This is a genomic window from Paenibacillus sp. J31R30, assembly GCF_059692115.1.
In genome coordinates, this window is record NZ_JCAUAV010000003.1 from 229,036 (window position 1) to 286,706 (window position 57,671).

45 protein-coding genes (2 of these 45 only partly in view) are annotated in these 57,671 nt (G+C 44.5%); 36 read left to right on the forward strand and 9 right to left on the reverse strand.

Annotated features, from left to right (window positions below; all coding sequences use genetic code 11):
• The 8 genes from AC58QO_RS12760 to gyrA form a co-directional block, all read left to right on the forward strand.
• On the forward strand, nt 1-2,598 hold the 3' portion of the coding sequence (locus tag AC58QO_RS12760) for a dynamin family protein (protein ID WP_497265924.1). 1,113 nt of this gene lie to the left of the window's left edge; only the last 2,598 of its 3,711 coding nucleotides appear in the window; its start codon lies beyond the left edge, outside the window; the stop codon is at nt 2,596-2,598.
• Between the two features lie 263 nt (nt 2,599-2,861).
• Complete coding sequence (locus tag AC58QO_RS12765; protein ID WP_497265926.1) at nt 2,862-4,703, forward strand: ABC transporter ATP-binding protein; 1,842 nt, start codon at nt 2,862-2,864, stop codon at nt 4,701-4,703.
• Nucleotides 4,700-6,547 carry an ABC transporter ATP-binding protein gene (locus AC58QO_RS12770; RefSeq protein ID WP_497265928.1) on the forward strand — a complete coding sequence of 616 codons (1,848 nt, stop codon included), beginning with the start codon at nt 4,700-4,702 and terminating at the stop codon, nt 6,545-6,547. The genes AC58QO_RS12765 and AC58QO_RS12770 overlap by 4 nt, the downstream gene beginning before the upstream one ends.
• Before the next feature lie 214 nt (nt 6,548-6,761).
• Nucleotides 6,762-7,577, forward strand: a complete 816-nt coding sequence (locus AC58QO_RS12775) for a GDSL-type esterase/lipase family protein (protein WP_497265930.1) — start codon at nt 6,762-6,764, stop codon at nt 7,575-7,577.
• Nucleotides 7,578-7,589: 12 nt separating this feature from the next.
• Nucleotides 7,590-8,552, forward strand: coding sequence for an ABC transporter ATP-binding protein (locus AC58QO_RS12780; RefSeq protein ID WP_497265932.1), 963 nt, complete (start codon nt 7,590-7,592; stop codon nt 8,550-8,552).
• Between the two features lie 15 nt (nt 8,553-8,567).
• Complete coding sequence (locus AC58QO_RS12785; RefSeq protein WP_497265934.1) at nt 8,568-9,560, forward strand: DUF2705 family protein; 993 nt, start codon at nt 8,568-8,570, stop codon at nt 9,558-9,560.
• 27 nt (nt 9,561-9,587) lie between these two features.
• Nucleotides 9,588-11,561, forward strand: coding sequence for a DNA topoisomerase IV subunit B (parE, locus tag AC58QO_RS12790; RefSeq protein ID WP_497265936.1), 1,974 nt, complete (start codon nt 9,588-9,590; stop codon nt 11,559-11,561).
• Nucleotides 11,562-11,585: 24 nt separating this feature from the next.
• On the forward strand, nt 11,586-14,027 hold the full coding sequence (gene gyrA / locus AC58QO_RS12795; RefSeq protein WP_497267468.1) for a DNA gyrase subunit A: 2,442 nt from the start codon (nt 11,586-11,588) through the stop codon (nt 14,025-14,027).
• Here the strand turns inward: gyrA and AC58QO_RS12800 are convergent.
• On the reverse strand, nt 14,018-14,185 hold the full coding sequence (locus tag AC58QO_RS12800; RefSeq protein WP_497265938.1) for a hypothetical protein: 168 nt from the start codon (nt 14,183-14,185) through the stop codon (nt 14,018-14,020). The two genes, gyrA and AC58QO_RS12800, sit on opposite strands and share 10 nt — an antisense overlap.
• A gap of 334 nt (nt 14,186-14,519) precedes the next feature.
• On the opposite strand from AC58QO_RS12800, the gene AC58QO_RS12805 reads away from it, so the two are divergent.
• Complete coding sequence (locus AC58QO_RS12805; protein WP_497267470.1) at nt 14,520-14,924, forward strand: MarR family winged helix-turn-helix transcriptional regulator; 405 nt, start codon at nt 14,520-14,522, stop codon at nt 14,922-14,924.
• Between the two features lie 9 nt (nt 14,925-14,933).
• Here the strand turns inward: AC58QO_RS12805 and AC58QO_RS12810 are convergent, their stop codons facing one another.
• From AC58QO_RS12810 to AC58QO_RS12820, 3 genes are read right to left on the reverse strand one after another with little or no spacing between them, the layout of a single operon-like run.
• A complete protein-coding gene (locus AC58QO_RS12810) occupies nt 14,934-15,647 on the reverse strand; it encodes an RluA family pseudouridine synthase (RefSeq protein ID WP_497265940.1) in 714 nt (237 codons plus the stop codon).
• A gap of 3 nt (nt 15,648-15,650) precedes the next feature.
• Nucleotides 15,651-16,517: a class I SAM-dependent methyltransferase gene (locus tag AC58QO_RS12815; protein ID WP_477593474.1), complete on the reverse strand. Its 867-nt coding sequence runs from the start codon at nt 16,515-16,517 to the stop codon at nt 15,651-15,653.
• 50 nt (nt 16,518-16,567) lie between these two features.
• Nucleotides 16,568-17,689, reverse strand: coding sequence for a peptidylprolyl isomerase (locus AC58QO_RS12820; protein ID WP_497265942.1), 1,122 nt, complete (start codon nt 17,687-17,689; stop codon nt 16,568-16,570).
• A 181-nt stretch (nt 17,690-17,870) separates the two neighbouring features.
• Here AC58QO_RS12820 and glgB point away from each other — a divergent pair, with 181 nt between their 5' ends.
• From glgB to cls, 5 genes are all read left to right on the forward strand, one after another.
• The gene (gene glgB / locus AC58QO_RS12825) at nt 17,871-19,877 is read left to right on the forward strand and encodes a 1,4-alpha-glucan branching protein GlgB (RefSeq protein WP_497265944.1); all 2,007 of its coding nucleotides are present in this window, start codon (nt 17,871-17,873) and stop codon (nt 19,875-19,877) included.
• Nucleotides 19,820-20,968 (forward strand): glucose-1-phosphate adenylyltransferase, encoded by a 1,149-nt coding sequence (locus tag AC58QO_RS12830; protein WP_497265946.1) that lies wholly within the window; start codon nt 19,820-19,822, stop codon nt 20,966-20,968. The genes glgB and AC58QO_RS12830 overlap by 58 nt, the downstream gene beginning before the upstream one ends.
• A 6-nt stretch (nt 20,969-20,974) precedes the next feature.
• Entirely contained in the window at nt 20,975-22,087 is a 1,113-nt protein-coding gene (gene glgD, locus AC58QO_RS12835) for a glucose-1-phosphate adenylyltransferase subunit GlgD (protein ID WP_497265948.1), read from the forward strand.
• Nucleotides 22,088-22,130: 43 nt separating this feature from the next.
• On the forward strand, nt 22,131-23,561 hold the full coding sequence (gene glgA, locus AC58QO_RS12840) for a glycogen synthase GlgA (protein ID WP_497265950.1): 1,431 nt from the start codon (nt 22,131-22,133) through the stop codon (nt 23,559-23,561).
• Between the two features lie 115 nt (nt 23,562-23,676).
• Complete coding sequence (gene cls, locus AC58QO_RS12845) at nt 23,677-25,131, forward strand: cardiolipin synthase (protein ID WP_497265952.1); 1,455 nt, start codon at nt 23,677-23,679, stop codon at nt 25,129-25,131.
• A 74-nt stretch (nt 25,132-25,205) separates the two neighbouring features.
• Here the strand turns inward: cls and AC58QO_RS12850 are convergent, their stop codons facing one another.
• On the reverse strand, nt 25,206-26,606 hold the full coding sequence (locus AC58QO_RS12850) for a DUF4832 domain-containing protein (RefSeq protein ID WP_497265954.1): 1,401 nt from the start codon (nt 26,604-26,606) through the stop codon (nt 25,206-25,208).
• 251 nt (nt 26,607-26,857) lie between these two features.
• Here AC58QO_RS12850 and AC58QO_RS12855 point away from each other — a divergent pair, with 251 nt between their 5' ends.
• The 7 genes from AC58QO_RS12855 to AC58QO_RS12885 are packed head-to-tail and all read left to right on the forward strand — an operon-like array spanning nt 26,858 to nt 37,713.
• On the forward strand, nt 26,858-29,050 hold the full coding sequence (locus AC58QO_RS12855) for an NAD-dependent epimerase/dehydratase family protein (RefSeq protein WP_497265956.1): 2,193 nt from the start codon (nt 26,858-26,860) through the stop codon (nt 29,048-29,050).
• Complete coding sequence (locus AC58QO_RS12860) at nt 29,043-29,972, forward strand: hypothetical protein (RefSeq protein ID WP_497265958.1); 930 nt, start codon at nt 29,043-29,045, stop codon at nt 29,970-29,972. The genes AC58QO_RS12855 and AC58QO_RS12860 overlap by 8 nt, the downstream gene beginning before the upstream one ends.
• Nucleotides 29,947-31,767 (forward strand): DUF2194 domain-containing protein, encoded by a 1,821-nt coding sequence (locus AC58QO_RS12865; protein WP_497265960.1) that lies wholly within the window; start codon nt 29,947-29,949, stop codon nt 31,765-31,767. The genes AC58QO_RS12860 and AC58QO_RS12865 overlap by 26 nt, the downstream gene beginning before the upstream one ends.
• Before the next feature lie 5 nt (nt 31,768-31,772).
• Nucleotides 31,773-33,206, forward strand: coding sequence for a GT4 family glycosyltransferase PelF (gene pelF / locus AC58QO_RS12870; RefSeq protein ID WP_497265962.1), 1,434 nt, complete (start codon nt 31,773-31,775; stop codon nt 33,204-33,206).
• A complete protein-coding gene (pelG, locus tag AC58QO_RS12875) occupies nt 33,194-36,295 on the forward strand; it encodes an exopolysaccharide Pel transporter PelG (RefSeq protein WP_497265964.1) in 3,102 nt (1,033 codons plus the stop codon). The genes pelF and pelG overlap by 13 nt, the downstream gene beginning before the upstream one ends.
• A 2-nt stretch (nt 36,296-36,297) precedes the next feature.
• Nucleotides 36,298-37,005 carry a polyphosphate polymerase domain-containing protein gene (locus AC58QO_RS12880; RefSeq protein ID WP_497265966.1) on the forward strand — a complete coding sequence of 236 codons (708 nt, stop codon included), beginning with the start codon at nt 36,298-36,300 and terminating at the stop codon, nt 37,003-37,005.
• Between the two features lie 27 nt (nt 37,006-37,032).
• The gene (locus tag AC58QO_RS12885) at nt 37,033-37,713 is read left to right on the forward strand and encodes a DUF4956 domain-containing protein (RefSeq protein ID WP_497265968.1); all 681 of its coding nucleotides are present in this window, start codon (nt 37,033-37,035) and stop codon (nt 37,711-37,713) included.
• A gap of 27 nt (nt 37,714-37,740) precedes the next feature.
• Here the strand turns inward: AC58QO_RS12885 and AC58QO_RS12890 are convergent, their stop codons facing one another.
• The 3 genes from AC58QO_RS12890 to AC58QO_RS12900 form a co-directional block, all read right to left on the reverse strand.
• Nucleotides 37,741-38,727 (reverse strand): copper amine oxidase N-terminal domain-containing protein, encoded by a 987-nt coding sequence (locus tag AC58QO_RS12890; protein ID WP_497265970.1) that lies wholly within the window; start codon nt 38,725-38,727, stop codon nt 37,741-37,743.
• A gap of 207 nt (nt 38,728-38,934) precedes the next feature.
• Nucleotides 38,935-39,363, reverse strand: a complete 429-nt coding sequence (locus AC58QO_RS12895; RefSeq protein ID WP_497265972.1) for a VOC family protein — start codon at nt 39,361-39,363, stop codon at nt 38,935-38,937.
• Nucleotides 39,364-39,439: 76 nt separating this feature from the next.
• On the reverse strand, nt 39,440-39,877 hold the full coding sequence (locus AC58QO_RS12900; RefSeq protein WP_497265974.1) for a MarR family winged helix-turn-helix transcriptional regulator: 438 nt from the start codon (nt 39,875-39,877) through the stop codon (nt 39,440-39,442).
• Nucleotides 39,878-39,986: 109 nt separating this feature from the next.
• Between AC58QO_RS12900 and AC58QO_RS12905 the strand changes: the two genes are divergently transcribed.
• The 14 genes from AC58QO_RS12905 (at nt 39,987) to speD (ending at nt 55,477) form a co-directional block, all read left to right on the forward strand.
• Complete coding sequence (locus AC58QO_RS12905; RefSeq protein ID WP_497265976.1) at nt 39,987-40,940, forward strand: NADP-dependent oxidoreductase; 954 nt, start codon at nt 39,987-39,989, stop codon at nt 40,938-40,940.
• Nucleotides 40,941-41,129: 189 nt separating this feature from the next.
• Entirely contained in the window at nt 41,130-42,101 is a 972-nt protein-coding gene (locus AC58QO_RS12910; protein ID WP_497265977.1) for an ABC transporter substrate-binding protein, read from the forward strand.
• 70 nt (nt 42,102-42,171) lie between these two features.
• Nucleotides 42,172-42,366, forward strand: coding sequence for a hypothetical protein (locus AC58QO_RS12915; protein ID WP_497265979.1), 195 nt, complete (start codon nt 42,172-42,174; stop codon nt 42,364-42,366).
• Nucleotides 42,367-42,459: 93 nt separating this feature from the next.
• Nucleotides 42,460-43,812 carry a helix-turn-helix domain-containing protein gene (locus AC58QO_RS12920; protein ID WP_497265981.1) on the forward strand — a complete coding sequence of 451 codons (1,353 nt, stop codon included), beginning with the start codon at nt 42,460-42,462 and terminating at the stop codon, nt 43,810-43,812.
• Nucleotides 43,813-43,899: 87 nt separating this feature from the next.
• Nucleotides 43,900-44,898 (forward strand): substrate-binding domain-containing protein, encoded by a 999-nt coding sequence (locus AC58QO_RS12925; RefSeq protein WP_497265983.1) that lies wholly within the window; start codon nt 43,900-43,902, stop codon nt 44,896-44,898.
• Nucleotides 44,879-46,318, forward strand: coding sequence for a sensor histidine kinase (locus AC58QO_RS12930; protein ID WP_497265985.1), 1,440 nt, complete (start codon nt 44,879-44,881; stop codon nt 46,316-46,318). The genes AC58QO_RS12925 and AC58QO_RS12930 overlap by 20 nt, the downstream gene beginning before the upstream one ends.
• Complete coding sequence (locus AC58QO_RS12935) at nt 46,315-47,889, forward strand: response regulator (protein WP_497265987.1); 1,575 nt, start codon at nt 46,315-46,317, stop codon at nt 47,887-47,889. Before AC58QO_RS12930 ends, AC58QO_RS12935 begins: the two co-directional genes overlap by 4 nt.
• Before the next feature lie 84 nt (nt 47,890-47,973).
• Nucleotides 47,974-49,044, forward strand: a complete 1,071-nt coding sequence (gene xylF / locus AC58QO_RS12940; RefSeq protein ID WP_497265989.1) for a D-xylose ABC transporter substrate-binding protein — start codon at nt 47,974-47,976, stop codon at nt 49,042-49,044.
• Between the two features lie 112 nt (nt 49,045-49,156).
• Nucleotides 49,157-50,254: a sugar ABC transporter substrate-binding protein gene (locus tag AC58QO_RS12945; protein ID WP_497265991.1), complete on the forward strand. Its 1,098-nt coding sequence runs from the start codon at nt 49,157-49,159 to the stop codon at nt 50,252-50,254.
• Between the two features lie 93 nt (nt 50,255-50,347).
• On the forward strand, nt 50,348-51,868 hold the full coding sequence (locus AC58QO_RS12950; RefSeq protein ID WP_497267472.1) for an ATP-binding cassette domain-containing protein: 1,521 nt from the start codon (nt 50,348-50,350) through the stop codon (nt 51,866-51,868).
• Nucleotides 51,869-51,879: 11 nt separating this feature from the next.
• Entirely contained in the window at nt 51,880-53,055 is a 1,176-nt protein-coding gene (locus AC58QO_RS12955; protein WP_497265993.1) for a sugar ABC transporter permease, read from the forward strand.
• Between the two features lie 5 nt (nt 53,056-53,060).
• Nucleotides 53,061-53,699 (forward strand): hypothetical protein, encoded by a 639-nt coding sequence (locus AC58QO_RS12960; RefSeq protein ID WP_497265995.1) that lies wholly within the window; start codon nt 53,061-53,063, stop codon nt 53,697-53,699.
• Between the two features lie 181 nt (nt 53,700-53,880).
• Complete coding sequence (locus tag AC58QO_RS12965; protein WP_497265997.1) at nt 53,881-54,564, forward strand: DUF7002 family protein; 684 nt, start codon at nt 53,881-53,883, stop codon at nt 54,562-54,564.
• A 100-nt stretch (nt 54,565-54,664) separates the two neighbouring features.
• On the forward strand, nt 54,665-55,477 hold the full coding sequence (speD, locus tag AC58QO_RS12970; RefSeq protein WP_497265999.1) for an adenosylmethionine decarboxylase: 813 nt from the start codon (nt 54,665-54,667) through the stop codon (nt 55,475-55,477).
• Nucleotides 55,478-55,599: 122 nt separating this feature from the next.
• Here the strand turns inward: speD and AC58QO_RS12975 are convergent, their stop codons facing one another.
• Nucleotides 55,600-56,556 carry a serine hydrolase domain-containing protein gene (locus AC58QO_RS12975; protein WP_497266001.1) on the reverse strand — a complete coding sequence of 319 codons (957 nt, stop codon included), beginning with the start codon at nt 56,554-56,556 and terminating at the stop codon, nt 55,600-55,602.
• Between the two features lie 244 nt (nt 56,557-56,800).
• On the opposite strand from AC58QO_RS12975, the gene AC58QO_RS12980 reads away from it, so the two are divergent.
• Nucleotides 56,801-57,671, forward strand: the 5' portion of a protein-coding gene (locus tag AC58QO_RS12980; RefSeq protein WP_497266003.1) for a hypothetical protein. It continues 257 nt past the right edge of the window; only the first 871 of its 1,128 coding nucleotides appear in the window; its start codon is at nt 56,801-56,803; the stop codon falls past the right edge of the window.

The window sequence follows — 57,671 nt, forward strand, 5'->3', positions numbered from 1 at the left end:
GGATTTAAGGTTGGATTTTTTAATCGCGCGGCACAAACCGCTGCAGAGCAAGAGAAACGGCTGATAGCGTTTCAGACGGATTTGGCTGAGCAAGTGGAAGCGCAGCTGGACTGGCACTTGCGAGATGCACTAAAAAAAGCGGCAAATGAGCAAGGTCAGCACGATACTGCGCTGATCGCTCAAATTGAAGCGCTGAAGGTGGAAGTAACTGGCGCCTTGATTGCGTCCCAGGTGAATACAGGTGCGTCTTTTGGCGGCGAGTACACGCTAAACTACATGAAGCAGCTAGCTGGCGAGCTGAGGCTGCAGTACCGCAAACTGGCGTTTGCGGTGATTGACCTCATCGCGGATGCTGTCCGCGATAGCTCACGCCCAGCCGCCGCTGCGCTAGCGGCTGAGCTTGAAGCCCTGAGCGGCCGGCTGAGCGCCTGCCGCGAGCTCGCCCGCCTCGAGGAAGCCGAGGCTGCGGCAGAGACCCAGCTGCTGCGCATGGCCAGCTGGGAAAGACCGTCTGCGCCGGCGCTGCCGGATGCGCAGCAGTACACGGCCATGGAGGAGCCGGCAGCAGCCCCGCTGAGCGGGGCTAACCTGCACGTGACCTCCATGGGCACGATCTTGCAGGCCGCCGCGACAGCTTCGGCGGCTGCGGGTATAACAGCAGCTGCTCCCGCGGAGCCAGCTGCTGTCTCACAGCCGTCATCAGTGTTCACCACAGGTGAACACGGCAAGCGCATGGAGCGCAAGGCCGCTGACTTGCAGGCGGCCTCCAGCCTCATCGACGGGCTGCCGTCGATGAGATCACTCGCGCGCTCCATGCGCGAGAAAGCGGAACGTCTGCGGCAGCGGACGTTCACGATTGCGCTGTTCGGCGCGTTCAGCGCCGGCAAGTCTTCGTTCGCCAATGCGTTGATTGGCGAACGGGTGCTGCCGGTGTCGCCGAACCCGACGACCGCGGCAATCAACAAGATCATGCCGCCGACGGAAGGCTGGCCGCATGGCACAGCTAAGGTCAAGATGAAGAAGGCAGACGCCATTCTTGAGGATGTGCTTTATTCACTTCAAATCCTTGGCGTTGAAGCTACCGATATGACATCCGCACTTAAACGGATCGGTCAGCTTTCACCTGCAGATGTGACGGCCAAAGGAAAACCGCACTTCTCCTTCCTGAAAGCCGTAGAAAAAGGCTGGGAAGCAGCCTCTACTAATTTGGGAACTGAACTCCGAATCACAAAGGAAGAATTCTCTGGCTATGTGGCAGAAGAGCACAAGTCCTGCTTTGTTGAATTTATTGAATTATATTATTCGAATCCATTGACGGATCAAGGCATCATTTTTGTTGATACACCAGGGGCAGATTCCATTAATGCCCGCCATACGGGTGTCGCTTTTAACTATATCAAGAATGCAGATGCCATCCTTTTCGTCACTTATTATAACCATGCTTTTTCCCAGGCAGATCGTGAGTTTCTGCTGCAGCTTGGACGGGTCAAGGATAGCTTTGAAATGGATAAAATGTTTTTCATCGTGAATGCGGCTGATTTGGCGGCAAGCTCTGAGGAGCTAGCAGGTGTCGTTCAGCACGTGGAAACGAATTTAGTGCAGCATGGCATTCGTCATCCGCGCATATATCCAATTTCCAGTTATTTGGCGGCTGAAGGTAAAATTAACGGCAATGAAAGCCTAATCGCGCAATCAGGTATACAGCCATTTGAGCAGCAATTTGTTCAGTTTACCTTGAACGAGCTCAGTGATGTGGCGATACATTCGGCTAACTTAGAACTGCATCGAGCAATCGGAACCATGCAGAAGTGGTTGGAGCGGGCACAATCAGGTGAGGAAGAGCGCAGGCTGCAGTTGATCATGCTGGATGAGTCCGAACAGCAAGGTTTAGATCTGCTTGATGATACCCGGTATGATGCTGAGTTGAAGGAATTGAAGAAAGAAATTCAAGAGTTGATGTATTACGTCAAACAACGTACAATGTATCGATTTGGCGAGCTGTATAATTTCGCATTCAATCCTTCTACGTTCCGAGACGAAGCCAAAGATCCGAAAGCAGCACTTCAATTCGCATGGAACGAGTTGTTGCGTATGATTGGGCATGATCTATCACAAGAAGTATTAGCTACCACGCTTCGTGTAGAGAATCGTATGAATCTCATTAGCACCAAACGGATGAATCGCTGGGGCGAGGAGCTGAGCTTGCTGTTAGAAGGCTTTGAGAAGGCTTCCTATGAGCCCAATGCCTTTGTGACACCTGAGGTAACGACGAAGCTTGAAGCATCGGAAGTGAGCTTGAAGCTGCTCCAGAGTTATTTCAAGAGTGCGAAGCAATTTTTCGAAGGTGATGGGAAAAGCAAGTTGAGAACTGAATTGGAGAATCGGATCAATGCGCCAGTAGTTGCGTTTATTGAGGGGCAAACGGCCCAACTTGAACAAGCTTATGGCATCCAATTGGAAAATTGGCTGGCTGCTCAGAAATCGATCATGGAGCAGCAGGTCAAAGAACATGCAGAAGGGCTTCGCGATGCACTCCAAATGAAGATTGATTTGGATGAACTCATATCCAAACAGCATCAGTTGAAGGCATTTGTTTAGCCAATTAACAAAAGGGGAACTAGGTTCTGAGGAACTTAGTTGCCCCTTTTTTTGGATTGCTCATGTAAGGGCTTTCATTGGCGGTTATCCCGATGATTTAAAAGAATAGGGGGGATTACTACACGATTTTGTGAATTTATGCCTATTTAAGCGTTTAAATCCGAGTATCCTCGAATTGCTCACATATAGTGATGGTGTTAAGATTCATAAAGTGTTCACACATTATAAGCGTTTCAAATCTATCCTTTTAAGGAGGGCCCAAAGTGGATGTATTCAGGCAACTGAAGCCATATTTTTGGCCAGAGAAAAAACTGTTTTTTGGAGCCATTGCATGTCTTGCAATCGCTACCGCGCTCGGCTTGGTGTACCCCAATTTACTTCGGTATTTAATTGACGAAGTGATCACCAAGAAGCAATTTGACCTTGTGCCGCGACTGGCACTCATCGTTGTTGTTGTTGTTTCTATGAAAGGGATGTTCCAGTTTTTGCATGGTTTGTGCGGGGGTCGCTTAGGAAACCGTGTTGCGTTCCACTTACGGAATGCGCTTTACAACAAGCTGCAATATCTGTCGTTCCAGTACTACGATCAAGCGAGAACAGGAGACTTAATGTCCAGGCTGACAGCCGATTTGGAAGGTATTCGCCAATTTATTGGCTTTGGCTTTGCGCAAATCCTGAACGTATTGTTAATGCTCGTTTTTGGAATGGGCATGATGTTCTCCATCAACTGGAAGCTAGCTTTACTTACGATGATTACGATGCCATTTCTGGCCTTTACGGCAGTCCGTTTTGAAGGCAAGATTCACCCAGCCTTCCGGATGGTGCGTCAGTCCCTAAGTACGATGACGACGGCTGTTCAAGAAAATATTACGGGTGTACGGACTGTTAAATCATTTGCTCGCGAACCGCATGAAATTTCCAAGTTTGCAACGCGCAATGAAGATTATAAGTCCATGAATATTGGGTCGTCAGGGATTTGGGCGAAGTATTTTCCAATCATGGAGATTCTTGCGAATTTGAGTGTCGTCATTCTACTCGGGGCTGGCGGCTACATGGTTATTAACGGTACGATTTCACTAGGCGAATTGGTAGCCTGCTTTAGTCTCATTTGGTACATAATCGGGCCGATGTGGGGCTTAGGCTTTCATATTAATAACTTTACGCAAACCAAAGCTTCCGGGGAAAAAATCCTTGATGTCCTTCATCATTACATGCACGTCAAAGATAGCGAAAATGCAGCAGCGCTGACAAAAGTCGACGGTCATGTCAAATTTGATCATGTGACTTTCGCTTATCCCGAGAAACAACCTTCCTTATATGATTTTACCTTGGATGCGCCTCCAGGCTCCGTGATTGGACTCTTAGGAAGCACGGGCTCGGGGAAAACAACCGTGATCTCGCTCCTAATGAGAGCCTACAACGTCAAAGAAGGCAAAGTTATGCTGGATGGAAAAGATATTCGTTCCTTGCAGTTGGAAAGCTACCGCAGCCAGATTTCAACCGTTTTCCAAGAAACGTTCCTATTTTCATCTACCATTCGTAACAATATCGCTTATGGCCGCAAGGATGTAACGATGGACGAGATTGTCCGTGCAGCCAAATTAGCCAAAGCGCATGACTTCATTTCGGAGCTGCCTGAAGGCTATGACACACTTGTTGGTGAACGTGGACTTGGACTGTCCGGCGGTCAGAAGCAGCGGATTGCGATCGCTAGAGCCTTGATCAAAGATCCGAAAATTCTCGTGTTAGACGATGCTACAAGTGCGGTGGATATGGAAACAGAGCATGAGATTCAAGCTGGTTTTGGAGAAGTTATGGCAGGTCGAACGACGTTCATCATTGCACATCGGATCTCCTCATTGAAGCACGCGGATGAAATTATTGTACTTGATAAAGGACGAATTATTCAAAGAGGTACGCACCAAGAGCTATTACAGCAAGATGGTTTGTACCGTCAAACTTATGACATTCAATATTCGGACGGACCGCAAAACCAAACTGCGAAGAACCAAGCAGCGGCTGCCCTTGAAGAGGGGAATGCGGCAGATTCCGTAGAGGCACCAATTACCTCTGCCTCTACGCCAGAAAGAAGGTTGGCAAATTGAGTAATCCATCAAAGCAAGTTGAGGGAGCTTCACCAAATCCAGACTCTCAAACAGGGCATCGATTTGTCTATCAAGATGACGAATTGATCGAAAAGCCTTTTGACTGGGGCCAATTAAAACGCTTGTTTAGTTATATGAAGCCTTATCGCAAACAATTGCTGCCGATTATCATTATCATGATGCTTTTAGGCGCAATTACGAAATTGACAGTTCCACTACTCATCAGTAAAGCGATTGACAATGCTATCATTCCAAAGGATTCGAAATTACTTGTGCTTATTGTTGGTATCATGCTCGGTGTATATCTGATTCAATGGATAGCCAATACATTTCGTATCAAATATACGAATATGATCGGGCAGCGTGTCATTTATGATCTGCGTCATGATCTCTTTAGTCATATTCAAAAGCTCTCATTTCGCTTCTTTGATACAAGACCTGCCGGATCTGTACTCGTTCGTGTGACGAACTATGTCAATTCGTTGCAAGATCTATTTACGAACGGTGTCGTGAACTTATTGATCGATGTTGTTCAACTGGTCGGTATCATCATTATTTTGCTGTCATTCAATTTTAAATTAGGTGCTTCAATCATTGTAACGGTTCCGATTATGTTTATGATATCGACGAAGCTTCGGACCAAAATTCGCCGCTCGTGGCAGGACGTTACCATGAAGCAATCCCGCTTAAATGCCCATTTGAATGAGTGTATTCAAGGGATTCGGGTCACACAGGCTTACACACAGGAGAAAGAGAACATTCAGTTTTTCTCGAAAATGAATATGACCAATCGGTTGGCCTGGAACCGAGCATCGATGCTCAATCAATCGTTTGGTCCTCTCATTGAAATTACAGGTGCGATTGGTTATTGTATCTTGTTCTGGTTGGGTGCGCATTTGATTCAAAAAGAAGAAATCACCGTTGGTCTACTAGTTGCATTCGCTACTTACATTGGGTATTTCTGGGAACCTATTACGCGATTAGGGCAGATGTACTCACAGCTTTTGATTGCGATGGCTTCGGCAGAACGGATTTTTGAATTTATCGATGAGAAGCCGACTGTGGCTGAAATCGAGGGTGCGAAGGATTTACCTCACGTCGAGGGGAATGTGAAGTTCAAGGACCTCGTTTTCGAGTATGAGCCAGGACGGCCTGCATTGAATGGTATCAATTTGGATGTAACGGCAGGCCAATCGATCGCATTAGTTGGTCATACCGGCTCAGGGAAAAGTACGATCATGAATTTACTTTGTCGCTTCTATGACCCCAATCAGGGACACATTGAGATCGATGGCACTAACATTCGTGAGGTGACGATCCAAAGTCTGCGCTCCCAAATCGGCGTCGTGCTGCAAGATACATTTATTTTCTCGGGCACGATTCGCGATAACATTCGCTTTGGTCGATTAGATGCTACAGATGATGAGATCGAACAGGTTGCGAAAGCTGTGCATGCGCATGATTTTATCACACTGCTGCCGAATGGCTACAATACTGAGGTGCAAGAGCGCGGTAATGTGCTGTCGATGGGTCAACGCCAATTGATTTCATTTGCAAGAGCGCTGCTAGCGAATCCGCGTGTGCTCATCCTGGATGAAGCGACAGCAAGTATCGACACAGATACCGAGCTGAAAATCCAAGAGGCACTCAAGACACTCCTAGCGGGTCGTACGTCCTTTATCGTGGCGCATCGCCTGTCTACGATTCGTAATGCGGACAAAATCGTCGTGCTCGATCACGGACGCATGATGGAAATCGGTAATCATGATGAGCTCATGAAGGAGAAAAAAATCTATTACGGCTTGATCCAAGCCCAGTATAAATTTTTGCAGGATGCTGTGTAGGCATCATGAGAGTAGCTGCTTAGCCACATGAATGTGGTTAAGCAGCTTTTTCTGTAGTCATCGACTCCTAATTCCCTATTTCCCAATTTTGTCCTCCTAAAGCACTATCCACATGAATCCCTTTCCTAAACATTTCCACAATGTTTGCAAAATTTGACGAGAAGCTATACTCTTAAATTGGAAATATGCCAATTATTCGCAGGAGGGGACAGCATTGAAATCATCTCGTTTCATCTGGGGTGCCATTGGTTTAACCGCATCCATTTCTACCATTGTTTTCGCTGTTGGCTTTGCTTACGCGGCGAATCAGATATGGTTTCCCAAGGCATCTGGAGATTTGCAGCTCGCCACGCCAGTTCCAACGAAACCATCCATTATTGAGAGCAGCAGCAAGCTGCAAATTGTAGCCCTAGGGGATTCGCTCACAGCAGGAACAGGTGATAATACGGGCAAAGGTTATGTTGGACGCGTCCGCGAAAAGCTGGAAAAAGAGAGCGGTAAGCCCGTTTTTGTACTAAATAATCTCGCCATTCCTGGTTACAAAAGCGATCAGCTTCTTGCTGATTTAGCATTGAAAAAGACACAAGATGCGCTTGCTCAAGCCGATATCATTTTGCTAACCATTGGTGGAAATGATATTTTTGCAGGAGGGGAAGGGCTATTCAAAGGTACTAACCAAACGGAATTTAATCCGGAGGCCGCAGAAAAGCGGGTAGACCCTGCACTAGCCAAAATGGAGAAGATCACTTCCGCAATTAACAAAGCCAACCCGAAAGCAACGCTATTATATATCGGTTTATATCACCCATTCCTTGATCTAGATCCAACAAGAGAGGGCTCCTTAACCGTGCAACGATGGAATAACGGCGTGTTTAAGCTCACGAATCAATATCCACAGATGCTCATCGTTCCTACTTACGACCTATTTGAGCAAAATTTGATCAAATATTTATCTTCCGCGGATCATTTTCATCCCAATGGGGACGGCTATGAACGGATTGCGGAGCGGATTGTCCAAATTTTAAAATAGGGGGCATGAGAGATGGCTGTAGCAGCTTCGCCTAATATCGTTCTATCCGTTAGTAATTTGAAAAAAAGCATTAAAAACAAAGAAATCATCAAAGGCATTTCCTTCGATGTGTATGCGGGAGAGATCTTTGGTTTCCTTGGTCCCAATGGTTCAGGTAAAACAACGACAATTCGTATGCTAGTTGATTTAATACGTCCTACGGAAGGGACCATACATATTTGTGGATTTGATGTTCATAAGGAACATGACGAAGCCATGAGAAAAGTGGGCTGTATCGTTGAAAATCCTGAGCTTTATTCCTATCTCACAGGCTGGGAGAATCTCGAGCATTTTGCCCGTATGCTGCCCGATGTGGATGAGAATCGGATTCAAGAGGTTGTAGAAATTGTCTCGATGGATCAGCGCATTCATGATAAAGTGCGCACCTATTCACTTGGCATGCGCCAGCGTTTAGGGATAGCGCAAGCTTTATTAGGGCGGCCAAGTCTTCTGATTTTGGACGAGCCAACGAACGGTCTTGATCCACAAGGTATCAAAGAAATGAGGGAGTTTATACAACGATTAGCTGCGGATGGCCTTAGTTTGTTCGTCTCTAGCCACTTGCTCAGCGAGCTTCAGCAAATGTGTCATCGCGTAGCCATTATTAGTCATGGCGAGGTCATTCAAGTAGGTGCTGTAGATGAACTTATAGCTCAAGGCGGAAGGGTTGTATGGACGGTTTCACCTAGTGCAGAAGCGGAACGCATACTCCAATCATCAGAGTTGGTACTTTCGGCGATTGCTGTGGAATCGGATAACTTAACAAGCTTGCCATCAGCGGTGAGACAGATTTCAACACAAATGGATCAAGCGGACATTCCTAAGCTAAGTCAACTTTTGATTGAAAAAGGAGTTAGCCTGTACGCGGTAGAAATCAAAAATCCAACACTCGAAGATTTGTTCTTGCGTTTAACTGAAGGGGAACGAATAGAGTAAGAGAAGGTGAATCCATTGACAGGTTTATATGCTTTGGTTAAAAATGAAATGATTAAAATGATTAAGAAAAAGCGATTTTATGTCATTCTACTTATTCTTCTTGCTTTAATTCCCATGTTCACTTATGCTCAAATGCGAGTTGCTCAACATACACAGAAGCAATTTGGAACATCGGATTGGAAGGCGGACCAGCGCCAAAAAGTGACCGATTGGGAAAAACGCCTCAGTTCAGCAAGAACACCGGATGAGTGGAAGCAGCAGCTGCGTGTTCAAATTCAAATTGCCAACTACTATCTGGATAAAGATGTGAATCCAAGCTCACCGAATGCGGTTACATTTACACGAGAATTTGTGAAAAATGCCGTCGGACTATTTATTCCGTTGATTATCATGGTCATTTCGGCAGATATCGTATCATCTGAGCATTCTACGGGGACTATTAAATTATTGTTGACAAGACCGGTCAGGCGTTGGAAAATCCTATTGAGTAAATTAATTACCGTTGTCTTCTTCACTTCGCTGACTGTTTTGTCCACGGGATTGATTTGTTACTTGATTTCAGGGATTGTTTTCGGCTATAACGGGTGGAACATGCCAATCTTCACAGGCATACAGTTGTCAGGGGCGGATGTCGATTTTAGTCGAGTGCGTGCCGTAGACCAATGGTTCTTCCTCTTGATGGAGTTCGGCTTAGTATGGTTTACAGCAATCGTCGTAGCGATCATGTCGCTCATGCTTTCTGTACTAATTCGATCAACCGCAGCAGGTATGGGGGTCATGCTTGCCGTATTAATATCAGGGACCATTCTTTCCAACATGGTTTCCTCGTGGGAAACGGCCAAATATTTGTTTATGGTCAATCTGGACCTGACGAAATATTTGACTGGAGGGATCCCGCCCATTCAAGGTATGGATTTAGCGTTCTCGCTTAGTGTGTTAAGCGTATGGACGATCGTGGCGCTAATCGTATCGTTTACCGTATTTTCGCGCAAAGATATTTTAAATTAGTGATCAAAGAGATAAAGGAGGGCTCCAATGGCTGAGCAGCTAGAATTTGCGAAAGGGAAAGCCCCGACACCCGTGACGGATTACGAAGCAGATGATATTCAAGTCCTCGAAGGGCTTGTTGCCGTTCGTAAAAGACCAGGGATGTACATCGGCAGTACCAGTTCTTCAGGTCTTCATCATCTGATCTGGGAAATCGTAGATAATGCAGTCGATGAGCATCTGGCGAAGCATTGTTCCAAAATTAATGTCACGATACATAAAGATCAATCGGTTACCGTACAGGATAATGGCCGCGGTATTCCTACCGGTATGCATAAGACAGGTGTTCCTACGCCGCAAGTCGTCTTTACCATCCTGCATGCAGGCGGTAAATTCGGTGGATCAGGCTATAAGAAATCTGGAGGTTTGCATGGTGTTGGTGCGTCCGTGACTAACGCCCTTTCAGAGTGGCTAGAGGTTGAGATTAACCGCGATGGCAAAGTGCACAAGATGCGCTTTGAATATTGGGTAGATGATAAAGGCATCGAGCATGTCGGTGAACCTGTAACTGGACTTGAGGTTATCGGTAATACCAATCGGACAGGAACGAAAGTAACGTTTAAACCGGATAAACGAGTCTTTCAAGGCGGAACAACGATTAATTACGATACACTCGCTGAGCGTTTGCAAGAAATTGCATTCCTCAATTCCGGACTTCAGGTTAACCTGAAGGACGAACGCACAGATAAAGTGGATTCGTTCCAGTACGAAGGCGGAGCCAGTCAATTTGTAGCCTTCTTGAATGAAGAGAAGACTGTGCTGCATCCTGTGATTCATTTTGCCTCTGAGAAGGATGAAATTGAAGTTGAAGTCGCGTTGCAATACAATGATGGCTACACAGAGACAATTGCTTCGTTTGTTAACTCGATTCCTACCCGCGGCGGTGGAACCCACGAGACAGGCTTCAAAACAGCTTATACTCGTGTAATGAATGAATATGCCCGTAAAGGGGGCATTCTCAAGGAAAAGGATAAAAACCTCGACGGTACGGATCTCAGAGAAGGTATGATGGTCGTTATCAATATCAAAATGGGCGATGTCGAGTTCGTAGGCCAAACCAAGGACCAATTAGGCAGTGCAATTGCGCGTAGTGCAGTGGACGCCGTTGTGTCCGACAAAATGACGGTTTTCCTTGAAGAAAATCCACAAATCGCACAAATGATGTTGAAAAAGGCCGTACAAGCATCAAGAGCGAGAGAAGCAGCGCGTAAAGCGCGTGAAGAAATTCGCAGCGGCAAGAAAGGCAAGAGCGAGAGCTCCAACCTGAATGGTAAGCTGACTCCAGCACAATCGAAGGATTTGCAACGGAATGAGCTGTTCATCGTGGAAGGTGATTCCGCCGGTGGATCTGCGAAGCAAGGACGCGATTCGAAGCATCAAGCGATTTTGCCGTTGAAGGGCAAGCCGATGAATCCGGAGAAAGCGAAGCTGCTAGATATTTTGAAAAATGAAGAGTATAAGGCCATTATTGCAGCTATTGGTGCAGGCGTTGGATCTGAGTTCGAAGCAGAAGAGACGAATTACGGCAAGATCATTCTAATGACGGATGCGGATACAGACGGCGCACACATTCAAGTGCTGCTTTTAACCTTCTTCTATCGTTATATGAAGCCGCTAATCGATGCTGGTAAAGTATATATTGCACAGCCTCCCCTGTATAAAGTGACGAGAAAAGGTAAAAATGGTGGTCATAAATACGCTTGGACGGACGATCAACTGCAGGTTGTCGTCAAGGAACTCGGCAAAAATACGGAGCTTCAGCGCTATAAAGGATTAGGCGAGATGAATCCGGATCAGCTGTGGGAAACGACGATGAATCCGGAAAGCCGAACACTGCTTCAGGTACAGATTGAAGATGCCGCCAAAGCAGAGCGTCGCGTGACAACATTGATGGGCGATAAAGTAGATCCACGTAAGAGATGGATTATAGAAAACGTTGATTTTACGGAATATGTTGAGTAGAAAACAAAGAGTGGTGACGTGAAAGTGAGCATTTTAGAAGAGTTTTTACCAGCCTTTCTGGAGGAGATCGTTGGCGATCGCTTCGGTCGGTATTCCAAATATATCATTCAGGATCGCGCAATCCCCGACGTTAGAGACGGCTTGAAGCCTGTTCAACGTCGTGTTTTGTACGCGATGTACGACTCAGGCAACACGCCAGATAAGCCGTATCGGAAATCAGCGAAAACCGTTGGGGATGTCATGGGTAACTATCATCCTCATGGTGATTCGTCGATTTATGATGGTATGGTTCGTATGGCGCAGCCTTGGAAAATGGGACATACACTCGTGGATGGTCACGGGAACTGGGGTTCCTTAGACGATGATCCACCGGCAGCTATGCGTTATACGGAGGCGCGTTTATCGGAGATCGCGATGGAATTGCTGCGCGATATTGAGAAGCGCACCGTGATGTTTAAAGATAACTTTGATAATTCAACCAAAGAACCGGTTGTGTTGCCTGCGCGTTATCCGAATTTGCTAGTAAACGGTGTTAGTGGGATCTCAGCAGGCTTTGCGACGGAAATTCCGCCTCATAATCTGCGTGAAATCATTGACGCTTGTACCGCTATGATCGATAAACCTGAAATTACGGTTGACGAATTAATGGCGATTGTCAAAGGCCCGGATTTCCCTACCTCAGGGATCATCATGGGGGAAGAAGGCATTCGTGAGGCTTACCGAACAGGTAAAGGACGTATTTATATCCGTTCCAAAACCGCGATCGAAGAAATGCGCGGCGGCAGACAGCAAATTGTTATTACAGAAATCCCCTACCAAGTCGTAAAATCTCGGTTAGTTACTGCGATGGAGAACATCCGTCTGGAGAAGAAAATCGAGGGTATCGCCGAAGTGCGGGATGAAAGTGGACGGAATGGGCTTCGTATCGTGATCGAGCTCAAAAAGGAAGCGGATGCACAAGGGATTTTAGCCTATTTGCTGAAGAAAACGGATTTGCAAGTCACCTATAACTTCAACATGGTTGCAATTGTGAATAAAGCGCCTCGTCAGCTCGGTATTCGCGAGATTCTGGAAGCTTATATTGGGCACCAGAAAGAGGTTGTAACGTTCCGTTCGCAATATGAGTTGGAGAAAGCGGAAGATCGGGCGCATGTCCTCGAAGGGCTTGTTAAAGCTCTGAATATATTGGATGAGGTTATTGCGACGATTAAAGCTTCGAAAAATCGGCAGGACGCACAAAATAATCTCGTAGAGAAGTTTCATTTTTCAGAACGACAAGCTGATGCCATCCTCGTCCTGCAATTATACCGTCTAACGAATTTGGAGATTACAACGCTGGAGAAGGAATTGAAAGATGTTGAGAAAACGATTGCGTACTTGCGCGGGATTCTCGGCAGCTTAAAGAAACTTCTAGGCGTCATTAAAGATGAGATGGGCGAAATCCGCAAGAAATATGGGATCGATCGCCGCTCGGAAATTCAAGGTGAAGTCGAGGAATTGAAAGTTAATCTTGAAGTCCTTGTAAACGCTGAAGATGTGCTGGTCACCTTGTCCAACGAAGGTTACTTGAAACGAACTAGCAAACTATCCTTCACGCGTTCGGGTGGTGAGCTTGAGAATACAGGCATGAAGGAAGGCGATTATCTTCGCTTCTTGCTGGATGTCAACACGATCGAAAGCTTGTTGATCTTTACGAAGAAGGGGCAGTATTACTTATTGCCTGTCCATCAAGTGCCAGAGTATAAGTGGAAAGAGAACGGCACCGCGATCGTGAATGTCATCCCGATTGCGAAGGAAGATCGCATCGTGAATGTGATACCAGTGAAAGGCTTCGATGATCCGACGAAATCACTTGTGTTCGTTACTCGCAAAGGTCAAGTCAAGCGTACAGAGCTTAAAGAGTACATGACGAACCGCTCCAATGCGATTGTGGCGTGTAAGCTTGGCGAACAAGATGAAGTATTGCACGTTCAGATGAGTGACAATACGAAGGAAATTCTTCTCGTCACGAAGCAGGGCATGAGCATCCGTTTCCGTGAGGAAGAAGTAAACCCGATGGGCCGTGCGGCCGCGGGTGTGCGCGGCATCCAGCTCAAAGAAGACGATGAAGTCGTGTCTGCTGAGTGGATTTATGGGGATGAAGGGGAAGTACTGGTCATCTCGGACCTCGGGTATGCTAAGCGATCTCTCGTTGTGGATTATCCAATTCAAGGTCGCGGCGGGAAGGGGATTATTACCTTCGAGTTCAAGGAAGGTAAGCGTGTCAGACCTAACGGTTCAGCCTTAATCCGGACATTCATTGTGAAAATGGATTACGTGGTTACGGCTGTTATGAGCACTGGCGAGAAGCATCGCTTCTCAACAGAAACTGCTCCGCTCGAAGATCGCAAATCACAAGGTAAATCACTCATTCCAGTGAATAAAACAGAATCGATTGTCGAGATTTTACGCTTTCCTCAATCGTAACTAATCGTTGGTGGATCCAATTTCTCAATCAATGTAAAAGCTAACTCTAATAAGACCCACAGGGGCATCGGTTCGTCTAATCGATCCAGCCACTGTGGGTCTTTCAGCATGCCTGCTTCCAACGCTTTTTTGCCTAACTCCATTTTCCAAGCTTCCACACAAATCACTCCTTGAAAGTTAGTTAACAGCAGCCTTGCATATCAAAGATCTACGAAAGAATAGGGACTCGCTGTTGTCTACAAGGGTGCATGACACCTTCGATCAGTATATGTGAGCAATGGGCAACTTGTTAAAAGAAGTCGATTCGCTTGTCATTCTGAACAAGAGTTGACAAACTCTGCGAGGGCTCGACACTAGGCTTCAGCATCCCGCAGCATGTCCATGTAACTTGCAATTTTTGTAAGAAAATATTAATGGCATTAAACTTTAAACTAGCGAAAAGGCGTGCTATACTTGCTGTAAATAGGTGAAAATGGAAGCGAGTTGATGAGGATGTATTCCGATGAATTCGGAAAGTTATGGCTAAAATTATCGAAGGAATTGAAAAATCAGATGGAGGTAGGTTTAGCCCCTACGATCACGGAAGGACAGTTGAATGTACTAGAATTGCTCCTGGTCCATGAACGCATGAAGCCTTCGGATTTAATCGAGTACTTATCCACGACACCTGCAGCCGTTACAACCTTATTAGACCGGATGGAAAAAGCGGAGTTAATTATTCGTGTGCGTGATGAAAAGGACCGTAGAATTGTCTGGATTCACGTCACGGACAAAGGAAAAGCGGAATGCGAGAGAGGCCGTGGAATCCGTGAAGAACTGTTGGATTCGTACCTGAATCGCGTTTCCGCTCATAATCAAAAATTGCTTATTTATTTATTGGGCAAGGTTGCGAACTAGTTCATCCCCTCATAACTCGGGGATGGTAAATTCGTTCCACGGCCGCTGCACCGGCGGCAGCGACCGGAAGTGCATGTTTTCTTTGAGCACAGGATGCTCAAAGGCAAGAGCCGTGGCCCACAGCGCGAGCTGTTGGCCTGGTTTGTTCACAGCGCTGCCGTAGCGCTGGTCCCCGTACAGCGTGCAGCCAATGGCAGCCAGCTGCACGCGGATCTGATGCGGCCGCCCGGTGTGCAGCTTGATCTGGATCAAGCTGAGCCCGTCTTGGCTGCCGAGCAGCTTATAGTCCAGCACCGCCTCCTTGGCGTCCTGCTGGCCTGCCTTGACCACGCTGACAGTATTCGTCCGCGTATCCTTCCACAGCCAGTGGCGCAGCGTAGCGGCCGGCTGGGAGGGTTTACCGTGCACGACAGCGACGTACGTCTTGTCGAGCTGCCTTGTTCGTACCGCGTCCGAAAGTCGGGACGCGGCTTTTGACGTTTTGGCGAAGACCATGACGCCGCCAACGGGACGATCCAAGCGATGAACAAGCCCGAGGTAGACATTGCCGGGCTTGTTGTAGCGCTCCTTGAGATCGGCCTTCAAGGCGTTCAGCAAGTCGAGATCACGAGACTCATCTTCCTGCGTGGGCATGTTGACGGGCTTCTCAACCACGAGAATGTGGTTGTCTTCGAACAAAATCGGAATTTGCGATGCGCCGTAACCTTCTTTGAATCCTGCCACCAATTACGCCTCCCAGCGTCCGAGAATACCGCAAGGGAGCATAAGACCGGAATGCGTGATCGGAAGGCCGATTTCACCGCTGGAGATCGTTCCGCCATGCTTTTCTTTCATCGCCATTGTCAAAATATTCTGGAGCACAGTGGCCGAGATTCCAGTTGTATAGGAATTGATCAACAGGAACAACGGGTTGTCCGTCAAAATAGATTGGCACGTCTGAATGAACGGGAAGAGGTCATCCTCCAATTTCCACGTTTCACCGTTAGGTCCCCGTCCGTACGAAGGTGGATCCATAATGATGGCATCGTATTTGCTGCCGCGGCGTTGTTCTCTTTGTACGAATTTGAAAACATCATCCGTAATGAATCGAACAGGTCTGGAGCCCATACCGCTTAGATGCAGATTTTCCTTCGCCCATTGCACAACCCCTTTGGAAGCATCCACGTGGCATACTTCAGCGCCAGCGTGGGCACATGCTAGTGTTGCCCCGCCTGTGTAAGCGAAGAGGTTAAGTACTTTGATCGGACGACCAGCACCTTTAATCTTGTCCATCATCCATTTCCAATTGACCGCTTGCTCAGGGAACAGACCCGTATGTTTAAAGCTAGTTGGCTTAATATAAAAGGTCAGCTTCTGATCGTAAGTGATCGTCCAGCGCTCTGGGAGCTCTGCGTTCTGCTGCCATTGACCGCCGCCGCTGGAGCTGCGGTGATAATGCGCATCAGCTTGACGCCAAGCCGGTGTTTCTTTCTGTAGAGGCCAAATAATTTGCGGGTCGGGTCTGCGAAGTACAATCGTACCCCAGCGTTCTAGCTTTTCGCCGCCGCCAGTATCGAGCAGCTCATAATCGACCCAATCTTTTGCATAAAACATGCTGTAATCCATCCTTCAACTTATAGACTTAAACATTCATTGTACACCATTTATTTACCTAAATCGATCTTTTCAATCAATCCAGGCAGTTCTTTTTCGGCGAATTGTTGGTAATATGCTTGTTCAAGTGACACACGCAGTGAATCTTTCACCGCATTCAAAGGTTTAACAGAGCGCGATTCCACTTTAATCACGTGATAGCCATACTCGGTTTCAACCGGATCGCCGATAGTACCAACGGTTTGATTGATAGCTGCGTTTTTGAATCCTTCTACCCACTGGCTAACATCGGCATCAGCGTATAGACCCCCATTTTCCTTAGAACCTGGATCATCGGAATATTGCTTAGCCAGCGCTGTGAAGTCTCCGTTATTTTTCAACTTTTGTTGAACATCTTTGGCAAGCGTAAGAGCTTCTTCTTTGGTACGAACCGCTTTACCTTCTGGGTCCGTAAGTCCGATCAAAATATGACGCACGGAAGCGATCGTAAACGCATCTTTATTCGCTGCAAGGGTCGCCTCATACTGCGCTTTCAACTGAGCATCCGTAACACTAGATTTCACGAAATTATTCGCAGTCATACTGCCTACGAGATAATACTGCAGATCACTCTCTGTCACTTTTGCGTTTTTCAGGTCAGCTTTAAATTTATCTTCACCAAATTGCTGTTTCCAAGCAGCAACTTGTGCACCGGCACTTTTCTTAGCAGCTTCTTGATCAGCTTCCGATGAGCGGCTATAAAGAATCCGGTTCGTAACTAATTCCTTGAGTACACTAGTCTGGTATTCCACATTATCTTTAGAGGCAGCATGCGAACTATTGAACAATGCTTTGAGATTAAAGAAAGCATCGAATGCGCCCTTCGTCACAGTCCCGCCTTTGTATGCTGCAACCACTTGATTCGGATTATTGCCAACCCAAATGGTACTTGTTGCATCATCCCACTCCACTTTCTTGCCAAGCGAGTCGCTCATGAAGCGTAGGGGCACATAGGTAGTGCCTTCATAAATAAAGCCTTTGGCATCCGTTGGCGCTTTTTCGACACCATCAAACATGTACGTCAGATTGCGGAAGGCTACTTCAATCTGTGTTCCTGCTGCAAAAGCTACGGTTCCGCTTAAAACAGAACCAATGGTTAATCCTACAATAAGTCCTTTTACTTTATCTTTCATTATGAGTGATCCACCTTTCAATTCATGTCATACCAATAATTCACCGAAGGTTGAGAGATTTCCTTTTTTTTATTCACTGTGAATTGAAGGAATTCCTTACCTGTTTGTTGTATTTGTAGAGGTAGAGACGATTTGCAACACGCATCTTAGAGCAAAGACATGTCGAATTAGGGGGGATAATGTGGGAGCAAATGTTGGCATACCCAGCTCCGAGGATTTGTTTCTGCTTCATGAAGGATCCCTTTTCCACAGTTATCGTATCTTAGGGGCACATGTTAGCAATGAAAAAGGGCATGAAGGTGTTCGATTCGCCGTATGGGCACCGCATGCAAGAAACGTGTATGTACTTGGAGATTTCAACGATTGGCAATCCGGCGAGCATAGAATGGAAAAGATTAGTTCGTTAGGACTCTGGATGATCTTTATTCCTGAGGCAAGTGAAGGCGACTATTACAAGTACGAAATTCATAGCCAAACGGGTCAGATTTTATTAAAAGCAGACCCCTATGCCTTTTATTCGGAATTAAGACCTGGAACAGCTTCGAGAGTTGTTGATTTGGGTGGGTACGAATGGCAGGATCAGGCTTGGCAGCTGCAGAAGAAAGAAGTACCAGCGTACAATAAACCGCTCTCTATCTACGAAGTACATCTTGGTACTTGGCGTAAGAAAGACCGGTTAAGTGAGGAACAGTATACCTACGAACAATTAACGGGTGAATTAGTGGATTATGCGGTGGAAATGGGATATACCCATATTGAGGTGATGCCGCTGGCCGAACACCCCTTTGATCGATCTTGGGGCTATCAAGCAACCGGATACTATTCGGTAACAAGCCGCCATGGTGCGCCAAAGGATTTCATGCGATTCGTTGATCGCTGTCATCAGAAGGGCATCGGGGTAATTATGGACTGGGTTCCAGGCCATTTCTGTAAGGACAGTCATGGATTGCGATTGTTCGATGGGAAACCCTTATATGAATACGAAGACCCTCGCAAAGCGGAAAAACTGGAATGGGGGACACTCACCTTTGACTTCGGAAGACCTGAGGTGCAGAGCTTCTTAATTTCAAATGCCGTATTTTGGATGGATATGTATCATATGGATGGTATAAGAGTGGATGCTGTTGCTTCCATGCTACATCTCAATTTCGGCAGATGGGATGAAGTGCCTATCCAGAATCAACTTGGAGGCGAGGAGAATTTAGAGGCGGTTGCGTTCATTCGCAAGCTGAATCAAGTGGTTTTCTCGTATTTTCCAAATGCCCTGATGATGGCAGAAGACTCCACGGATTGGCCGCTTGTGACGGCGCCTGTTCATAAAGGTGGGCTTGGATTTAACTACAAGTGGAATATGGGCTGGATGAACGATATGCTGAAGTATATGAAGTTGGATCCGATCCACCGCAGGTACAATCACAAGCTGATCACTTTCTCGTTCATGTACGCTTGGAGCGAAAACTATGTTCTTCCACTCTCACATGATGAAGTCGTGCATGGTAAGCGTTCACTCTTGCATAAGATGCCAGGAGACTATTGGCAGAAGTTTGCTAACTTACGGGTATTATATGGCTACATGTCAGGACATCCAGGGAAAAAGCTGCTCTTCATGGGCAGTGAATTCGGTCAATTCGACGAGTGGAAGGATCTCGAGGAGCTGGACTGGTTTCTGTTAGATGGCTACGAGAAGCATGAGCAGATGCACCATTATGTGAAGTCGCTCAATCAGTTTTATTTGAAAGAACCAGCGCTTTGGCAGCTGGATCACGATCCAGAAGGCTTTGCATGGATTAATCCCCATGACGAGAGCCAAAGTGTTGTCACTTATATGCGAAAAGGGAAACTGCCGGAGGATGAATTGATTCTCGTGTGTAATTTCACACCTGTTGTTCATCCGGATTATCGGATCGGCGTTCCGAAGTTAGGTTTATACGAGGTTGTATTTAATAGCGATGCTGCTGAGTTTGGTGGTTCCGGACAAGGGAACTCATTACCGATCACAAGTAGAGCAAGTGCCATGCATGGTCATCCGTATAGTTTATCGCTATGTATTCCGCCGCTTGCGGCTGTCTATATCAAGTGTGTGAGTGAATTCCAAACAGATCATGATGAAGTTGAAGGGGGAAATCAAATATGCGCAGTAAAGAATGTGTTGCCATGCTCCTCGCTGGAGGAGAAGGGCGAAGATTAGGCGTACTGACCAACAATTTAGCTAAGCCAGCTGTTCACTTTGGCGGCAAATATCGCATCATTGATTTTACACTCAGCAATTGTACGAATTCAGGAATTGATACCGTTGGTGTTCTTACCCAGTATCAGCCACTGGTGCTTAATACGTACATTGGTATTGGAAGCTCTTGGGATCTTGACCGCAAGTATGGCGGTGTTACGGTGCTGCCTCCGTTCATGGAGCAAAAAGGCGGCGACTGGTACAAAGGAACAGCGAACGCTATTTATCGCAATATTGGGTTTATTGAACAATATGATCCAGAATACGTCTTGGTCATCTCGGGTGACCATATTTATAAAATGGATTACGATCTCATGCTTAACTATCATAAAGAGAAAAAAGCAGACGCAACGATCGCCGTTATCGAAGTGAAATGGGAAGAAACGAGCCGTTTCGGCATCATGAGCGTAAACGAGAAGCAGGAGATTACAGAATTCGCTGAAAAGCCGAAGGAAGCGAACTCCAACTTAGCTTCGATGGGAATTTACATTTTTAACTGGAAAGCATTGAAATCGTATTTACTCGAAGATGAAGCGAATCCAGAATCCAGTAAAGATTTTGGTAAAGATATCATTCCGATGATGTTGAAGGATGAAGCGAGAATGTTTGCTTATCCATTCCAAGGCTATTGGAAGGACGTCGGTACCATTGATAGCTTATGGGAAGCGAATATGGACCTGTTGGACGAGAATAACGAGCTTAACTTAAATGATAAAGACTGGCGTGTGTATTCTCAGAATCCATACCAGCCAGCTCAATATGTAGCGCCGACTGCGAATATAAAGCGCTCCTTGGTGAACGAGGGCTGTGCTATCTTCGGCGATGTCGAGCATTCTGTCTTATTCTTCGGTGTTCAAGTTGGCGAAGGCAGTCACATTAAGGATTCCGTTATCATGCCGAATGCGAAGATTGGTAATAACGTTACGATTATCAAAGCGATTATTGGTGAAAATACGGTCGTTGAAGATGGTGCAGTTGTTGACGGTAATGGTGAAATTGTGCTTATTGGCGGTAACGAACGGGTAACAGGCTACGCTAATCAGAAGGGATGATATCAGATGAAACATGTGATGGGAGTCATTAATTTAGTCAATGAACCGGATGATTTGGAGGAATTGACGTATTTCCGCTGCCCGGCATCTGTGCCTTTCGGTGGTCGTTATCGGTTAATCGATTTTGCATTATCCAATATGGTAAATTCGGGGATCGATAACGTTGCTGTATTCACACAACACAAATATCGTTCATTAATGGATCATCTTGGGTCAGGAAAAGAGTGGGATTTGGATCGGAAGCGCGGAGGATTATTCGTCCTTCCTTCCGTACTTGATGAGCCGACAGGGATCTCCCGTGGAGATTTGTACCAGTTCTACAGCCATCGTGACTATTTTTACCGCGGTAAAGAAGAGTTCGTTATTATTTCCCGCAGCCACATGGTGTGCAATCTGGATTTGAACGATGCTGTTCGTTACCATGAAGATATGCAAGCGGATATCACTGTTATTTATAAGCAGACCGATGAAGAAATTCATGGGAAATTCCGCCGCATGGCTGTGAAGGATACAGGTCAAGTGACGTTGATGGAAGATCACACAGGCCGTCTGCGGACGAACAACATCTCCATGGAAATGTATATTATGAGCAAGGCTCTACTGTTGGATATGGTAGAATCCTGCTTAGCGCAAGGTTACGATCATTTGGTACGTGATGGCATTATGAAAAACATTGATAAGCTTAGTGTGTATGGCTATAAGTTTGAGGGGCATCTGGGTATTGTGAACTCGATTCAAGGCTACTACAAACACAGCATGCAGTTGCTGAATCCAGCGATTTGGCGCGAATTGTTCTTCCAGAAGAACAATCTGATCTATACAAAGGTTAAGGATGAGCCGCCTGCCAAATATTTGGAATCCGCTTCGGCCAAAAACACGCTTATTGCGAACGGCTGTCAGATTGAAGGTAAAGTGGAGAACAGCATCTTATTCCGCGGTGTGAAAATCCGCAAAGGGGCCTACGTGAAAAACAGTATCATCCTGCAAAACTGCGAGATCGAGGAGAATGTCATTATTGAGAATGCGATTCTCGATAAGGATGTCTTCATTAGCCGCGGACGCGTGTTAACGGGTGATAATAAAGCACCATTCATTGCAGCGAAAACCAAAGTCATCTAATCGCAAGTCGATTTGGTTCGATTGAAGTCGGAGGAGAGGCAAGATGAAAATACTGTTCGCGGCTTCGGAGGCCGTACCATTTATCAAGACAGGCGGTTTAGCTGATGTGATCGGCTCCTTACCTAAGGAGCTGACGCGTCAAGGGCTTGACGTTCGGGTCATTTTGCCTAAGTATGGGGATATTCCTGCTAAATATAGAGACGAAATGACACTAGTAACATCATTTGAGATTCAGTTGGGCTGGCGCAAGCTATATATCGGGATTGAAATGCTGGTGTATGAAGATGTTACCTTTTATTTCGTAGATAATGAGTATTACTATAAGCGGTCTGGTATCTATGGCTATGGGGATGAAGCCGAGCGATTTGGATTCTTCTGCCGAGGCGTTATTGAGGCGCTGCCTTACTTGGATTTTGGGCCGGATGTGATTCATTGTCACGATTGGCAAGCAGGAATGATCCCTGTTTTGTTGAAGGCACACTATCAGCATTTGCCTTTCTTTAGCGAGATCAAGACGATGATGACGGTTCATAACTTGAAATACCAAGGTGTATTTGGCCAACAGGTGTTCAAAGATTTGTTCGGGTTGTCGGACGACCACTTCTCAGGCACTGCCTTAGAGCTTCACGGGGGCGCGAGCTTCCTGAAGGGTGGATTGTTGTATTCGGATCAGATCACGACGGTTAGTCAAACGTATGCAGAGGAAATTCAAACGCCGTATTACGGCGAATTTTTGGACAGCCTGCTGCGCCACCGCAAAGAACAATTAACGGGCATCGTGAATGGCATAGATTACGACGTGTTTGATCCGATGACGGACAAGAACCTTGTCGTGAATTACAGAGATTCCATTCAGAAGAAGACTCAGAATAAGCTAGCTCTTCAAGAGCGCCTAGGATTGCCTGTGAACGGGGATATCCCGATGATTGTACTGGTTACTCGCCTTGTGCAGCAGAAGGGTTTAGATCTAATTCAGCACGTTCTGCGAGAGATTCTAGCGCTAGACATTCAGCTAGTTGTTCTTGGAACTGGCGAGCCAGTCTACGAGCAAATGTTTCGGAACGCTGCAGCAACACATCCGACTAAAGTCTCCGCGCACATTTACTTTGATGAAGCGTTAGCTCATCAGTTCTACGCGGCATCAGATCTCTTCTTAATGCCCTCACAATTCGAGCCGTGCGGTATCGGGCAATTGATTGCCCTACGCTATCGCTCTGTGCCTATCGTGCGGGAAACGGGTGGTCTGAAGGATACGGTGCAGCCGTATAATGAGTTTACGGGAGAAGGCACGGGCTTCTCGTTCACGCATTACAACGCACATGATATGCTGCATATTATCAGGCGCGCTGTATTTTTTTATAAGAATGATCGTGACAGTTGGATGAAGATTCAGCAGAATATGAAAAAAGGCGACTTTAGTTGGCGGAAATCTGCTCAGCAATATATCGCACTATACAAAGAAATGACCTCTTAAGGTATGAAGAGGACCTCCTGATTCGAAAGAATGAGGGGGTCTTTTTCGTAATTTAGAAAATTCAGGTATAATAGAAAAAGAAGATTTAACATGTTTGGAGTTGAGAGCTGTGGGCGTGGATTGGCTATCACATATGTTAACCTTGGTGTTCGTCGTAAACATTTTACTGGCGCTCACTGTGGTGTTCTTAGAGCGTCGTAATGTGGCCGCAACATGGTCATGGTTAATGGTCTTATTGTTCATTCCTATTCTTGGATTTCTACTCTACGTGATGTTGGGTCAGAACTTGAGCCGCAGAAAGTTGTATAAATGGAATAAGCGTATGCTAGAGCGCATGCAGACTGTGATTGGCGAGCAGCGGCAACAGCTGACGGATGGAACTTTTCCCTATGTCAATCCGATGGTTTCGGATTATCGCTATTTGATCTACTTGAATGTAGCTACGAACGATTCTTTTTTGTCGCAGGATAACGATGTGCACATTTTCACAGACGGGGTAGAGAAGTTTAATGATTTGATCAGCAAACTTGAGGCCGCGGAGTACCATATTCATATGCAATATTATATTGTGAAGAATGATTCGTTGGGTCAGCGGGTCATGGAGGTGCTAACACGGAAAGCAAAGCAGGGTGTGACTGTTCGCTTTCTATATGACGATATCGGGTCTCGAACGTTGAAGGATTCGTTTTTCAAGGCATTTCTACAGGCGGGTGGACAGAAAGCCGCATTCTTTCCTTCACGAATCCCTTTTCTAAACTACCGCGTCAACTATCGCAATCATCGCAAGCTTGTAGTCATTGATGGTCAAATCGGGTATATCGGCGGATTTAATATTGGCAATGAATACCTTGGTTTGAACCCGAAGTTTGGCTACTGGCGGGATACACATCTAAGACTGACGGGCAGTGTAGTGCGTGCTTTACAGTCGCGATTTATATTAGATTGGAATCTAGCTTCGTCCAATGAGCTGGAGGTGGATTCGCGTTATTTCCCAGCAAATTTGGAAAATGCTGTGCAGGGTCAGGTTCCTATGCAAATCGTTGCAAGCGGTCCGAATGAGACATGGCCGCATTTTGTACATACTTTTCTCAAACTGATATATATGGCCAAAAGCCGAATATTGCTGCAAACGCCTTATTTTATTCCCGAAGAAAGCATGTTGAATGCCCTGCGGATCGCCGCGCTATCGGGGATTGATGTGCGAATTATGATACCTGAGAAAGCGGACCATCTATTCGTGCATTGGGCTTCGCTGTATTATGTGGGAGAGTTATTACGCGCTGGTGTGAAATGTTATCTCTATGATTACGGTTTTCTGCATGCCAAAACGATTATCGTAGACGGCAAAGTGGCTTCTGTCGGTACAGCGAATTTCGATATTCGCAGCTTGCGGCTTAATTTTGAAACGAATGCGTTGATGTTTCATGAGGAGACGGCAACGAAGCTGGAGAACACCTTCTGGAAGGACATGGAGGGGTGCATGGAGTTGACCATTGAGGAATATGAAAAACGGTCGCTGCGTATCCGGTTTCTGGAGTCCATTTCGAAGTTGATTTCACCGATACTGTAAAATAAATAGAAAGAAGGCCTGTGCAAAGCACATAGGCCTATTTTTGCATTATGGTGATGTGATAACTCTAGCAATTAATTTAGTACATTGACTGTCCCGAGCTTATATCGACCGTCACTTCTCTTGCCGTCGTTAGCGAAGTCCACCTCAGGCTTGCCTGATTGGGGATTGAGTATCGCAGCGTTGACTTGGTAGTGTCCAGACGCAAGATTCTCTGGAATAGGTAACATGTCAGTTACCTCGGTTTTACCTGGAAGCCAATGGCGAATATCTATATTTGTTCGAACATGGGAGACAATTTCTCCTTGTTCATTCGTCAGTGAAAGTTCTAACGGCCATGCAAAGTAAAATGGCGCTACCCCTCTGTTGATCATGCTAAGTTTGACATGAAGTGGTTTTCCTGCGCGAATATCCGTTTCGTGAGACTCCTTGGCGATCACAAATCGATAACCAATCGTTTTCAGGAATCGATCAATATTCGCTTGAAATCGGCCGCCATAAGGCTCTTCAGCAGGTGAGCTCGGTCCAAGCCAACTAACATGCGTCAGCTTTGCTTGCAGCAGTGTCTCTTCAATTTGGGCATCCGTCATAAAGTTTACATCAGGTTTAAATTCCCCGCCGCTTGGCGCAGATTTCCAGAAGTCAGGCATGGCGGGCTGTTTGGTTTGCGTAAGCCAGGACGTGTAGCCTTCCGTGTACCACCGCATGAATCCGTCGATCGTTGCATTTCGTGAGCCGAAAGCATCATTATATAAGCCAAGATCATTATGCAAAGCGATGTCATGAGGTCTTCTCATGAGAAGCTGTTTCTGATCAAGATAACGCAAATAATGCGCTACGTATTGATCTGTAATTTCTTCTTTTGGAAAATCGATTCGATTATCGCCTTCATCCATGGTATGCCACTCACCCCAGTGTCCTACGCTGCCCAGCTCGATAAAAGCAATTTGTGAATCGTTGTTATATCGGTTTCCTAATGCTTCAATCAGTCGCTTGTGATTGTTTATCAGAACTGGATTGTTGTAGTCGGGACTGAAGCCCTTGCCGTAGTCGAGATCATACGAGATTCCCTGTTTGTCGATTTCTGCATACAACCAGTTTGGAATATCGAGATGCGCTTCTTCTTGCGGGTAATCAAGAACCACACGAAGAATTAGAGATACGCCCTTTTCCTTCCAACGCGTAAACTGAAATTTCTTTTCAATTGCATCGAAAGCGAATTGTCCTTTTTCGGGTTCCAGTTCAGCCCATGTTAAATTCGCATAAGCAAGTCGTACAGGCTGTTTAACTTCCTTATTTCTGGCATCTATCACAAACCCCATATAGGGGTTGTTCAGGACTAAATCTGTTTCCGCGGGATAGTAAGAAACTCGGGTAATGACTTCTGAAGCCACAAGATTCCTGTAGCCTAATATACTTAATATTGCGACTGCTAGACAGATAGAAATTAGAATGCGATGACGACGTAAATTCATGAGATGTCCCCCCAATTGTCCGCTCTATGAAAATAGTATCAGACAGGGGAAGTCGTTACAAGACAAAATACGGTAATCAAATGTGAAATTCACTTAAAAACTAGTTCTTAAGAACTAGTAAATGCTTGGAATCTGTAAAATTTGACTATTAAATAGCTTGAATATATGCTATAAGTACTATAATAGTGCTGTGAAGTTAGACGGTTTTTGTAAACTAACGTACATAAATATTTGTCCTGGAGGAACTCGGTATGAAAGTGTTAATTACAGGAGGATATGGCTTTATTGGATCTTTTGTCGCAGAGCGCTTTTACAAAGAAGGATATGAAGTTTTTATCATAGATAATTTGTCTTCCGGAGATAAGCAAAATATAGACTTTAAGCATAAGGGATACATCTTATCGGTAGAAGATCGGAAATGTGAGGAGATCTTTCGCAGTAATCGGTTTGATACTGTTGTTCATCTTGCGGCTCAAGTGAATGTGAAGACATCGATTGAGGACCCGATACTGGATTCGAAGTCCAATGTGCTCGGTTTGTCTAACATGCTTTCTTTAGCGCAGAAGTACAATGTTATCAAGTTTATTTTTGCTTCATCTGCTGCTGTTTATGGGAACAATGATCAAATTCCTATTCCTGAAACCGCAACTTGTGATCCAATTTCCCCATATGGCATCAATAAATGGATCGGTGAAACGTATTGCGGTAAGTGGAAGGAATTATACGGTTTGGACACGTTATGTTTCCGCTTCTCAAATGTATACGGGCCACGCCAAGGCAGTGTCGGTGAAGGTGGCGTTATTTCCATATTTATGGGAAGAGTGATGAGTGGAAAAGAACTTATCGTATACGGCGATGGTGGTCAAACGAGGGACTTTATCTACGTAGAAGATGTTGCCGATGCCATTTATCGTTCATCCTACTCTAATTTAACAGGTATCTATAATTTATCTGCGAGTACGGAAAATTCGGTCAAAGATTTAATTGACGCTTTGCAAAGTATGCATGGATCGGTATCTCTTACACATTTGGGCCAACGAGAGGGGGATATCTACCGGTCAAAACTAGATAATAAACGTATCGTGAATGATTTGGACTGGATACCCAAGTACACGTTTCAGCAGGGGCTTGCGAAGACGTATGATTGGTTCATGCAGAAGAACAGCGCTAGTGAAAAGACGAGAGTCAAGGCCAAGAAACAAAGCTCGCATTCAAAATTTGGCCAATTCCTACGTGTGCTGGTGCCCTATGCCGAGAATGCCCTGGCATTCGGAATAACTGCATGGGTCAGCTTACTACTCAGAGACAGCTTGTCTGATTTTATTGATATCAAAATTATTTATATTATTTTACTCGGCATTCTCTATGGCAATAGGCAATCCATGCTTGCTGTCGGGATGTCAACTGCACTTTATATTTACGATCAACTTCGTATAGGGCGGGAATTGCTATCCCTTTTTTATGATACGGATTTCTTCTTTCACGTTGCCGTTTATTTATTTATAGGCTTAGTCGTCGGTTATGCCGTCGAGCGTAAGAACACGAAGTTTGAGTCCAAGAAGCAGGAGCTAGTTACGCTGTCGGAGAAGCACGAGTTCTTAACAGAAGTATTTAAGGAGACACGCCAGGTTAAGGATGAGCTTCAACAGCAAATCATGAATAATGGAGACAGCTTTGGTAAAATTTACTCCGTTATTAAAGAACTGGAGAGTCTTGAGCCGGAAAAAATATTTACGTCGACGGTTAGTGTCGTGGAATCTGTCATGAAATCGCAAACAGTCACGATCTACACGGTGAATAAATATGGCAGTTATCTTCGTCTCCTAGCGAAGTCTAGCAGTACGCAATTCGAAGCAGGCAAATCGATGAAGGTGGAGGATTTTCCTTATATCCAAACGCTGCTGCAAGATAAAAAGCTTTTTGTAAATAAAGAATTAACGGGAGGCGTTCCGCTTCTTGCTGCGCCAATCTTTAATCAAGGCAAAGTTGTCGCTGTCATTTCCATTTATTCGATGAAGTTCGATAATTTTACGTTATATCACCAAAATCTTTTCAAGATTATGGTGGATTTAATTTCTTCTTCTCTTTCGAGAGCTCTTTCCTATGTGGAGGCTACGGTTAATCAGCGCTATTTGGAAGGAACGACGGTGTTGAAACCGGAAGTTTTTGCCGATATATTAGCTAGCAAACAATTGGCTAATGCGAAACATGGCGTCGAGTTCATGTTGCTTACACCAATCGAAACCTTTGCCGTTGTGGATGAAACAACACAATTAGTGTCCAAATTCTTGCGTGAAACAGATTATTTGGGTATGAGCAGGGAAGGTAAGCTTGTTGTGCTGCTCTCCAATTCCAATCAAGAGGAAGCTTCTTTCGTCTTAAACCGTTTTGAGCAAAATGGTATTTATATGCGCATGGTGGAAGAGGAGTTCAGCTATGCTTGAGTGGGTGCTGCTGATTTACATCGCCCTTTGCACAGTGTGTATTGGCTTCCGACACCGGCATGATAAGAATGAAGCATGGGTTCGAATCGTACTTGCTGTCGGATTCCCGGTCATTGGCTTTCTCCTGCCTGCCTTTCGTTCTAAGCGATGGCATGAGCGTAGTGATATGCGTCATGAAAGAGCAAGGAAGGAGTTATTCGACGAGATTCTCGTTGAAAACACGACGCTTCCGAATATTGTGAGCAAATTGGAAACGGAAAAAGAGATGAATATTGTCCCGCTGGAGGAGACACTGCTTGTTAACGATTTGGCTACGAGACGCCGTGTCATGATTGATTTATTGAAACAAGACTCTTTGGACTACTTAGAAATTCTTCAGATGGCCGTTAGTAACGAAGATACGGAAACATCGCATTATGCCGTCAGTGCGATTATGGAATTAAAGCGCAAAATAGTGATAAATCTGCAAGAGCTGGCAGTCAAATTCGAGGAGAATAAGCGAGATCCTCAAGTTCTGCGTTCTTACTCAGAGATATTAAAATCGTATATGCGCAGCGGTTTTCTTGATGAACGGACGAGAATCAAATATTGCTATACGTATACGAACGTCTTGAAATTGTTAATTGAGCAAGTCCCCGAAGCAGCGGAAGCCTATGTCGACAAAATTAAAACCGATCTTGAATTGGAAGAATATGCAGAAGCGGAACAAACTGCGTTATTGTATCTAAAGCAATTTCCGTTACATGAGGATGCTTATCTTAGTCTAATGAAAGTGTATTATACGATGCGCTCGATCGACCAATTAAAAACGACGTTGATTCAACTAAGGAAATCTCCCATACGATTATCGAATCAGGCATTAACTGTTGTGAGGTTTTGGTCAGAGGAGAAGACGGATGAAAAAAGTAGGATTCAAGCGTAATGTCTACATCATACTTATTGGTATTTTGTTTCTGGCAATTGCTGTGCAAGTCACCAATTCTCAATTCATTCTACAGTTTAATCGCAACGGAACTGAGAATGGAAATTTAAAAGGGTTGAAGCCGGCAGTTGTACAGGTGCAGAATGCTGGCAAACCTTATTGTGTGGTTTTCGATGGTACGGATGAATACAGTCTGAAATTAAAAACACAAACAGAGCATGTGTTAGGGTATATGAAAAAGCCTGTAAAATCTTCCGATATCCGAAGCGGAGTGTTTCAGGCAACTGGATGCCAAGTTGTTGTATCGACATTGGCGAACATGGCGTTGATCGGAAATCTTGACGAACTTGCCATGTATGTGAAACAAGGCGGATATGTATTGCAAGAGACGACTCCTGAGAAGGGAGATGCTTTTTACCGGCTTTATCGGAAGATGGGCATAGTGAACGCCAGCGAGAGCCTGAACTCGAAAGGCGTTCATTTAACCTCGAATGTATTGATTGGTGAGAAAGATTTAAACATCAACGATTCCTTCATCGTTAATACGATGTTGCAGGTGGAATTGGATAAGAAGAGCAGAGTATTGGCGAAATCTTCAGAGGGTGTTCCACTTCTTTGGGATTATGACTATGGCCAAGGCAAATTCATGGTATTTAATGGGACGATGCTGCAGGAAAAATTGAACCGCGGGCTTATAGCAGGAGCGCTCAGTAAGCTTGAACCTGTGTTTGTTTACCCGATTTTCAATTCGAAGATTATCTATCTTGATGATTTTCCTATGCCGATATCCAACGAAATAGATCCTATTATTTATGATGAGTATAATAAAATGCGACCAGCGTTCTTCAAAGATATTTGGTGGCCAGATATGCTGTCGCTGGCGAAAAAAAGTGATGTTAAATATACGGCAGTTCTTATTGAATCTTATCAGAATCGAGTCCAGCCGCCTTTTGAGTCTCCATCTGACAAAGATTCCAAGGGTCTCATCACATTTGGACGAGAGGTACTGAAGAGCGGTGGAGAGATTGGGCTGCATGGGTATAATCATCAATCTTTTACGTTAAGTAAAGAAGTCGCGGATGCGTTCGAATATACGCCTTGGGGCAGTATCGATGATATGGCAGCGGCCACGAAGGAAGCCGTGGATTTCGCGCATCAGGCATTTCCAAGTTATTCCATGGTTTCGTATGTCCCTCCTTCGAATGTACTTAGTCCGGAGGGAAGGGAAGCATTGAAGAAGAGCTGGCCTTCACTTGCGGTCATCGCTTCCTTATATCCAGAAGACGGGAGCAATCTTGCTTATGTGCAGGAATATGCCATAGGAAGCGACGGTATTTTGGAAATGCCTCGTGTGACTTCTGGTTATTCAGAAGGTAATTTTCAAAGGTGGTTAATGGCTAATGCCATCACGACACACGGGATCATTTCTCATTTTATCCATCCGGATGATATTGTTTCAAAGGATCGCAGCGAAGGTTTAACTTGGGATAAAATGTATAAAAACTTCTCCGAATTACTCGACCGCATCAGACAAACCTATCCATGGTTAAGGGCAATGACATCGGCAGAGGCCGCCTTTGATATGGAAGAACAGCTCGCGAGTCAGGTATCGTTGAATGTAGATGGAAACATCCTGCACGGCAAGATGACATCGTTCCACGATCGGGCATTCTTTATTGCTAGAATGGATAGAAAAATCGGAAAGCTGCATGGCTGCAAGGTTGAAAAAATAGACACCAATACGTATTTAATTACTGCGAATAATAGTGAATTTGACATTGAATTGGGTGAATGATTAAGATGCGTATCTGTATTATCGCCGAGGGATCCTATCCTTACGTAACCGGAGGGGTTTCAAGCTGGATTCACTCCTTGATTACGAATATTCCAGAGCACGAATTTGTCATATTCACCATCGGTGCATTCGAGAAGCAGCGAGGGCAATTTAAATATAAGCTGCCTTCCAATGTTGTCGAGGTGAAAGAAATATTTCTTGACGCTTACTTGCGGGAAGCAGGTGAGTGGGGGCATCGCTTTCGCTTGACTGATATTGAGCAGGAGTCGTTCCAATCCTTGCTTGGCGGCGGCGGCCGATTGGAGTGGGCAGAGCTCTTTAATTTGCTGCGAACGAAGAAGTTTCGTGTTGCCTCTGATTTTCTCATGAGCAAGGATTATTTTGATTTGTTGGTGTCTTTATGCAATGAACGCTATCCCCAGATTCCATTTACGGAAATGTTCTGGACGGTTCGCTCGATGGTTCTTCCGTTGTTTCTATCCATTCGACATGAAATTCCGAAAGCAGATCTGTATCACAGTGTCTCCACGGGATATGCGGGAGTGATTGGAGCTTTAGCCAAGCATCTTTACGATAAACCCTACTTGGTAACTGAGCATGGAATTTACTCTCGCGAGCGTGAAGAGGAAATAATTAAAGCTGGATGGGTAAAGGGTTATTTTAAAGACCTATGGATTGAATACTTTTACCGACTTTCAGAGTGCGCTTATGCCAGTGCCAATGAGGTTATTACTTTATTTAACCGTAATCGTGAAATTGAAATTGAACTGGGGTGCAACCCAGAGAAAATTACAATCATACCGAATGGCGTTAATCTAGCAGACTATGAAGAAGTTGTGTTGGAGAAAAGGCCGGATGATTCCATTGTGCGTATAGGCGCAATCGTTCGTGTGGTGCCCATCAAAGATATCAAGACAATGATTCAAAGCTTTGCGCTTGTTAAACGGGAAGTACCGCATGCTGAGTTGTATATTATGGGACCTTCGGAAGAAGATGAAGAATACCTGACAGAATGTCAACAACTCGTGGATACGCTGCAAGTGGAAGGTGTCATTTTTACAGGGGAAGTTCGAATTAAAGAATATTTAGGACGAATGGATATTCTGGTCTTGTCCAGTGTAAGCGAAGGAATGCCATTGGCAATTCTGGAAGGAATGGCTAGCGCTAAACCGTTTGTCGCAACGGATGTGGGAAGTTGTCGCGAGCTGCTTTACGGCAGGGATGACGACATAGGTCCGGCGGGAATCGTCGTTCCCGTGATGCATTATGATCAGATGGCCACAGCTCTCATCAAGCTTTGTAAGAACAAAAAGCTGCGGGAGGATATGGGAAGAAACGGACTGGAGCGGGCTGGAAAGCACTATACCCGGAAGCAGTTTATTGAAGGTTATCAGGTGCTGTATGACTCGTATCGGGAGGTGAACGCATGGCGGGTATAGGATTTGAGTTAAGGAGATTATTCGGACAACAGGGGCTATTAAATAGCTTTAGAGCTTACGCATATTCATCAATGACGACGGTAGGTCCGATGATTTTGTGCATGAGCACCATTGTCTTTATGCAGAGGTTCATGATTTCGGCAGAGTCTCCTTACTTGGAACGACAGCTTTTCCTCGCGACGGTCGTTTATTGCTTCATTTTTTCAGTGCTCATTACCGGAGGGTTATCGATGATCGTGACCCGCTATATTTCGGATATGATCTATTTGAAAAAATACGAGCATTTGCTTTCTTCCTACTATGGAGCAGTTGCAGTTGCATTGCCAATCGGTTCATTAGTTGCATGGTTGTTTTTAAGGAAAGTATCATCCGGAATCGGCTACAAAGCTGCTGCCTTTCTGTTCTTCTCTGAATTAATCATTATCTGGCTGCAGTCGGTACATCTTTCTGCGCTAAAGGATTACAAACGGATTGTAAGAAACTTTTGTTATGGTGTTGTCATAGCTATTCTGGGCTCGTGGCTGCTTCTGAAATATACACCGTATAAGAGCGCTGCAGCAGTACTTACTATGATGGATATCGGCTTCATGCTCATTGTGCTGCTGACCGCCTACCATTTCGAACAAAAATTCCCGCGGAAATCCAGTCGCGTTTATTTTGACTTCTTCACTTATTTCAGTAAATATCCATCCCTATTCTTTATCGGTACCTTTTTTTATTCTGGCGTATATGTACATAGTTTCGTTTATTGGTTCAGTCCATATAACGAACTGATCGGAGGAAAGTATGTCATTTCTCCCTTCTATGATTTGCCGGTCTTTTACGCGTATTTAACGGTAGTACCGACACTAGTTACATTTGTTGTATCTGTGGAAACATCTTTTTTTGATAAATTTCGCGGATATTATGATAAAATTTTAAATGGGGGCACACTGCTGGAAATTACACGTGCCAAAGCGGATATGCAGCGAACTTTGATGCAAGAGGTTAGTTTTATGATGGAGGTGCAGCTATTGTTTACTGTCGTGTCACTGGCTTTAGGCATTAAACTACTCCCCATGCTCGGATTTTCCATCGCACAGCTCTATACGTTTAATACGCTCGTGTTAGGTTACTTTGTGTTCATTATGTCTTTTATTATTATGCTGATTATGTTGTATTTTGACGATCGAAAAGGAGTGCTTGCAGTTAGCAGTTTGTTTGTCGTATTAAATGCGGGATTCACCTATTGGTCGATGACTGTAGAATATCACGGTCTTGGCATTTTCATAGCAGCCTTCATCACACTGCTTTGTGCGTTAGCTCGTCTGATTGTGTATGTAAGAAACATAGATTACTATACGTTTTGTGCACAACCGATCACGGTTCAAAAGCGAGTGTCTTTGTGGGGGCGTATTAGAGGGAAATCTATGGTTGCTACGATGCTACTTGCCACAGCGATTCTCCTTACTGCCTGCTCAGAGGAAGTGGCGAAGGAATCTAGCGCAGAAATACAGGCAACACCGCCAAACACGGCTCCGTTTGCGGCTAATAATAAGTTGGTTGAAGATAAGCGGCTCTATCAGCAGGATAATGATAAGTCCGTAGATACGCTTTACTTGACCATCTTGCCAGATAAGAGCGGCAAAGGAAATCCACTTTCCTGGTATGCAATGAATCGGATTAGTAGCCTAATGGAAGACGGAGATCTTAAAGTCATCGTTCAGGAAGGCGCACAAGACGGAAGTGGTCCTAAATCCGGTATGTTTGGGTATGGGAGCACAGAAAGCAATGGGAAAATTAGTTTGCGAGGTAATACGGCTCGATATGCAGCTCAACGCTCTTATAAGATTCGTTTGGAGGATCAAGCAGGCTTATGGCATGACCAACGGACGTTGAACCTTAACAAACACATTCTGGATAGCACGAGAATACGTAATAAACTAAGTTTCGATATTTTTGAGACCTTACCTAATATGACAAGTTTGAGGACTCAATTCGTGCATCTATACGTAAAAGATCTGTCTGAAGGAAAGGGAAAAACATTCGAGGATTATGGTTTGTTTACTCATATTGAACAACCTAATGAAAAGTTCTTGAAGAGTCATTGGTTGGACCCAAATGGTCAATTGTACAAAGCGGTCATGTTCGAGTTTTACCGGTACCCAGATGAACTCAAGTCAATGTCTGACCCGGCATATAACAAAGCAGCATTTGAGAAGCACCTAGAGATAAATGGATATGAAGATCATGACAAGCTTCTGGCGATGCTCGATGAAGTGAACAATATGACAATTCCTATTGATGAAGTTTTCGCCAAGCATTTTGATCTCGACAATTACCTGACTTTTCTTGCCTCGAACATCCTGATGGATAATATGGATACGGATGCACATAATTTCTTCTTATATTCCCCCTTGAATTCTAATAAATGGTATTTTCTACCGTGGGACTATGACGGAGGATGGGAGCTTCAACGCGAGGAGGGAAGTATTAGTCCGTATAATGATGGAATCAGTACTTATTGGGGAAGTGTGCTGCACAATAGGTTTTTCCGTAGCGAGAAAAACGTCCAATTGCTGAAAGATAAAATTGACGAACTATATGTAGTGATTAACAAGGAGACAGTTGCTTCACAAATGCAAACATATCGTGGCATTGTCGAGCCATTTATACAGAAAGTACCAGATATTAACTTTCTACCGATTCAACTTGACAAGCTCAATGATGAATTCAAGAGGATAGAGGGCGTACCGCTTAGATCACTTGAGCGCTTTAATGCAGATGTACAAAAGCCGAAGCCATTTTATATGGGGGATTTAATTCATGAAAACGACAAATATAGGTTTGAATGGGATCCATCCTTTGATCTCCAAGGGGACGATTTGACTTATGATTGGACACTAGCTAAAGATCCGGATTTTAAGGATATTGTAGAGCAACGAACGAAAATAAAAGAAACTAGTGTTGAATTAAATACTTTGAAACCCGGAGATTATTACTGGAAAGTAATTGTGAAAGACGAGTTTGGACACCAGCAAGTTGCATTTGAATTACAATCGGTTGATGGTAAGCCCTACTACGGTGTTAGAGCTATAAAGGTGGAGTAAACGTGCAATTTCTCGGGAAAAAACTGCGGCATGAACTTAAATATTATATACACCCATACGAATATGTAACGCTGCGTCAACGGCTTGCTGCAATGCTTCAATTGGACGGTAATTCCGATGACAAGGATGGGTACGGCATCCGCAGCTTATATTTCGACGGACCGCAGGATCATTCACTTTATGATAAAGTGAACGGCATTTTTGGAAGACAAAAATATCGCATTCGTATTTATAATGGCGGCGACCAGACGATTAAGCTGGAAAGAAAAAGCAAGTACGGCGACTATGTGTGCAAAGAAGCCGTCCAGCTGAGTAGAGAAGAATATGATCAGTTATTAAAGGGTGATATATCCTTTCTGTTAGGGCAAGATCATCAATTGATTAAGGATTTCTACAGAGCGCTGAGTGGCGGGTATCAACCAGCTGCTATTGTCGATTATGTTCGTGAGGCCTATGTGTATGAGTTAGGTGATGTTCGTATTACATTTGATAAAATGTTATCAGCGGGTGTTAATACACATGATTTGTTCGACCCCAATCTGGTCCTGACAGAAGCGCTTGATTCAACTAGAACTATTATGGAGATTAAGTACAACGACTTTCTCCCGGAAGCAATCCGACTAATCGTACGTCCGGATGCTCATAATCGTTCCAGTATTTCCAAATATGTTATTTGCCGTGAGTTGGGTTATCGGCATTTTAGACCTTAATCGTTCAAAGGGAAAGGGGGAGAAAAGATGGGAGATTCGCTCAATTTCCAGGATGTCGTCAAAAAGAGTATTGTCCATTTGGAGGCATTTCGTAATATTTCATACATTGATATATTGCTGGGGTTAGCTGTATCATTCGGAATCGGTATGTTTATCTATTATATCTATCGTAAAACGTTTCGTGGAGTCGTCTACAGCTATAACTATAACGTTACTTTTGTCCTGATGAGCATGATCACGACACTCATTATTATGACGATCAGCACAAACATTGTCTTATCACTTGGCATGGTCGGAGCACTCAGTATCGTGAGATTTCGAACAGCGGTGAAAGATCCACTGGATATCGTCTATATGTTCTGGGCGATTTCGGTAGGGATCGCCACGGGAGCGAAGCTCTATCCGGTCTCATTGCTCGGTTCTTTGGCAATTGGGGCAGCACTTCTATTTTTGTCCAGACGTAAAATAAGAGAACAGCCCTACCTATTGATCATTCGTCATACAGACGATTCCATAGGCGAGCTGCGCATAAGATTAAGACAGATGAATTATCAGGTGAAATCGAAGACGGTCCGCAAGAACTTTACGGAGTTGACACTGGAGATGCGTCTTCGTGATGATAACACAGCTTTTGTAAATGAGTTGTCTCAAATTGAAGGCGTTCAAGATGTATCTCTTATTAATTATACGGGTGACTACGCCCAATAACGTGAGAAATACGCTATCTCCTAAGCGCTAATTGCTGACGATCTGAATGGTTCGCGTTGCATGCTCCCAGATTACAGCTGCGCCTAGCGCTTCTCCAACAAAGCGAAGCGGAACGTACATGCTGCCTTCAATAAGGATAGGAGGGGCATCGATCTGAATCTTTTTACCGTTCAATTGGGCATTGTCACTGTTTAGAGTAAGTGTTATCGTACGGCTTCCTTTGACCGCTGTGACAGACATCGTTTCTTCATCCCAGTTGACCTTCGTCTGCATGGCCTCGAATATGGAACGCAGGGGAACGAAGGTACGGTCGTTTACAATTTGAGGACGTTGCGTAAAAAAGCGCTCTTTGCCATCAATGATGAGGCGAGGGGCGTTTGTTTGTTCTTGGATAGCAAAGATGCCAAGATCTGGTGACGTGCAGAAGGCATCTCCGGACTGTGCGGCCTTGCAGACGAACTGCTTGTCTTCTGCGTGCAGAATTAACTTGTAGCGTTCTTTCCCGTTATGATCGAGCGAATACCAACTGCCATTGTTATCCTGAAAATAGAGATGCTCGGCCGCATCAAATTGAAGCGTTTCTGGACGAATTTGATGTGTTTCGGGAAGCGAGTAGGTCCAGTCCTCTTTGGTATTTTCGAGTAGAGTCAAGCTGCGTTCAGTTACTTGTAAATTAGGCCAAACGGAAGAGCTCGCAGGGGCGGGGAGATTGACGCTTGGCTTAACGACTTGCCTTTCACCACTTGGAAGGACAGATTTCCATTGATTGTTGGATCGATAAAATGCCGTGCTATCCTTTGAGATGAAAAGTTGTTGAGGGGAAGCTTCTTGTAATCGCCAAGTGACCTCAAATTGCTCTGCACCATGAAGTGTGGCGGTAACAGGCGCATTGGTAGGTGCAATTTGCGAACGGAACTGTAGTAGTTCAATCTCTTGACTAGAGCTTTCTGAGAGGGAATCCGCCCCAAGCAGGATGATGACAGAGAGTGATGTAATAAAGGGAATCCAACGCATAAGCTCATCCTTTTCGAAGGGAAATTAAATATAGCAAAGTATACCAAATTCTATTCTCTCATCATATCAAGAATTCTAGCTCATTTAAACCTATTAACACGAAAAAGTATAGAGAATTCAAGGATTAAACACTTGTGAAAAAACAAAAAACCGCTGGAAGGATCCAGCGGCTGCAAGTATGAGGTTGGATATTCTACAACGAACTGATTAGTACGATCCGTCGCCTTCTTCTAAGTTAAACTGCCAGAGAATGCCGAACTTGTCCTCAACTTGACCGTATAATTTACTCCAGTCCGTTGCTTGCAGCTCCATAGCTACTTTGCCGCCAACTTTCAACTTATGAAATACATTTTTAATTTCTTCTTCGTTGGAGCTGACATATGAAAGACTGATGTTGTTCCCTACAACGTATGGCATACCTGGGAACGTGTCGGAAAACATCAGAGGGCTTCCGTTAATATCCAGGCGAGCATGCATAACACCATTTTTAGCTTCTTCAGGAAGCGGGTAATCAGGATTTTGTGGCATATCGCCAAATGAGATGATTTTTGGAGTTGGCAAGTTAAAAGCTTCTGCGTAGAAATTTACTACTTCGCGTGTGTTTCCTGGGAAATTTAAATAAGCATTTACTGACATAGCCATTCTCCTCTTATAGTGAAATTGGTCAATCCCCTATATTCTACCATTGGTCTTGAAGAAAATCCAACTGCTTCTATTCAATTAGGCCAAGAAGCAGAGTTTGAAGCTGGCTTCGTCCTTCAGGGGATAAAGAATGAAGGATCTGTTCAGATGCATGGCTCATAGCAGACCGAGCTTTGGCAATTAATGGGGGGGCTTCATCCGTCAATTGGAGGAAGGTTGCTCGCCGGTCATCGGGGTCCGTGGTGCGAATGAGGAGGTTCTCTTGCTCAAGCGCATCCACAAATTGTGTGACAGTACGTGCTTTTATCCCTAGTTTCGAAGCAAGATCTGACATTCGTATACTGCCTGCCTCTTCAATCGCAATGAGTACCCGTACGCGCGGCCCCGTTAAATAGGACGGGATACCGAGCAAAGACAAGTGCTCCTCAAATTGTGTGTGGAGACGATGTGTGGTACGTATTAAAAGTTGTAAGACATCACCAGCGGATGGGGTAGATGTAGGTTTCATAGTCCTCCTTGACAGTCGCAAAAGTACTGAGTATACTCAGTATAAATCGAATTACTGAGTATACACATTAACTATAGCATAGATGATTTGAAAAGAGGAGAGGACCACAATGATAGATAACAATGTGATGAATAGGGGCAATAATCTGATGCGTGCTATACGATACCATGCATTTGGGGAAGCTGAAGTTCTGCAAGTTGAACAAATTCCGATCCCACAGCCTCAGCCTGGAGAGGTACTAGTTCGCGTTTATGCGGCTGGTGTTCTTCCCGTCGACTGGAAAATACGCAGAGGGCTGTTTCCGATGCCCGTCCAATTCCCGCATGTCCCAGGGACTGCGTTCTCAGGTGTTGTGGAAGCTATTGGTGATGGTGTGTCCAATTGGCACATTGGACAGTCTGTGTATGGGCGCAGCACGAAGGGAACCTACGCGGAGTATACGACCGCGCCTGAGGATGCAATTGCGCTTAAACCAGCTTCGATCAGCTATGAAGAAGCGGCGTCATTATCTGGAGGAGCCACCACTGCGTGGCGCGCAATTGTCTCGGAAGGCCAAGTGAAGCCGAACGAGCGCGTTCTGATCCACGGCGCTGCTGGCGGCGTGGGCTTGTTCGCAGTGCAATTCGCGAAACAACTCGGTGCAGAGGTCATTGCAACGGCGGGGCCGACGAATGTGGCCTATGTAGCATCATTAGGGGCAGACAAAGTAATTGATTATACGTCTGAACGGTTTGAAGAGATCGTTACAGATGTCGATTTCGTCCTTGATACGGTTGGCGGAGAGACACTAACGCGAACTTGGTCTGTGATGAAGCAAGGTGGACGATTAGCTTCCATTGCTGGCCAACCACCGATGGAGAAGGCCAAACAGCACGACATAACCTTGATACGTCCTGGCGTCGCCACGAAAGAGGATTTAATTGCGATTGCTGAGCTTATCGAAGAAGGAAAGCTTACAATTAACATCGAGCAAATCTTCGCCTTGGAAGATGTGCGTCAAGCTCATGTAAAGAGCCAAACTGGACATGGACGCGGTCGCATAGTGCTGCGTGTAATCGATTAGGCAGCTAATGTTGTAATGAGAAGCCGGGTAGCACGGAATCAGTTCTGCGCATGCGGGCTTCCGAAATCATACAATCGTGCGGTTGATTTAAGAAAAGTCAGCATTTTTACGTATTCACAAATAAGTGATTGTCCTATTTACTCCTAAGCATCGATAATGATTATCAGTATCATCTAGGGGGGATATGTTATGATTCAAGCAAGAAAATTAATTAGTTACACAGCGGTATTACTCGTGTCTTCGTTATTTCTAGCCGGCTGTGGTGCCGGTACCGATACGAAAAGCGCAGTGGCGCCTGCAAACACAGCGCAAGCAACGCAGACAGCAGCTGCAAAAGCACCGCAGGAGCGTATCCTGAAGGATGCAATGGGCCATGAAGTGAAAATTCCTGGCGAGGTTAAGCGCGTGCTTGCACCATTCCTTGAAGACGGATTAACGGCAATTGGCATTAAGCCTGTCGCACAATGGTCTGCAGCTGGCGAGCCACAGCAGTATTTGCAAAATGTGTTGAACGGAGTGCCTGTCCTGGACATGATGGGTGGACTCAAACCCGAGCAAGCATTAAGTCATAATCCTGATCTCATTATTCTAGCTGCACCAACCTATATGAAAAATGGCACGTATGAGGATTTCTCCAAAATTGCTCCAACTTTCGTGCTATCCAATGATGAGAATGACTGGCGCGGGAATGTTGCCAAAATAGGCGAGGTGCTTGGTAAAACAAAGGAAGCTGAGCAAGCGATTAAGAAATATGATGAGAAGCTTGCTGGTTCCAAAGATAAGATTCGTGCAGCTGTAGGAGATAAATCAGCCGTATTATTCCAATCAGCCAATGAAAAAGGGTTTAAATTATTCGGTTCGAATTTCTATAGTGGAAAGCTATTGTATCAAGGCTTTGGATTCAAACAGCCCAAATTGTTAAAGGGAGATTATGATACTTACTCCTTGGAAACGCTGGCTCAGCTTGATGATGTTGATTACATTTTTGTTCTCTCAGGCAAAGGCCGTGCGAAGCCTCCTGTGGATAATCCGCTATGGCAGCAATTGCCCGCGGTTAAGCAAGGTCATGTGTATGAGGTGGATTCCGGTCACTGGTTCAATCAAAACGTGATCGCCAATCAATTAATTATCGATGATATACTACGTTGTCTAGTGAAATAGGTCGTGTGAGGACGGGGGATTCCCTCGTCCTTTCCGTGTTGAAATCAGGTATAGGAGCGACATGTAGACAATGAAAAAAGAGAGCATTCAGCCGGAGTTGGAACACGAGAACCCATTTACAACAATGTGGTATAAACTTATAGCGATTGAACGAATATTGGCGAAGGATCTGCAATTCCCTGTTGAACGAGATTTTATTAAAGCGGATTCTTTGATGTTAGTCATTTCGGATACGACGGAAGGCCGACTGATTATTAATGGTTAGTATTCCCCGCTACGACCCGGTACAGTATTCATTTGCAGATCAGGTCAACTGATTGAATTGGGATTGCCCAAAGGTGAGGAGCATGGCGTTTACTTGCTTCGGTTTCAAGCAGCAGTCATTCAACAAATGGAGGCCGATGAAGCCAATATCCAGCCAGTGAATACGTTCCCTGGTGAAGGGGAGGCCATCCATCTTGCAGTTTCAACCGTACTACCGCTGGTTAAGATGATCTCCTCACATTGGGAGCAAGGGACGATTGCGGATCGCTTCCGGGCTGAGGCGGGATTCTATGAATTGCTTAGTCTTATCTTGCAAAATGAAGAGCACAGAACAGCGATCGCTTTGGAATACGTGAAATTCATGCTCGAGCGTGATTATACAGAAGAAATTACGATTGATGGCCTGGCAGCAAGGGCCGGTTTAAGTCGGTTCCATTTCATGCGGTTGTTTAAAGAGAAATTTGGTAAAGGTGTCATCGAATACGTGACCGAATTACGCTTAAGTAAATCGAAAGAGCTTATGCGTGAAAGCCCGAATGCCTCCATAAGGGACATCGCTTTCCAAGTCGGTTATAAAAATGAGATTTATTTCAGTAATAATTTCAAGAAGCATATGGGGATGGCACCAGCCGTTTATTTGAAAAATACGAAAATGAAGGTAGCAGCTTACAGTTGGGTGAACATCGGTCAATTGCTGGCTCTCCAAATTATCCCGTACGCAGCGCCTATGGATCATTATTGGACTGACTTTTATCGGAATAAGTATTCCTATGATGTAGCTGTGCCATTAAGTCATCATTACGAGTTTAATCTTGCAGCTTTACAACAATCCAGTCCGGATTATATTGTGGGGATTGATGCTTGGGTTCCTAAAGTGGAGCAAAAGAAGCTGGCCGAAGTTGCCCCGACCTTGTTTTTGCCTTGGGATACCAATTGGCGCGAGCATCTGATTCGGATCGGTGAATTCGTAGGTAAGGCGCGTGAAGCTGAGAAATGGCTGCAAAGCTACGACCTTAAAGCAGCTGGTATAAGAGAGACTGTCAAGATGGCGTTGAAGGCAGATAAAGTGTTAGTCTTACTGATTCATCACAAGGAAATATTGGTGTGGGGGCGGCTCGCTGGTACCGTTTTGTATGATGATCTGCAGCTGAAACCTGCGAATCACTTAAACAATATTCAATGGACGAAGTCCGTGCAATTATCTGAGTTGGCCGAATTTGAGGCTGATCATTTGATTGTGAATATTTGCAAAGATCCGATTTCTAACGCGACTTGGACAGATGTGGCTAGACATGCGGAATGGCGCAGTTTAGCGGCTGTGAGGATGGGGCAGATCCATATGACCCCTGGTTATGCTGGTTGGGAATCACCTTGGAATGAACATACGGCTTTCAATCATGAGCGCTTACTGCATCAGATTGCGCAAATCATTCATCCGGCAACCTAATCGTTGCTGGATTTTATTTTGATTCTATTCGAATCCCTGAAATCATGATAGAATTACTGGAAATTGGAAGAGTCAGTGGGTGAAGTTATGAAAAAATTGATTTTAATCACGATCATTGCCAGCATTTTTTTTACGCTGTCTTTTTCTTTATACTATTTGCTCAAGATTTATCAAAGCGATTTGGGTATGACAAGTGCTGTGGAACCGATGGCGCATGAACATTCAGAGCGGATCGTAATCATTTCACAAGAACAAGGCAGCTTCATGATGAATGAAATTCAAAAAGGCGCCCGAAAGGCTGCCGAAGAACATAACATCCAAATCGATTTCTGGGGTGTGTATCGTTCGAACCTGGAAGGTTTGATTAAGCAGATTGATATTGCAATCGCTTCCAAAGCGAGTGGGATCGTCGTGGAAGGCGTAGATCATCCGGATTTCGATCTGATGGTGAAAAAGGCGACGGAGAAAGGGATACCGATCATCACCATTAACTCCGATGCACCGCGCAGCTTGCGTAAGTCCTATATTGGTTCGGACCATTATCAAGAAGGGATCATAATGGGGGAGTACATTGCCACTCAGCTGAAAGGTAAAGGCGTAGTTGGTGTTATTATGAATTTGTCATCTCCTTTAACCGATGATTTACGGCTCAAAGGTCTGAACGAGGTGTTCAAAAAATACGAAGGAATAAGACTCGTTGTCGCGACCGACGATCCTGAAATGGCACAGCCGAAAATGCAAACCAATGATATTTTGAATCATAATCCAAATGTTAGCGCTTTCATTGGACTCTCAACAGAATCAGGCGAGAGTATCAATCAAGCGACACATTCGCGTTCGCGGACCAAAGAATATCCAATTTTCCTATTTGATGATTCCCCGCAAACCGTGATGCTCATCAAAAATGGACAGGTGAAAGCGGGGCTATCGCAGCACTATGAAGAAATGGGCATTTTGAGCGTAAATCTGATGAAACGTTGGTTAGATGCTGCACAGCTGCCATTGGAGAAAAGCTACTTCACACCCATCAGTGTGGTGACTTCATCTGGAGAAGAGGAGACAGCCCTTGAAAACCATTCGAAGTAAAATGATGATGCTGTCGATCCTGATCTGGGTCATTATGGCGATTATTTGGCTCTCCATGAGCATTTATAATCAGCGGACCGTCGAAAAGTATAACGAGATTCTGCAGCGTTATATGCAAATGAACCAAGCTTCGCAATTAAGTCAGCAATCCTTAACGACCTTGAATAAATATCGCATGACACCAACGCTAGAAAGCTTGAATCAATATGTCTCCGACAACAGCAGCCTGTTGCGAACAAAGGAAGAGATGAATTGGCTGCGAAATTTGAGCAACACGATGCTGCTCGACAATTTGCAAAACATGCTGGAAAGTCAATCAGAAGCGATGGATCTAGCTGTTCGTTTTCAAAAGGATAATGATGAAGAGAATGCTGCGAAACAGTTTGATGAGGCATCCAACATTTCCAAATATATCTCTGAGACAACACTAACGCTAATCAGCGGTGAGCAGAATACCTATGATGCCTTCTACAGAAAAATTATCAAGCGCAGTGAAAATATTAAAAAAATGGGCCTTTGGACATTGGCGCTAGTATCCTTGCTGCTCCTGCTGTTTTCATACAGATTCGTCAATAGTGTCACGCAGCCTTTATTAAAATTAACGCTGTCAGCGCGCGAATTGTCCCGAGGGAATTTCAAAAATCCAATTGAGATGGGCAATAACGATGAAATGGCGTTTTTGGCTAAAACGTTGGATAGTATGCGATTGAAAATTGGTCATTTTATCGATGATATCCAGAGTAAAGCGCAATTGGAATATGACTTGCATCGTCATAAACTCATGTTGAAAGAAAGTGAATTAAAGAGCTTACAGAGTCAGATTAATCCGCATTTTCTTTTTAACACGTTAAATATGCTGTCTAAGGAAGCTTATTTGGCAGGCGCAGGCAAAACAAGCGAATTAATTAGCTCTGTCGCCGGTATGCTTAGATATAATCTCCGTAAGTTGGATAGTCGCGTGTCATTAAAGGATGAGCTTGAGGTTCTCGAAGAGTATTTAACGATTCAAAAGGCCCGATTTGGCGATCGGCTGCATGTTGTAAGAGAAATTGATGAGGAAGCTCTCGGCATTGAGCTCCCTATTTTAATTCTGCAACCACTTGCAGAGAATGCGTTTATTTATGCGATTGAACCGGCTGAAGAAGGCGGAACCTTAACGATTCGAGTAAAACAAGAAGTAAATCACATCATTGTGCAGGTACAGGATACGGGACAAGGCATGGATGAAGATCAGTTGAATAGGCTATTATCACATACAGAAAATTCGGTTTATAAAGGACATTCCACAGGAATTGGCATATGGAATGTGATTCATCGATTACAGCTTTTCTATGGGGTTGAAGAGATCATAGAGATAGAATCCCATCTAGGAGCTGGCACTTGTATTACATTGAAGCTGCCGAGGGGGCAAGTAGTATGATTCGTTTGTTAATCGTGGATGATGAACCAATTGAGCGGATTGCGTTGCAAAGAATGATTGAAGAGGGCTCACCAGACGTAGAGGTCGTAGGCCAAGCATCGAATGGAAGAGAAGCCATTGAAGCAGCAGCTCGGTTGCAGCCAGACCTGATTACCATGGATATTAAAATGCCAGGCATTAATGGACTACAAGCGATAGAGAAGATTAGGGAGTCCAACAAGGCGATCAAGTTCATCGTTGTTACGGCATTTGATACGTTTGAATTTGCCCAACAAGCAATTAAATTAGGTGTGTATGACTATATGCTGAAGCCGAGCCGAATCTCTGTTGTGCTTGAGACGATTGGCCGAGTAGCGGGCGAGATTAAGCTTGTTCAACAAGAACTGGCGAACCGAAGTAAGGAGCAGATAAGACTGCAGAAGATGACGCCTCTCGTGGAGGCTGATATCGTGGAGCAGCTGTTATTTGACTATGTACAATCCGCGTCACTTAACGAGATGATTGATTTAATAGGGCTTCCAACAGGGCGAGAGGGCTTCGTGATGACCTTACATTTCGCATATGCTTCTGCAGAGTCGGAGCAGTTTCGTGATTTGGAAGAGGTCTATATGCAATTAACGGAGCTGCTCTCAGAGATGTCTAACCCGATTTGGCTGGGCAAAATGTCAGGAAATCAAGTGCCCATCATTGTATTTATGGAGGGCGAATTCTCGTATCGTGCACAGGCAATTGGTGTTGCAAAGAAATGGATCCAAGCGCTGGATTTGAGAAGTGATAATCGTCTATTTATTGGAATCGGTGGCCTGTGTAAAGATGTACGGGATATGCGCAAATCGTATCATGAAGCATTGTTGGCTACGATGGATACTACGCTGCCTGCTCGGTACTGTTTATATGAAAATTTGACACAAGACGATATTCAGGCAATGGGTAGTCGTACCCTTGAGATGGAGAAAAATGTGCTTGAAGAGGTTAGACGCGGTAACCTTGAGACGGCAGGGGATCAGATTGCCAGAATGATTGATGTGTTTGAAGGTGTAGGGCAAGGGGTTACGATGTCGCAGCAACGTATATTTGAAGTGCTGATTATTGTGACTCGGATGCTGCAGGAAATGGGGATGGAGGTCAATACCCCTTATTTCCCCTATGCAACGACAAGTTATATGCAGCTTAAGGCGGAGTCCCGGTTGTTAATCCATAACTTAGTGCAGCTTGGAGATGTTGTTGAAACGGATTTGCTCCAAACATTGAAGCTATACATACAGAAGCATGCACATGAAGATTTGTCATTGGAACGGATTGCTGCCACGGTGGATCGGAATCCTTTTTATGTCAGCAAGCTATTTAAAGAGCATTTCGGGATGAATTATATTGATTTTCTCACGGAATATCGCATTGAAACTGCCAAACAATTGATGCAGGAAACAGATAAAAGTCTTAAAGAAATCACGTTTGAAGTGGGATATAACGATCCGAATTATTTCAGCAGAGTGTTTAAAAAGCTAGTTGGCCATTCGCCGACCGACTATCGGAAAATGTTGATTCGACCGTCGAACAAGAAGCACAGTTAAGCTGATGCTTACGAAAACTTAGAGGAGGGGTTTGCGCTGAAATATGCTATTAAACAGAGCGAAGTGGTTGGCATTGCCGCCATAATGGCCGTTTTGTTATCCGCTTGTTCGATTTTTGGAGTGAACATAGCACCAACCGATACAGCTAGCCCGCAGGTCGATAGTAAGCCAAGCCCCAATCGGATCGTCCAAAAAGATAAGAATGTGGTTGTAGGTTTATCTATCGATACCTTGCTCGAAGAACGTTGGCAAAAGGATCGCGATTTATTTAAAGCTGCCGTAGAAAAGCTAGGTGCACGCATCGAGGTTCAAGCTGCGAACGGCGATGATGCTTTACAGCTAGCTCAAGCGGAAAACTTGATTTCGCGAGGTGTAGATGTACTTGTCGTTGTGCCGCATAACGCAGAGGTATCCGCAGCCATTGTGGAGAAAGCACACAAATCAGGCATCAAAGTCATCTCGTATGACCGTTTGATCGTTAACTCGGATGTTGATTTATATATCTCCTTCGATAATGAGAAAGCTGGCGAACTGCAAGCCAAAGCCATTGTGAAGAAGGCATCGAAGGGGAACTATGTCCTAATCGAAGGAGCGGACACAGACAACAATGCACATATGTTCAAAAAAGGCCAAATGAACATCCTGAAGCCTCTTGTCGAAAAGGGTGACATTAACATCGTCTTTGATCAGGCAACGAAAGAGTGGAAGCCTGCGAATGCGCTGGCGAACATGGAGCGGGCATTGATAGCGAATCAAAATAAAGTGGATGCGGTTGTTGCCGCGAACGACGCGACAGCAGGCGGAGTTATTCAAGCGTTAGCAGCCCAGAAGATGGCAGGTCTCATCCCTGTTTCTGGGCAAGATGCCGAGCTTGCAGCCGCGCAGCGGATCGTCGAAGGCACGCAAACCATGACGGTTTACAAGCCAATTAAAAAGCTTGCTGAAACAGCAGCAGAGCTTGCAGTGAAGATGGCGAAGGGTGAAAACGTCCATGCGGATAAACAAGTCAACAATAAAAAGATTGATGTTCCTTCGATTTTACTTGAACCAATCGCTGTCGATAAATCCAATATGGATGCTACGATCATTGCTGATGGATTTCATTTGCGAGAAGAAGTTTATAAAAATGTGAAACAGGAGCAAATAACAAAATAGTATAGCATTGTTAAAAAAAGTGCTAATATAAAGCGGTTACATTGGAAAATCCCGGTGATATACTCAGTTTGTAGTTGGCGCACAGCCAAAACAAATGAGAGGGGTATTACAAATGAAACGAAGTGTGAAAGCGATTTCTCTGATGTTGGTCGTAATTTTTCTCACCGTGATGGTTGCAGCATGTGGGAACTCGAGCTCTAAAGTAAGTGTTGGGATTGTATTGCCTACCAAAGATGAGCCAAGATGGGTTCAAGATGAGCAACGCTTCAAAGACGCATTGAAAGGTTCGAAATATACAACGGAAATCCTATTCAGCCAGGGTTCCTCAGCGAAAGAAAAAGAAAACGTTGATGCTTTGATCGCAAAAGGAATCAAAGTGTTGATCATTTGTCCGCAAGACGGTGACGCAGCAGCAGCTGCAGTAGAATCAGCTAAAAAAGCTGGTATCCAAGTAATCTCCTATGACCGTTTAATTACAAAAACAGACGCCGTTAACTATTATGTGACGTTCGACAGTATTGCTGTAGGTAAAGCACAAGCACAATACTTGGTTGATAAAGCTAAGCCAGGTCAACCGTTGTACCTGTATGCAGGTGCAGCATCTGACAATAATGCCTTCTTGTTCTTCGAAGGTGCATGGCAAGTACTTCAACCGAAAATTGCAGATGGCACATTCAAAATTGCCAACTCCAGTGAAGCAGTTGCTCTGAAAGGTACTGCCAAGCTGACTCGTGAGCAAATGAGTAAAATTATCGGTCAAGTAACAACGAACTGGGATGCAAATGAAGCGAAAAACAAAGCTCAAACGCATTTGACAGCTGCTGCCGCTGACATGAAGGGCGACGTTGCGATCTTGGCACCAAATGATGGTACAGCTCGTTCAATCGCGGATGTATTTGGAGCAGATAAGGCTGTAACTAAGTTCGTCGTCACAGGTCAAGATGCTGAGAAAGCTTCGATTCAATACGTGATTGACGGTAAACAATCCATGACTGTGTTCAAAGATGTTCGTACACTAGTTAAAGATGCAATGGGTATGGCTGTAGCGATCCTAGATGGTAAAACACCAGAAACAACGGGATCTTACAACAATGGCAAAATCGATGTCAAAGCGAAACAAACGAATGTTATCGTAGTTGATAAAGCGAACGTGAAATCTGCACTCGTTGATTCTGCGTACTACCAAGCAGCCGATTTCAAAGGTTTGTAGGTGTAAGATCACATAGCTTGGACGGAATAGTGATAGATACGTCTATCACTATTCCTCTATTCCAAGAGTCGTTTGGCTAAGGAGCGCTTGATGATGAGCAAATATATTTTAGAAATGAACAATATTTCCAAGGAGTTCACCGGTGTGAAGGCACTTGCGAACGTTAATTTTAAAGTAAATACAGGCGAAATTCATTGTTTGGTAGGAGAAAATGGCGCAGGTAAATCGACCTTGATGAAGGTACTTAGCGGTGTTTACCCACACGGAACTTATACAGGAGATATTGTATTCGAGGGCAAAGTTCAGCATTTCTCCAAAATCAGTGACAGTGTGAAGACGGGCATTGCTATTATTTATCAAGAGTTAGCGCTATTCCCTGACCTTACGGTGTATGAGAACATATATGCAGGCAACGAAGTAAGAAAAGGCATGATGGTCGATTGGAATCAAACGATACGTCAAGCCAAAGAAATGCTTCGTAAAGTGAAGCTGGATGTGAATCCTGAAGTTCTTGTGAAGGATTTGGGTGTTGGGAAGCAACAGCTCGTTGAAATAGCCAAAGCTTTAAGCAAAGATGTGAAGCTGCTCATTCTCGATGAACCGACAGCTGCGCTCAATGAGAAAGAAAGCGAGAACTTGCTCGATCTGCTGCGAGAGCTGAAAAAGCAAGGCATTACGAGCATTATGATTTCGCATAAGCTCAAAGAAGTGACGGCGATTGCCGATCATATCACGGTTTTACGAGATGGTAGAACGATCTGTACGTTAGACGCTTCTTTAGGTGAAATTTCGGAAAGTGTCATTATCAAAAACATGGTCGGTCGTGAAATTGACGATATTTATCCGAAAAGAACGACCAAGTCCTTCGGTACGAACATTCTCGAAATCCAAAACTGGACGGCTTATGATCCTCAGCTGGGTCGGGAAGTCGTGAAAGACGTGAATTTGCACATTAAAAAGGGTGAAATTGTTGGCATTGCTGGCTTGATGGGTTCTGGTCGAACGGAGCTGGCGCAAAGTATTTTTGGAAATCCCAGGGCTTATAAGCTCCGCGGTGAGCTCCTAATGGAAGGTGTCAAACAAACATTTAACCATCCGAAGGATGCCATCAAGGCAGGCATTGCGTATGTGACGGAGGATCGGAAAGGGGATGGCTTATTCCTCATTCAAGATATCAAGCAAAACATATCCGTTGCCAACCTGGATGAGATTTCTGAAAAAGGCGTTATTAACAATAACGAAGAAGTGAAAATTTCCAATCATTACAAGCAGTCAATGAACATTAAAGCGCCTTCCGTTGAACAAATTGTTGGTAATTTGAGCGGGGGAAATCAACAGAAAGTATCACTCGGCAAATGGTTATTTGTGAATCCGAGCTTACTGATCCTGGATGAACCTACACGCGGCATAGACGTGGGAGCCAAATTTGAAATTTATACGATTATGAACAAACTGATCAGCGAAGGGATGAGTATCATTATGATCTCTTCGGAGCTGAGTGAGGTGCTTGGCATGAGTGATCGTGTGTATGTCATGGCCGAAGGTCAAATAAAAGGCGAGCTGTCCATCGAGGAAGCGGATCAAGAAATGATTATGAAGCTTGCGACGCAATAGGAGGAAGACCAGTGCAATTTTATAGTGAAGCGAAATCGCTAATTAAGGTAAATATTCGAGAATATGGGATGTATATTGCCTTGTTCATCATCATGCTGACGTTCTCCATCATGACGGATGGATTGTTCATGTCATCGCGAAATATAAGTAATCTGATTGACGCTACGGGGTATATTGCAGTTCTTGCTGTGGGAATGACACTTGTCATCGTGATCCGACATATTGATTTATCTGTTGGATTTGCAGCCGGGTTCTTGGGTGCCATTGCGGCTGTGCTCTTATCACAAGCTGGAGTTCCCTTCTACATCACGATTCCCATTATTTTGGTACTGGGTATCATTGTAGGGTTATTTAATGGTTTGTTGGTAGCGCAGTTCGGTATTCCGTCCTTTGTTGCTTCCCTCGCGGGGATGTTGATTTTCAGAGGAGCGCTGCTGCGTGTAACGGAGAAGACAGGAACGATTATTGTTAAAGATGAGCATTTCAATGCCATTGGGAACGGCTTTATTCCCGCGATTGCGAAGGTAGGTGGCTTGAATCTACTTTCCTTGATATTAGGCGCAGTTATGATCGTTCTATATATTTATAGCGAATTCTCTAAAAGAAATAACAAACTGAAATACAATTTCGAAGTGGTTTCTGCGAATATTTTTACAGTGAAGGTCATTTTCGTTTCGGCAATTATAGCGTATATTACTTGGATTCTTGCTGGGTATAACGGTTTTTCCTGGACCGTTATTGTTGTTATGGTCGTTGTTGCTGTATATCACTTCTTGACGACCTCGACGGTACTAGGCAGACATATTTATGCCGTCGGCAGTAATCCAGAGGCAGCGAATTTAAGCGGGATCAGCGTGAAAAAGATCACGTACATTGTTTTTGGATCGATGGGTATGCTGTCAGCGCTTTCCGGTATTCTCTTTACGGCTCGCTTGCAATCCGCAACCACGACAGCAGGAACACTATTTGAGCTTGATGCAATCGCTGCTGCCTATGTTGGCGGTGTTTCAGCAGCAGGCGGCGTTGGTAAAGTGACAGGTTCCATTATCGGGGCAATTGTAATGGCTTCTTTATCAAGCGGTATGAATTTGATGGGGATTGGGATTTCCTACCAGTATATGATTCGTGGGGCGGTCTTGGCTATCGCGGTTATCTTCGATGTCGTCACTCGGAAGAAAAGAGCTTAATTCCTATGGCCATTCATACACCTCAAGGTCTTATGATTAAGCTTGATGTGCCGTCTAGCTTTGGTCTTATGGCAAGATTATTTCCTGACATAAGGCCAAAGCAAATTCTAAAAACAACCGAAGACATTAGTTTAATCTCCGCGGCATTAGGCTTTGTAACAGGGTTGATGTGTTTCATACTTCAGTTAAGTCCTGAGCAAATCGGATTATTCACATTGATAGCCATGTCTGCAGGTATTTATTTTAACGCGAGTGGCTTCATCATATTTCCTTTCGTTCAATTAGGGGCAGCTTTCAATCGGATCTATGCCTATTTTCTGCCAACGATTATTTCAACGATTGTTGGTTACATGCTGACTGGCTGGCAAGGTGTCATTGCCTATTTACTTACGAGATGTATGGCTGCTTGCGTTTCGACGATTGTCGGGATGGGATTAGCTAAACGATCTATGGTGACAATAGGCATTGCTTACACCACCATTGAACGGAATTTCTTCCATGCTTATCGTTATCATGCCGTTCAGATGGGGAAATCGATGAGCTTGGAAGTATCGTTCGAGGAGTTGGACGAAGCTTTCTGGAGAGAGACCTATCACGATTATGTGCAAAATAATTCAAAAAAAACGCAGCGTATCGGCGCGTAAAATGCAGCCTGACCTCATTTGAGGAACGGACTGCTTTTTATTTTCCATCATTCCCTCAGATAATTAATCATACTCATTTCTTTCCGCAATTCCGTATAGTCAGAGTATATTTATGCCCCCTATGAGAATTCTACCATTTAGTATGTGATCGGCGAATCAGAAAAATACGGAGCGTTGCATAATGACAGATCCACTTATTGCGGCTATTACCAAAGCCAAAGGCAGAAAGTTCCTTTACCATTTTACAAGAGTAAGTAATTTGCCGGCGATCGCGCATTTCGATGCATTATGGTCCAGTTCTCGCATCAATCCGCATTCCACTGGTGAACGTAGATTAGAGGCATCTAAGGTGAATTTTGATGATTTTTCAGTGACGATCAATGCTCATCTGCGAATTCCAGATATCATGATAGATCCTTCGACGACGCAGGCGCAATTTCGCGCATGTCTGGATCGTCATGTATTCTTTTGGCCAACCTTAAGAGATTGCCAGAAAATGATGGACACCTACACGCGGAGGGAGCCGGAGGAACGGTTTGCCGTGTTGAAGTTTGATGCAAAGGCGATATTCGTACAGCATTCATCCAGCTTGTTTTTATCTAAGTATGACTCAGGCAGCTCACCTCGGTTTCCAGCAAACTGTACGTATAAGAAGAGTGAGGCGATGTTTCTTCCTTTGCAGGAGTTCAAGACGGTAATGAATCGCCTTGTACCTACGAATGCTTCAGAAATTAAAGAAGTACTTATTATAGATAAGGTTAAAGAATTGTCAAAATTTTTAGTAGCGATTTATGTAAACGATAATCAATTCGTTCCAGAGCGTTGGCATGGGTTAGCACGGCCTTGGCAAGATTTGAAAACATGATCGGTTGTCGATTTAGTAATGGTCACATGGATAAAAACGCCACCTACATACCATCCTAAGATTAGCTGTTTATGCCATGATACTTAGGGGGAGAACAAATTTGAAACTTACTTCAGAGCAGATGATTACCCTGCATGGTTTCAATAATTTAACCAAATCGCTGAGCTTTAACATGTACGATATTTGCTTCACCAAAACGAGAGAAGAGCGCGAAGCTTACATCGCTTATATAGACAAGCAATACAATGCGGATCGTCTGACTTCCTTATTGAAGACCGTAGCCGACATTATTGGGGCCCATGTGTTGAATATCGCCAAGCAGGATTATATACCGCAAGGATCTAGCGTTACCATGCTCGTATCGGAAGGACCCATCGAGCAGGAACCGAACGAATCGTTCGAAGAGTCGCCTGGACCGTTGCCTGATGCGGTCGTCATGCATCTCAATACGAGTCATATTACCGTACATACATATCCCGAATATCACCCAGATGAAGGGATTAGTACATTCAGAGCAGATATCGATGTTTCTACTTGTGGAGAAATATCGCCACTTAAGGCGTTAAATTTTCTTATTCGCTCATTCGATAACGACATTTTGACAATGGATTACAGAGTCAGAGGGTTCACTCGGGATATCAGCGGACATAAGCTGTTCATCGACCACGAAATCAGCTCCATTCAAAATTATATCCCGATGGAGATTCAGGATTTATATCAGATGATTGATGTGAATGTGTATCAAGAGAACATTTTCCATACCAAATGCAAGCTTCGAGAGTTTGATTTGAACAACTATTTGTTCGGGTACACGAAGGATACGCTGAGCAGAGAAGAGCAGCTTGAGATTGAGAAGAGTGTTAAGTGGGAAATGGATGAGATCTTCTATGGGAAAAATATGATATTTAACTGAGGATTTGAAGGTAAAATGTGTGGGAGGAAGGGAAGTAGTCAAAAAAGCTTGCCACAAATGGCAAGCTTTTTTGCAACGAACAGCTGTATTTTCTACAGTTAATTCTTTGGAATTCAGCTATGTCACTTTCCACCCAGCTCCACCAGATAAGGAGCAACAGACTGCCGGAACACATTCAGCGGAATTTTGCTCTTCTTTCGTTGGTCGTTCGTCAAGACGACGACGATCTCAAGACTAGGAATGACATAAATACATTGTCCGCCAAAACCATAGGCATAAAAGTAGGTTATTGTATCGGCGGTCGCTTCTTCTTCAGAAGCATCAGGATAAGCATCTGTCCACCAATGCCAGCCATAGCTGCCGCGGCGAGGTGCCTCCGCACGTATCGCAGGTTGGGTGGAACGAGTGACAAGTTCTTGCGAAATGAGCTGTTTGTTCCCCCATTTGCCTTGCTGCAAGTAGAGTTGACCAAACTTGAGCATATCACTAGGACGAAGTGAGAGGCCGAAGCCTCCCGTATGAATGCCTTGTGGGTCGTGCTCCCACGCATATGACGCAATCCCAAGGGGTTCAAAAAGAAATAATTCGGCAAAATGGGCAACCGTCATGCCTGTTACTTCCATGAGAATGGCAGATAATAATTGCGAGCCGCCAGAATTGTAAGTCATTTTCGCGCCAGGCTTATCGGTCAAGGGCTGATCTAACACGAAATTCACCCAATTCGATGATCTTGTCATCGTAGGGAAAGAATTCTGACCGCCGAATTCGGTCCAATTGAAACCAGATGTCATCGTTAATAGATGAAGCAACGTAATTTCGCCTTTGCCGGATTGCAGATCTTGCCCAAGCTGCGGGAAAAAAACGGATGCAGGTGTTAATGGATCCGGCAATAACCCCTGATCCATAGCTATGCAAACTAAGGATGACAGTATGCTTTTGGTACAGGAATTGATTTTAGCAGGGGAATCATCATTGGAAGGATCTCGAAAATGCTCAAATAGGAGTTGACCTCGTTGGCTAATTAGACAACTTACGAGATTGGCTGGTTCTAGTGCGGCAGACAAATTTGAATATTTCATGACAACCTTCTTCATTTTTCGACATTATTCAGATGTTCATGGGAGGAATTACCCTGTGAACGATAAGCTGCATGTGTTAAAATACAATTAAAATGGATACGTCTATATGATTTTATATTAACAGATTGCTTTTAAACTAACAGATTTGAATCCCAGATTCCACCTCAGATGTAGTGTGTAATCTTTTTCTCATTTCATTCGACATATATTTCTGGAAATGATTGTGTGAGGAGCTGCTGAAATTATGAAAATTTTCAGGAATATCGCGTTGAGCAGCTTCGCTGTACTGGTCATTTTCATGATTTGCAAATGGTTCATCTTTGCGGATGATGCCAGTGGTTTGCAGAGGCAGCCCATTAGCCGGTACGGTGAGGCTATGCAAATGACGGAAAAACGGACAAATTTACTTGGATTTATTATAAACAAGTTAAGCAGTAACAACGGCATTTACACGAATCTGCAAGATACGAATCAAATGGGTGCTACGGCGACAGGACATGAGGTTTTAAGCGAATCGGCAGGCCTTCTCATGCGTTACTATGCCCTTACTGGGCAGAAGGAAAAGTTTGATGAAACTTGGCAGCTGGCCAAGCGAACTTTCGACACAACCTTCGGCTTTAGCTACCGTTACAGTCCAAAACTAACGAAACAGTATACGATGAATGCGACGGTAGATGATTTGCGAATAATTCGAGCATTAGATGAAGCTTCCCTTGCTTTTGACTCAAAAAGTTATAAAAAGGAATCTGAAGCTTACGGTAACCGATTCTATCAATACAATGTTGTGAATGGTCAATTGAGAGACTTCTATGATTCAACTTACAAAATCACAAATTCGTTCATTTCGTTGTGCTACATAGATGCTGCATCTTTGGAGCTTGCCTCAGTCTCGAAGAAAAAGAAAGCTGCGCTTGAGGCTAACATGCTTCAGATTGCACAAAACGGTTATTTGTCTGATGCTTTTCCATTTTACGAAACACGCTATGATTTCAACACGAAGAGCTACCAATCCGAAGCGATAAATACAGTTGAATCTCTCTTAACCATCCTAAATCTCGCTGAAGTTAAACAAGAGAATGTCAATAGTATCCGATTTATCAAAGATCAGGTCAAAG

What these genes read in the sequence shown, in the direction of transcription:
- AC58QO_RS12780 (WP_497265932.1), top strand. Translation starts at nt 7,590, where the DNA reads ATGGCTGTAGCAGCTTCGCCTAATATCGTTCTATCCGTTAGTAATTTG.
- parE (WP_497265936.1), top strand. Translation starts at nt 9,588, where the DNA reads ATGGCTGAGCAGCTAGAATTTGCGAAAGGGAAAGCCCCGACACCCGTG.
- AC58QO_RS12805 (WP_497267470.1), top strand. Translation starts at nt 14,520, where the DNA reads ATGTATTCCGATGAATTCGGAAAGTTATGGCTAAAATTATCGAAGGAA.
- AC58QO_RS12815 (WP_477593474.1), bottom strand. Translation starts at nt 16,517, where the DNA reads ATGTTTTATGCAAAAGATTGGGTCGATTATGAGCTGCTCGATACTGGC.
- AC58QO_RS12820 (WP_497265942.1), bottom strand. Translation starts at nt 17,689, where the DNA reads ATGAAAGATAAAGTAAAAGGACTTATTGTAGGATTAACCATTGGTTCT.
- AC58QO_RS12830 (WP_497265946.1), top strand. Translation starts at nt 19,820, where the DNA reads ATGCGCAGTAAAGAATGTGTTGCCATGCTCCTCGCTGGAGGAGAAGGG.
- glgD (WP_497265948.1), top strand. Translation starts at nt 20,975, where the DNA reads ATGAAACATGTGATGGGAGTCATTAATTTAGTCAATGAACCGGATGAT.
- glgA (WP_497265950.1), top strand. Translation starts at nt 22,131, where the DNA reads ATGAAAATACTGTTCGCGGCTTCGGAGGCCGTACCATTTATCAAGACA.
- AC58QO_RS12850 (WP_497265954.1), bottom strand. Translation starts at nt 26,606, where the DNA reads ATGAATTTACGTCGTCATCGCATTCTAATTTCTATCTGTCTAGCAGTC.
- AC58QO_RS12855 (WP_497265956.1), top strand. Translation starts at nt 26,858, where the DNA reads ATGAAAGTGTTAATTACAGGAGGATATGGCTTTATTGGATCTTTTGTC.
- AC58QO_RS12860 (WP_497265958.1), top strand. Translation starts at nt 29,043, where the DNA reads ATGCTTGAGTGGGTGCTGCTGATTTACATCGCCCTTTGCACAGTGTGT.
- AC58QO_RS12865 (WP_497265960.1), top strand. Translation starts at nt 29,947, where the DNA reads ATGAAAAAAGTAGGATTCAAGCGTAATGTCTACATCATACTTATTGGT.
- pelF (WP_497265962.1), top strand. Translation starts at nt 31,773, where the DNA reads ATGCGTATCTGTATTATCGCCGAGGGATCCTATCCTTACGTAACCGGA.
- pelG (WP_497265964.1), top strand. Translation starts at nt 33,194, where the DNA reads ATGGCGGGTATAGGATTTGAGTTAAGGAGATTATTCGGACAACAGGGG.
- AC58QO_RS12885 (WP_497265968.1), top strand. Translation starts at nt 37,033, where the DNA reads ATGGGAGATTCGCTCAATTTCCAGGATGTCGTCAAAAAGAGTATTGTC.
- AC58QO_RS12890 (WP_497265970.1), bottom strand. Translation starts at nt 38,727, where the DNA reads ATGCGTTGGATTCCCTTTATTACATCACTCTCTGTCATCATCCTGCTT.
- AC58QO_RS12895 (WP_497265972.1), bottom strand. Translation starts at nt 39,363, where the DNA reads ATGTCAGTAAATGCTTATTTAAATTTCCCAGGAAACACACGCGAAGTA.
- AC58QO_RS12900 (WP_497265974.1), bottom strand. Translation starts at nt 39,877, where the DNA reads ATGAAACCTACATCTACCCCATCCGCTGGTGATGTCTTACAACTTTTA.
- AC58QO_RS12905 (WP_497265976.1), top strand. Translation starts at nt 39,987, where the DNA reads ATGATAGATAACAATGTGATGAATAGGGGCAATAATCTGATGCGTGCT.
- AC58QO_RS12910 (WP_497265977.1), top strand. Translation starts at nt 41,130, where the DNA reads ATGATTCAAGCAAGAAAATTAATTAGTTACACAGCGGTATTACTCGTG.
- AC58QO_RS12915 (WP_497265979.1), top strand. Translation starts at nt 42,172, where the DNA reads ATGAAAAAAGAGAGCATTCAGCCGGAGTTGGAACACGAGAACCCATTT.
- AC58QO_RS12925 (WP_497265983.1), top strand. Translation starts at nt 43,900, where the DNA reads ATGAAAAAATTGATTTTAATCACGATCATTGCCAGCATTTTTTTTACG.
- AC58QO_RS12935 (WP_497265987.1), top strand. Translation starts at nt 46,315, where the DNA reads ATGATTCGTTTGTTAATCGTGGATGATGAACCAATTGAGCGGATTGCG.
- xylF (WP_497265989.1), top strand. Translation starts at nt 47,974, where the DNA reads ATGGCCGTTTTGTTATCCGCTTGTTCGATTTTTGGAGTGAACATAGCA.
- AC58QO_RS12945 (WP_497265991.1), top strand. Translation starts at nt 49,157, where the DNA reads ATGAAACGAAGTGTGAAAGCGATTTCTCTGATGTTGGTCGTAATTTTT.
- AC58QO_RS12950 (WP_497267472.1), top strand. Translation starts at nt 50,348, where the DNA reads ATGAGCAAATATATTTTAGAAATGAACAATATTTCCAAGGAGTTCACC.
- AC58QO_RS12960 (WP_497265995.1), top strand. Translation starts at nt 53,061, where the DNA reads ATGGCCATTCATACACCTCAAGGTCTTATGATTAAGCTTGATGTGCCG.
- AC58QO_RS12965 (WP_497265997.1), top strand. Translation starts at nt 53,881, where the DNA reads ATGACAGATCCACTTATTGCGGCTATTACCAAAGCCAAAGGCAGAAAG.
- AC58QO_RS12975 (WP_497266001.1), bottom strand. Translation starts at nt 56,556, where the DNA reads ATGAAATATTCAAATTTGTCTGCCGCACTAGAACCAGCCAATCTCGTA.